This is a genomic window from Methylopila sp. 73B, from assembly GCF_000526315.1.
GTDB lineage: Bacteria > Pseudomonadota > Alphaproteobacteria > Rhizobiales > Methylopilaceae > Methylopila.
This window is the reverse complement of record NZ_JAFV01000001.1, coordinates 1,346,695-1,404,365: the sequence shown is the minus strand read 5'-3', so window position 1 is coordinate 1,404,365 and position 57,671 is coordinate 1,346,695. Positions and strand designations below refer to the sequence as shown.

The 57,671-nt window shown below is 68.8% G+C and carries 43 protein-coding genes, 2 tRNA genes and 2 pseudogenes (2 of these 47 only partly in view); 23 read left to right on the top strand and 24 right to left on the bottom strand.

The features are described 5' to 3' along the window. The 3 genes from K244_RS0106710 to K244_RS0106700 form a co-directional block, all read right to left on the bottom strand. Window positions 1–938, bottom strand: the 5' portion of a protein-coding gene (locus K244_RS0106710) for an ABC transporter permease (protein WP_020185484.1). It extends 181 nt beyond the left edge of the window; the window shows 938 of its 1,119 coding nt (coding positions 1–938); its start codon is at window positions 936–938; its stop codon lies off the left edge, out of view. Beyond that, on the bottom strand, window positions 931–1,851 hold the full coding sequence (locus tag K244_RS0106705) for an ABC transporter permease subunit (protein WP_024816357.1): 921 nt from the start codon (window positions 1,849–1,851) through the stop codon (window positions 931–933). Before K244_RS0106705 ends, K244_RS0106710 begins: the two co-directional genes overlap by 8 nt. Window positions 1,852–2,179: 328 nt before the next feature. After that, window positions 2,180–3,760: a peptide ABC transporter substrate-binding protein gene (locus tag K244_RS0106700; protein ID WP_020185482.1), complete on the bottom strand. Its 1,581-nt coding sequence runs from the start codon at window positions 3,758–3,760 to the stop codon at window positions 2,180–2,182. Between the two features lie 188 nt (window positions 3,761–3,948). On the opposite strand from K244_RS0106700, the gene murI reads away from it, so the two are divergent. Continuing rightward, a complete protein-coding gene (gene murI, locus K244_RS0106695) occupies window positions 3,949–4,812 on the top strand; it encodes a glutamate racemase (RefSeq protein ID WP_020185481.1) in 864 nt (287 codons plus the stop codon). Between the two features lie 116 nt (window positions 4,813–4,928). Then, window positions 4,929–5,465, top strand: a complete 537-nt coding sequence (locus K244_RS0106690; RefSeq protein ID WP_020185480.1) for a GNAT family N-acetyltransferase — start codon at window positions 4,929–4,931, stop codon at window positions 5,463–5,465. A 240-nt stretch (window positions 5,466–5,705) separates the two neighbouring features. Here K244_RS0106690 and metH read toward each other — a convergent pair. The 5 genes and pseudogenes from metH to K244_RS0106670 all read right to left on the bottom strand — a co-directional run. Further along, window positions 5,706–8,366, bottom strand: a pseudogene (gene metH / locus K244_RS21565) (methionine synthase); the annotation flags it as partial. A gap of 202 nt (window positions 8,367–8,568) precedes the next feature. Beyond that, window positions 8,569–9,618: pseudogene (locus K244_RS21560) on the bottom strand (homocysteine S-methyltransferase family protein); the annotation flags it as partial. Window positions 9,619–9,630: 12 nt separating this feature from the next. Continuing rightward, entirely contained in the window at window positions 9,631–9,882 is a 252-nt protein-coding gene (locus K244_RS0106680) for a hypothetical protein (protein ID WP_020185479.1), read from the bottom strand. Between the two features lie 63 nt (window positions 9,883–9,945). Further along, on the bottom strand, window positions 9,946–10,857 hold the full coding sequence (gene metF, locus K244_RS0106675) for a methylenetetrahydrofolate reductase [NAD(P)H] (RefSeq protein WP_020185478.1): 912 nt from the start codon (window positions 10,855–10,857) through the stop codon (window positions 9,946–9,948). Next, on the bottom strand, window positions 10,857–11,882 hold the full coding sequence (locus K244_RS0106670) for a metalloregulator ArsR/SmtB family transcription factor (protein WP_020185477.1): 1,026 nt from the start codon (window positions 11,880–11,882) through the stop codon (window positions 10,857–10,859). The genes metF and K244_RS0106670 overlap by 1 nt, the downstream gene beginning before the upstream one ends. 228 nt (window positions 11,883–12,110) lie before the next feature. Between K244_RS0106670 and K244_RS0106665 the strand changes: the two genes are divergently transcribed. The 5 genes from K244_RS0106665 to hflX all read left to right on the top strand — a co-directional run bounded on the left by K244_RS0106665 (window position 12,111) and on the right by hflX (window position 18,709). Next, a complete protein-coding gene (locus tag K244_RS0106665; RefSeq protein ID WP_020185476.1) occupies window positions 12,111–14,354 on the top strand; it encodes a PAS domain-containing sensor histidine kinase in 2,244 nt (747 codons plus the stop codon). A 55-nt stretch (window positions 14,355–14,409) separates the two neighbouring features. Next, window positions 14,410–15,774, top strand: coding sequence for a sigma-54 dependent transcriptional regulator (locus K244_RS0106660; protein ID WP_020185475.1), 1,365 nt, complete (start codon window positions 14,410–14,412; stop codon window positions 15,772–15,774). A gap of 144 nt (window positions 15,775–15,918) precedes the next feature. Next, window positions 15,919–16,779 carry a D-amino-acid transaminase gene (locus tag K244_RS0106655; RefSeq protein ID WP_020185474.1) on the top strand — a complete coding sequence of 287 codons (861 nt, stop codon included), beginning with the start codon at window positions 15,919–15,921 and terminating at the stop codon, window positions 16,777–16,779. Window positions 16,780–17,015: 236 nt separating this feature from the next. Further along, window positions 17,016–17,282 carry an RNA chaperone Hfq gene (gene hfq, locus K244_RS0106650; RefSeq protein WP_020185473.1) on the top strand — a complete coding sequence of 89 codons (267 nt, stop codon included), beginning with the start codon at window positions 17,016–17,018 and terminating at the stop codon, window positions 17,280–17,282. A gap of 131 nt (window positions 17,283–17,413) precedes the next feature. Further along, window positions 17,414–18,709 (top strand): GTPase HflX, encoded by a 1,296-nt coding sequence (gene hflX, locus K244_RS0106645; protein WP_245259806.1) that lies wholly within the window; start codon window positions 17,414–17,416, stop codon window positions 18,707–18,709. A gap of 922 nt (window positions 18,710–19,631) precedes the next feature. On the opposite strand, the gene K244_RS0106640 is transcribed toward hflX, so the two are convergent. Then, a complete protein-coding gene (locus K244_RS0106640; protein WP_020185471.1) occupies window positions 19,632–21,605 on the bottom strand; it encodes a PhoX family phosphatase in 1,974 nt (657 codons plus the stop codon). Between the two features lie 207 nt (window positions 21,606–21,812). Here K244_RS0106640 and K244_RS22575 point away from each other — a divergent pair, with 207 nt between their 5' ends. From K244_RS22575 to K244_RS0106625, 3 genes are read left to right on the top strand one after another with little or no spacing between them, the layout of a single operon-like run. Continuing rightward, window positions 21,813–22,913 carry an acyltransferase gene (locus K244_RS22575; protein ID WP_020185470.1) on the top strand — a complete coding sequence of 367 codons (1,101 nt, stop codon included), beginning with the start codon at window positions 21,813–21,815 and terminating at the stop codon, window positions 22,911–22,913. Between the two features lie 4 nt (window positions 22,914–22,917). After that, the gene (locus K244_RS0106630; protein ID WP_020185469.1) at window positions 22,918–24,507 is read left to right on the top strand and encodes a GMC family oxidoreductase; all 1,590 of its coding nucleotides are present in this window, start codon (window positions 22,918–22,920) and stop codon (window positions 24,505–24,507) included. A 10-nt stretch (window positions 24,508–24,517) separates the two neighbouring features. Then, window positions 24,518–24,934 (top strand): hypothetical protein, encoded by a 417-nt coding sequence (locus K244_RS0106625; protein ID WP_020185468.1) that lies wholly within the window; start codon window positions 24,518–24,520, stop codon window positions 24,932–24,934. A gap of 42 nt (window positions 24,935–24,976) precedes the next feature. Here the strand turns inward: K244_RS0106625 and moxG are convergent, their stop codons facing one another. From moxG to K244_RS0106610, 3 genes are all read right to left on the bottom strand, one after another. Continuing rightward, the gene (gene moxG, locus K244_RS0106620) at window positions 24,977–25,564 is read right to left on the bottom strand and encodes a cytochrome c(L), periplasmic (RefSeq protein WP_036305554.1); all 588 of its coding nucleotides are present in this window, start codon (window positions 25,562–25,564) and stop codon (window positions 24,977–24,979) included. A 308-nt stretch (window positions 25,565–25,872) separates the two neighbouring features. Further along, window positions 25,873–27,282, bottom strand: coding sequence for a type I glutamate--ammonia ligase (gene glnA / locus K244_RS0106615; protein ID WP_020185466.1), 1,410 nt, complete (start codon window positions 27,280–27,282; stop codon window positions 25,873–25,875). Between the two features lie 72 nt (window positions 27,283–27,354). Then, window positions 27,355–27,693, bottom strand: coding sequence for a P-II family nitrogen regulator (locus K244_RS0106610; RefSeq protein ID WP_020185465.1), 339 nt, complete (start codon window positions 27,691–27,693; stop codon window positions 27,355–27,357). A 285-nt stretch (window positions 27,694–27,978) separates the two neighbouring features. Between K244_RS0106610 and K244_RS0106605 the strand changes: the two genes are divergently transcribed. From K244_RS0106605 to K244_RS21550, 6 genes are all read left to right on the top strand, one after another. Beyond that, window positions 27,979–29,457 carry a bifunctional ADP-dependent NAD(P)H-hydrate dehydratase/NAD(P)H-hydrate epimerase gene (locus K244_RS0106605; protein ID WP_024816356.1) on the top strand — a complete coding sequence of 493 codons (1,479 nt, stop codon included), beginning with the start codon at window positions 27,979–27,981 and terminating at the stop codon, window positions 29,455–29,457. A gap of 117 nt (window positions 29,458–29,574) precedes the next feature. Continuing rightward, window positions 29,575–29,659: transfer RNA gene (locus K244_RS0106600), tRNA-Leu, on the top strand. 102 nt (window positions 29,660–29,761) lie between these two features. Next, window positions 29,762–31,138: a trigger factor gene (gene tig, locus K244_RS0106595; protein ID WP_020185463.1), complete on the top strand. Its 1,377-nt coding sequence runs from the start codon at window positions 29,762–29,764 to the stop codon at window positions 31,136–31,138. 90 nt (window positions 31,139–31,228) lie between these two features. Further along, complete coding sequence (locus K244_RS0106590) at window positions 31,229–31,870, top strand: ATP-dependent Clp protease proteolytic subunit (protein WP_020185462.1); 642 nt, start codon at window positions 31,229–31,231, stop codon at window positions 31,868–31,870. 211 nt (window positions 31,871–32,081) lie between these two features. Continuing rightward, window positions 32,082–33,347: an ATP-dependent Clp protease ATP-binding subunit ClpX gene (clpX, locus tag K244_RS0106585; RefSeq protein WP_024816355.1), complete on the top strand. Its 1,266-nt coding sequence runs from the start codon at window positions 32,082–32,084 to the stop codon at window positions 33,345–33,347. A gap of 154 nt (window positions 33,348–33,501) precedes the next feature. Continuing rightward, a protein-coding gene (locus K244_RS21550; RefSeq protein ID WP_155931619.1) for an IS630 family transposase occupies window positions 33,502–34,448 on the top strand; the annotation gives its coding sequence in 2 pieces (ribosomal slippage) (window positions 33,502–33,838 and window positions 33,838–34,448; 948 coding nt in all). 31 nt (window positions 34,449–34,479) lie between these two features. Here the strand turns inward: K244_RS21550 and K244_RS0106570 are convergent. Further along, window positions 34,480–36,003 (bottom strand): FAD-dependent oxidoreductase, encoded by a 1,524-nt coding sequence (locus K244_RS0106570; protein WP_020185458.1) that lies wholly within the window; start codon window positions 36,001–36,003, stop codon window positions 34,480–34,482. A 140-nt stretch (window positions 36,004–36,143) separates the two neighbouring features. After that, complete coding sequence (locus K244_RS0106565; protein WP_081761546.1) at window positions 36,144–37,757, bottom strand: FAD-dependent oxidoreductase; 1,614 nt, start codon at window positions 37,755–37,757, stop codon at window positions 36,144–36,146. A 344-nt stretch (window positions 37,758–38,101) separates the two neighbouring features. Here K244_RS0106565 and lon point away from each other — a divergent pair, with 344 nt between their 5' ends. The 4 genes from lon to K244_RS0106545 all read left to right on the top strand — a co-directional run bounded on the left by lon (window position 38,102) and on the right by K244_RS0106545 (window position 42,676). Further along, window positions 38,102–40,528, top strand: a complete 2,427-nt coding sequence (gene lon, locus K244_RS0106560; protein WP_020185456.1) for an endopeptidase La — start codon at window positions 38,102–38,104, stop codon at window positions 40,526–40,528. A 110-nt stretch (window positions 40,529–40,638) separates the two neighbouring features. Beyond that, window positions 40,639–41,031, top strand: a complete 393-nt coding sequence (locus K244_RS0106555) for an HU family DNA-binding protein (RefSeq protein ID WP_280949663.1) — start codon at window positions 40,639–40,641, stop codon at window positions 41,029–41,031. 128 nt (window positions 41,032–41,159) lie between these two features. Next, window positions 41,160–41,235 (top strand) — tRNA-Val (locus tag K244_RS0106550). Between the two features lie 76 nt (window positions 41,236–41,311). Next, complete coding sequence (locus tag K244_RS0106545) at window positions 41,312–42,676, top strand: glutamate--tRNA ligase (protein WP_036305545.1); 1,365 nt, start codon at window positions 41,312–41,314, stop codon at window positions 42,674–42,676. Between the two features lie 24 nt (window positions 42,677–42,700). On the opposite strand, the gene K244_RS0106540 is transcribed toward K244_RS0106545, so the two are convergent. The 5 genes from K244_RS0106540 to K244_RS0106520 form a co-directional block, all read right to left on the bottom strand. Next, window positions 42,701–44,515, bottom strand: coding sequence for an aminopeptidase P family protein (locus K244_RS0106540; RefSeq protein ID WP_020185453.1), 1,815 nt, complete (start codon window positions 44,513–44,515; stop codon window positions 42,701–42,703). Between the two features lie 59 nt (window positions 44,516–44,574). Further along, window positions 44,575–44,892 (bottom strand): hypothetical protein, encoded by a 318-nt coding sequence (locus K244_RS0106535; RefSeq protein ID WP_020185452.1) that lies wholly within the window; start codon window positions 44,890–44,892, stop codon window positions 44,575–44,577. Between the two features lie 49 nt (window positions 44,893–44,941). Beyond that, on the bottom strand, window positions 44,942–45,814 hold the full coding sequence (locus tag K244_RS0106530) for a 50S ribosomal protein L11 methyltransferase (RefSeq protein WP_020185451.1): 873 nt from the start codon (window positions 45,812–45,814) through the stop codon (window positions 44,942–44,944). Window positions 45,815–45,975: 161 nt separating this feature from the next. Next, window positions 45,976–46,809 carry an SHOCT domain-containing protein gene (locus K244_RS0106525; protein WP_020185450.1) on the bottom strand — a complete coding sequence of 278 codons (834 nt, stop codon included), beginning with the start codon at window positions 46,807–46,809 and terminating at the stop codon, window positions 45,976–45,978. Between the two features lie 59 nt (window positions 46,810–46,868). After that, a complete protein-coding gene (locus tag K244_RS0106520; protein ID WP_020185449.1) occupies window positions 46,869–49,247 on the bottom strand; it encodes a UvrD-helicase domain-containing protein in 2,379 nt (792 codons plus the stop codon). A 278-nt stretch (window positions 49,248–49,525) separates the two neighbouring features. Between K244_RS0106520 and K244_RS0106515 the strand changes: the two genes are divergently transcribed. After that, entirely contained in the window at window positions 49,526–49,906 is a 381-nt protein-coding gene (locus K244_RS0106515; RefSeq protein ID WP_020185448.1) for a DUF1236 domain-containing protein, read from the top strand. Between the two features lie 88 nt (window positions 49,907–49,994). Here K244_RS0106515 and K244_RS0106510 read toward each other — a convergent pair whose 3' ends face one another. Continuing rightward, window positions 49,995–50,474 (bottom strand): thioesterase family protein, encoded by a 480-nt coding sequence (locus tag K244_RS0106510; protein WP_020185447.1) that lies wholly within the window; start codon window positions 50,472–50,474, stop codon window positions 49,995–49,997. A 14-nt stretch (window positions 50,475–50,488) separates the two neighbouring features. After that, window positions 50,489–51,046, bottom strand: coding sequence for a dihydrofolate reductase family protein (locus K244_RS0106505; RefSeq protein ID WP_020185446.1), 558 nt, complete (start codon window positions 51,044–51,046; stop codon window positions 50,489–50,491). 118 nt (window positions 51,047–51,164) lie between these two features. On the opposite strand from K244_RS0106505, the gene K244_RS0106500 reads away from it, so the two are divergent. Both K244_RS0106500 and K244_RS0106495 read left to right on the top strand, forming a co-directional pair. Beyond that, window positions 51,165–52,580, top strand: coding sequence for an FAD-linked oxidase C-terminal domain-containing protein (locus tag K244_RS0106500; protein ID WP_020185445.1), 1,416 nt, complete (start codon window positions 51,165–51,167; stop codon window positions 52,578–52,580). Between the two features lie 114 nt (window positions 52,581–52,694). Beyond that, entirely contained in the window at window positions 52,695–56,237 is a 3,543-nt protein-coding gene (locus K244_RS0106495) for an AsmA family protein (protein WP_020185444.1), read from the top strand. Between the two features lie 4 nt (window positions 56,238–56,241). Here K244_RS0106495 and K244_RS21545 read toward each other — a convergent pair whose 3' ends face one another. The 3 genes from K244_RS21545 to fumC all read right to left on the bottom strand — a co-directional run. Continuing rightward, a complete protein-coding gene (locus K244_RS21545) occupies window positions 56,242–56,484 on the bottom strand; it encodes a ribbon-helix-helix domain-containing protein (protein WP_036306317.1) in 243 nt (80 codons plus the stop codon). A 95-nt stretch (window positions 56,485–56,579) separates the two neighbouring features. Next, complete coding sequence (locus tag K244_RS0106485) at window positions 56,580–56,774, bottom strand: DUF4169 family protein (RefSeq protein WP_020185442.1); 195 nt, start codon at window positions 56,772–56,774, stop codon at window positions 56,580–56,582. A 52-nt stretch (window positions 56,775–56,826) separates the two neighbouring features. Next, window positions 56,827–57,671, bottom strand: the 3' portion of a protein-coding gene (fumC, locus tag K244_RS0106480) for a class II fumarate hydratase (RefSeq protein WP_020185441.1). Its footprint extends 547 nt past the window's final position; 845 of the gene's 1,392 nt are visible here — the last part of the coding sequence; its start codon lies beyond the right edge, outside the window; its stop codon occupies window positions 56,827–56,829.

Genomic DNA, 57,671 nt, shown 5'->3' with positions numbered 1-57,671 from the left:
AGGAACGACAGGAAGCTCTCGAGCAGGATCACCTTCGGCGCCGTCAGCGTGGCGAAGACCACGACCGTCCCGACCATGTTCGGCAGGATGTGGCGGGTGAGGATCCGGCCCTCCGCGACGCCCAGCGCGCGGGCGGCCTGCACGAACTCCCGTTGCTTCAGCCGCAGCGTCTCGCCGCGGACGATGCGGGCCATGTCGAGCCACTCGATCGCGCCGATCGCGAGGAACAGCAGCGCGACGTTCCGACCGAAGGCGACGACCAGCAGGATGACGAGGAACACGAAGGGCAGGGCGTAGAGCACGTCCACGGTCCGCATCATAAGGTCGTCGGTGCGGCCGCCGACGAAGCCCGAGACCGCGCCCCAGACGACGCCGATGACGAGGCTCGTCAGCGTGGCGAGCACGCCGACCGCGAGCGACACCTGGCCGCCGACGAGGATGCGCGCCAGCAGGTCGCGCCCGTTGGCGTCCGTCCCCATCAGGAAGCGCACGCGGTTCACGTCACCCTCGAGGATCGCGCTTCGGCCGCTGTCGCGCGTCTCTGCGAGCCGCGCGTTGCGGAACTCGTCGGCGCGCTCGACGTAGCGCAGCACCCGCGGATCTATCGGCTGTTCCGACGCGACATCCGCCCGGAAGCGGTCGCCTTCGACGGAAAGACTCTTCAGCTCCACCCGGCCGCGGGCGAGCGCCGAGCGCAGCGCGTCCTCGAGCGTCGCCTCCTGCGGATAGGGCTGGAGGCTGGGCGGGACCAGCACGTAGGAGCGGTAGACGCGGTCGTAAGAGTGCGGCGAGAGCCACGGTCCGACGAAGCAGACAGCGGCGATCGCGAGCAGAAGCCCGAGCGCCGCAAGGCCCACGGGGTCCCGCCGGAGGCGCCCGAGAGCGCGCCGGCCGAGGCCGCCGCGGAGAGGGGAAGTCGTGAGCGCCGCGTCAGTCATGGCGGATCCGCGGATCGAGCGCGGCGTAGGCGAGATCGACCAGCACGTTGAAGGCGACGATGAAGACCGCGACCAGCACCACCGTGCCCATGACGAGCGCATAGTCGCGGTTGAGCGCGCCAAGCACGAAGTAGCGGCCGACGCCGGGAATACCGAAGATGGTCTCGACCACCACCGAGCCGGTCAGCAAGCCAGCCGCCGCGGGACCGAGATAGGACACGACCGGCCCGCCGGCCGCGCGCAGGGCCTGGGCCGTGACGCGCCATTCGGGCAGGCCGTAGGCGCGGGCGGTGCGGATGTGGTCGGCCTTCAGCGCCTCAATGGTCGCGGCGCGCGTCAGCCGGGCGAAGGCCGCGATCTGCGGCAGGGCGAGGGCGACCACCGGCAGGACCTTGTAGGCGAGCGCCCCCTGCCCCCAGCCCGCCGCCGGCAGCCAGCCGAGCCAGACCGCGAACATCAGCGACAGCAGCGGCGCGATGACGAAGCTCGGCACGGTGACGCCGAGGCCCGCGAGCGTTGTCACGACCGCGTCCAGCGCCGAGCCCTGCTGCCGCGCCGCGAGCGCGCCGAGCGAGACGCCTACGACCAGCGCCAGCGCCAGCGCCGCGCCGCCGATCTGGAGCGAATAGGGCAGGGCGCGGGCGAACAGCTCGGTCACGGTGAAGTCGCGGTAGCTGTAGCTGGGCCCGAGGTCGCCCCGGAGCAGCTGCGCGAGGTAGTCGCCGTACTGCACGATCAGCGGCTGGTCGAGCCGGTACGCGCGCTTGAGGTTTTCGAGCACCGCGGGCGCCAGCGCCTGATCGGTGTTGAACGGCCCGCCGGGCGTGAAGCGCATCAGGACGAAGGAGAGCGTGACCACCGCGAACAGCGTGGGGACCGCCCAGAGCAGGCGGCGGAGGAGGAATGCGGTCATGACGTGCTCGCTTCCCATGAAGCGCGCGCGTCCCCCCTCCCCCTTGCGGGGAGGGGCCGGGGGTGGGGGGGGTTCAGGATGAAGCGCGGCGTGTCCTGTCGTCCCCACCCACGTGCCTTCTGCGGCGCTACCCCCACCCCTAATCCCTCCCGGCAAGGGGGAGGGGAATTCGCGCGCGGCTTGGCGCACGGGCGCCGTCGCTCCGGGCGAAGTCCCGGAGCCCATAACATCGACGTCGCACAATCGGAGCGCCGTCCCCTCGCGCCGTCGGGGTCATGGGTTCCGGCATTCCGCTTCGCTTCACCCGGAACGACGGCGGCGCGCGCCCTCACGGCTCCAGCCTCAGATAGCGCGTGGGATGGATGTCCATCACGTTGTCCTCCCACCCCTTCAGCCGGCGGGAGACCAGCGCCTTGGAGGCGTAGAACAGGATCGGGATCATGGGCTGCTCGTCGACGAGGATCGCCTCCGCCTTCCCAAGCGTGGCGAGGCGCTCGGCGGGGTCGGGCATGGCGTCGGACGCCTTCACCAGCGCGTCGTAAGCCGGGTTCTTCCAGCCGGGGTAGTTGAAGCCGACGTTGTCGCTGAGGCCGAGGAACAAAAAGTTCTGCGGGTCGCGGTAGTCGGCGATCCAGGCGGCGCGAGCGACGTCGAAGTCGCCCCGGTTCTGGAGGTGGGCGTAGTGGGTCTTGCCGTCGGCGTTGATCAGCCGCGCATCGACCCCGATCGCCTTCCACATGTCGGCGATCGCGGTCGCGGTGTTCTGGTGGTTCTCGCCCGAATTGTAGCGGATCTCGACCTCGAGCCGCTTTCCTGCGGGATCGAAGCCAGCCTCCTTCAGCAGCGCAAGCGCGGCGTCCTCCCGCTCGAGCTGGGACATCGACCGCCACGACGCCTCGACCGGGGCGTAGCCGTCGAAGCCCGGCGGAACCCAGCCGTAGGCCGGCAGCATCGTTCCGGCCCAGACCTTGTCGGCGATAAACTCGCGGTCGAGCGCCATGGAGAGCGCGCGGCGGACGCGCGGGTTGGAGAACGGCGCCTTCCGCACGTTCACGGCGTAGTAGTAGACGCCGACGTAAGGCGCGATCCGGAGCTGGTCGCCGAGCGTGCGGCGGATGAAGGCGATCTGTTCCGCCGGCACGTCGTCGTAGGACTGGATCTCGCCGGTCTGGAAGCGCCGGAGCGCCGCGCCGCGGTCCTCCAGCGGCATGTAGTTCACCACGTCGATCGCGACCTCCGAGGCGGCGTGGAAGAACGGGTTCTTCTCCAGCCGGATGTGGTCGTTTGGCAGGTTCTCCGCGAGCCGGTAGGCGCCGTTCGTCACCATGCGGCCGGGCTTCACCCAGTCGCGGCCGAAGCGCTCGACGCTTGCTCGGTGCACGGGGTAGGTCGTCTGGTGGGTGAGCAGCTCGAGAAAGTAGGGGGTCGGCCGCTCGAGCCGGATCTCCAGCGTGCGGGCGTCGCGCGCCACGACCCCCAGCGCCTCCTTCGGCGCCTCGCCCTTGTTGACCCTCTCGGCGTTCAGGATGGGGTAGAGCAGGTTGGCGTACTTCGCCGCGAACGCCGGATCGAGGATGCGGCGGAGCGAGAACGCGAAGTCCTCGGCCGTCACAGGGTCGCCGTTCGACCAGCGCGCATCGGGCCGCAGCGTGAAGACCCATGTCCGGCCGTCGTCCGAGACGTCCCAGCGTTCCGCCATGCCGGGCACGACGTTTGCGCGGCCGTCGTGGGCGGTCAGGCCCTCGAACAGGTCGCGCATCAGGTTCGCTTCCTGCACGGTGGAGACGAGGTGCGGATCAAGCGTCTCCGGTTCGCCGGAGTTGCCGCGGTCGTAGACGACCTCGGCCGAGGCCGCGGACGCGAACAGCAGCGCGAGGCAGGCGAGCGCGAGGCGGCGGAGAAGGGTCACGCAGGGTCCTGATCGGCGAAGCGGCGGCGTCATGCTAGGGGGCGCCGTCTCTGCGCCGCAAGCGCCGCGAGGCCACTGTCGCCGCGTTGCAACGCTCAGTGAACCTTTGCCGTTCGCCACGTTTCGGTAACCATCCCCGCGTTGAATGAGCGTCGTAGGGTGCGGTTGCGAAGGGCGTGGCGGAAGGCATGGGCGTGGATCTGTTCGCGGGGCTCACCAATGCGGCGCTTCCGCCGCTCGACCGGACGCCGCGCATTCTCGTGTTCGATTCAGGCCTCGGCGGCCTGACGGTGCTGGCCGAGCTGGTCGCGACGCTTCCCCACGCGGCCTATGTCTACGCCGCCGACGACGCCGCCTTCCCCTATGGCGCGCTCACGCCCGAACGCCTCGTCACCCGGGTGGTGACGGTGATGGAGCGGCTGATCGCCCGCGAGGCGCCCGATCTCGTCGTCATCGCCTGCAACACCGCTTCTACGCTCGCTCTGCCGGCGCTGCGCGCCCGCTTCGCGCTGCCCTTCGTGGGCACGGTGCCTGCGGTGAAGCCCGCCGTGGCCGCGACGCGCTCCGGCCTCGTCACCGTGCTGGCGACCCCCGGAGCCGCCCGAAGCGAGCACACCCACGCCATGATCGACGCTTTCGCGGGGGCAGTGAAGGTCACGCTCGTGGGCGCGTCGAACCTCGCCGCCTTCGCGGAGGCCGAGCTTCGCGGCGCGCCGATCGACGACGCGGCGCTCGCCGCCGAGATCGCGCCCTGTTTCGTGGAGGAGAACGGGCGCCGCACCGACGCGGTCGCCCTCGCCTGCACGCACTTTCCGCTGCTCACCCGGCGCTTCCGCGGGCTCAGCCCCTGGGACGTCGCGTGGATCGACCCGGCGCCGGCGGTCGCCCGCCGCGTCGCCGCGCTGCTCAGCGCCTCGCCTATGCCCGCGGGGCCGCTCGCCGAGCGCCGCGCGCTCTTCACCTCGAACCGGACGGCGCCGTCGCCGCTGGTCGTCGCTCTCGCCGCACGCGGGCTCACCGCGATCGAAGCCGGCGTTTCGCCACTCGACTGAAGACGATCTTGTGCATCCAGTCTTCAGGATGCCACGATCGTCTTATGTCATTTGACATCTGATCTGCGGATTCAACCGCAGACGGCCGCGACAGGCGGAAAACAGGACGCGCCGCAGTGCTCAGCGCTCGCTATCCAACGATCCTCGAGATCGAGGGCATTCTCGCCGACGTGCCGCACGACGGCTACGTCGACGCGGTCACCGCGGCTTTCGCCGATCCCGCGGTCATGGTCACGCTCGGCGGCGTGCGCCCGCCGGAAGCGGCGCGCGGCTTCATCACGCGCGCCCGCGCCCACTGGCGCGACGCGGGCTTCGGCCTGTGGTTCTTGCGCGACATGCGGGACGGATCGTTCGCCGGCTGGGCCGGCATCCGCCGCTGCGAGGCCGACGGCGAGAAGACGGTCGAGCTCGCCTATGCGCTGACGCCCAAACTTCGCTGCAAGGGCCACGCGACCCGCATCGGCGCAGCCGCGCTTCAACTCGGCTTCGAGAACCTGGGTCTGCCTGAGATCGTGGCCTTCACCACCGAGGCGAACACGCACTCGCTCGCGGTGATCGAACGCCTCGCCTTCGCCTACGACAAGCCGTTCCAGCATGCCGGCCTGCCGCACGTGCTCTACCGGCGGACGGCGGCGCTGCACGCGGCGGCGTGAGCCGGGCGTCATCCCGGACGGCCAAAGGCCGATCCGGGATCGTTCTCGGAATAAAGCTCGTCATGGTCCGGCTCGACCGGACCATCCCTCTCAGGCGTCAAGCTCGACGCCGAAAATCGGTCGTCGGCCGAGCCGGAGGACGACGGTGGAGGGTGGTCCAAGGTGCGAATGCGCCCCTGCGGACGACGGTCCCGGCTCTTCGCTTCGCTACGGCCGGGATGACGCGCGCTGGGGTTGGCCTCACTCCGCCGCGATCTTCGCGATGCGGTTGGGGTCGTAGTTCAACACCGGCGCGAGCCAGCGCTCCATGTCGGCGAGCGCGTAGCCCTTGCGGGCGGCGTAATCGATCACCTGGTCACGGTCGATCTTGCCGAGGCCGAAGTAGCGGCTGTCGGGGTGGCTGAAGTAGAGCCCCGACACCGCCGAGCCCGGCCACATCGCGTAGCTCTCGGTCAGGGTGAGCCCGATCGCCTCCGGGGCGTCCAGCAGGTCGAACAGCGCGCCCTTCTCGGTGTGGTCGGGCTGCGCGGGGTAGCCCGGCGCGGGGCGCACGCCGTCGTACTTCTCGGCGATAAGGTCCTCGTTCGACAGCGCCTCGTCCGGGGCGTAGCCCCAGTGCAGGCGCCGCACCTCGCGGTGCATCCATTCGGCCGCGGCCTCCGCCAGACGGTCGGCGAGCGCCTTGGCGAGGATGCCGTTGTAGTCGTCGTTGGCGCGGGCGAAGCGCTGGGCGATGGCCTCCTCGCCGATGCCCGCCGTCACCGCGAAGCCGCCGACATAGTCCGCGACGCCGCTCGCCTCGTCCGCCACGAAGTCGGACAGCGCGAGGTTCGGCTTGTCCTTCGAACGCGCCATCTGCTGGCGCAGCGTGTGAAGGACGGCGAGTTCTTCTGTGCGGGTCTCGTTCTTGAACAGCACGACGTCGTCCCCGCGCGACGCCGCGGGCCAGAAGCCGATCACCGCGCGCGCCTCCAGCCACTTCTCCTCGGCCATCTGCCGCAGCATGGCGGTGGCGTCGTCGAAGAGGTTCCTCGCTGCCTCGCCGTACTTCTCGCTCGTCAGGATGTCCGGGTAGCGGCCGTGCAGCTCCCAGGTCGAGAAGAACGGCGTCCAGTCGATATAGGGGATCAGCGTCTCGAGCGGGATGTTTTGGAACACCTTGGTGCCCAGGAACGAGGGCTTCGGCTGCACCTTGGCGAGGTCGAGCACGTGGCGGTTGGCGCGGGCGGCGGCGATCGGCGCGCGCACCTTGTCCTCCTGCGCGCGGGCGTGCTGCTCGGCGAGGCGGATGTAATCGGCCTGCACGCCGGCCACGTAGCCCGCCTTGTTCTCGGGGGACAGCAACTGCGAAACGACGCCCACCGCGCGGCTGGCGTCGAGCACGTGCACGGCCTGGCCGCGGTCGTAGGCCGGGTGGATCTTGACGGCGGTGTGGATGCGCGAGGTGGTCGCGCCGCCGATCAGAAGAGGGATGTCGAAGCCTTCGCGCTCCAGCTCGGAGGCGACCGTCACCATCTCGTCGAGCGAGGGCGTGATGAGGCCGGAGAGGCCGATGACGTCGACCTCGTGTTCGCGGGCGGCGGCGATGATCTTCTGCACCGGGACCATCACGCCGAGGTCGATGACCTCGTAGTTGTTGCACTGGAGGACCACGCCGACGATGTTCTTGCCGATGTCGTGGACGTCGCCCTTCACGGTCGCCATCAGGATCTTGCCGGCGGCCTGCCGCTGGGTCGCGCCGGAGAGCCGCTTCTCCTCCTCCATGTAGGGCATGAGGTAGGCCACCGCCTGCTTCATCACGCGGGCGGACTTCACCACCTGCGGCAGGAACATCTTGCCCGCGCCGAACAGGTCGCCGACCACGTTCATGCCTGCCATCAGCGGGCCTTCGATCACGTGCAAGGGGCGTTCGGCCTGCGCGCGCGCCTCCTCGGTGTCGGCTTCGATGAACTCGGTGACGCCGTGGACCAGAGCGTGCTCCAGCCGCTTCGCCACCGGCTGGTCGCGCCATTTGGTGTCGACGACCCGCGCCTCCTGCTTGCCGCCCTTGAACTTGTCGGCGGCGGCGAGCAGCCGATCGGTCGAATCCGCCCGGCGGTTCAGCACCACATCCTCGGCGAGTTCGCGGAGCTCCGGATCGATGTCGTCATAGACGGGCAGGGCGCCCGCGTTGACGATGCCCATGTCCATGCCGACCGCGATCGCGTGGTACAAAAACACCGAGTGCATCGCGGCGCGCACCGGCTCGTTGCCGCGGAACGCGAAGCTCAGGTTCGAAACGCCGCCCGAGACATGGGCGTGGGGCAGGTTTTCGCGGATCCACTTCGTCGCCTCGATGAAGTCGACGCCGTAATTCGAATGCTCCTCGATGCCGGTCGCGACCGCGAACACGTTCGGGTCGAACACGATGTCCTGCGGCGGAAAGCCGACCTGCTCGGTCAGGATCTTGTAGGCGCGGGCGCAGATTTCGGTCTTGCGCGCGAAGGTGTCGGCCTGGCCCTGCTCGTCGAACGCCATCACGACCACGGCCGCGCCGTAGGCGCGCACCTTGCGGGCGTAATGGATGAAGCTCTCCTCGCCTTCCTTCAGCGAGATCGAGTTCACGATCGGCTTGCCCTGGACGCACTTGAGGCCGGCCTCGATCACCGACCACTTCGACGAGTCGATCATGACGGGCACGCGGGCGATGTCAGGCTCGGCGGCGATCAGGTTGAGGAACTCGACCATCGCCTTCTCGCTGTCGAGAAGGCCCTCGTCCATGTTCACGTCGAGGATCTGCGCGCCGCTCTCCACCTGCTCGCGCGCGACGTCGAGGGCCGCGGCGTAGTCGCCGGCCGTGATCAGCTTCCGGAATTTCGCGGAGCCGGTGACGTTGGTGCGCTCGCCGACGTTGACGAAGCGGGAGGCGGCGGAGGTCATAGTCGATCCGTCGTTAAAGCGGTGAAAAGGCTCCGCGTGTCTGTCCCGGCCTTGAGCCGGGACCCAGAAACGCCAGCGTGAGCGGCATAAGTGAGGGCGGCGCCGATCTTCTCGGCGCACGCGGAGTGTCTGGGTCCCGGCTCAAGGCCGGGACAAGACGGAAGTGACGAACGCGTCACGCTGCTGTCAGCTCGAACGGCTCGAGGCCGGACAGCCGCATCTTGGGCGCGACCTCAGGAATCTTCCGCGGCGCCTTGCCTTTCACCGCTTCGGCGATCGCGCCGATGTGGGCGGGCGTGGTGCCGCAGCAGCCGCCGACGATGTTGACGAGGCCCGCGCTCGCGAACTCGCCGACCAGTTCGGCCATCGCCTCCGGGCTCTCGTCGTAGAGCCCGAACTCGTTGGGAAGGCCGGCGTTGGGGTAGGCGCAGATCAGCGTGTCCGCGGCGCGGGAAAGCTCCGCCACGTGGGCGCGCATCTCCCTTGCGCCGAGCGCGCAGTTCAGGCCGACCGACAGCGGCCGCGCGTGCGACAGCGCGTTCCAGAACGCGGTCGGCGTCTGACCTGAGAGCGTGCGGCCGGAGAGATCGGTGATCGTGCCGGAGATCATCACCGGCAGGCGGGCTCCCCGCTCCGCGAAGATCTCCTCCAGCGCGAACACCGCGGCCTTGGCGTTCAGCGTGTCGAAGATGGTCTCGATCAGCAGCGCGTCGGCGCCGCCCTCGATCAGGCCGCGCGCGGCCTCGCCGTAGGCCGTCGCCAGCTCGTCGAAGGTGACGGCGCGGAAGCCGGGATTGTTCACGTCCGGCGAGATCGAGGCGGTGCGGTTGGTCGGGCCGATGGCGCCGGCGACGAAGCGCGGACGACCGTCCTCCTTCGCCGCGATGTCGCCGGCCTGGCGCGCGAGCCGGGCGCCTTCGACGTTCAGCTCGTAGGCGAGGGCCTCCATGCCGTAATCGGCCTGGGCGATCGTGGTCGAGGAGAAGGTGTTGGTCTCGACGATGTCGGCGCCGGCGCGGAAGTACTCGAGATGGATCTCGCGGATGGCGTCCGGCTGCGTCAGGATCAGCAGGTCGTTGTTGCCCTTGAGGTCCCGGCCCCAGTCCTTGAAGCGCTCGGCCCGGAAGTCGGCCTCCGAGAACCTGCGCTGCTGGATCATGGTGCCCATCGCGCCGTCGAGCACGAGGATGCGCTCGGAGGCGAGCTTCCGTAGCGTGGTTTCGACGTCGCTCATGGTCTCAACTCCCTACTTTACCGCTTCCAGCGCCTCGAGACGTTTTTCGATCGCCTCCAGTCGATCGTCGACGCCGTTCACAACGTAACGGCCGAGGATCGTCTCGCTCTTCAGCGCTTCCCGAATGGCTTCGAGCTTTTTGTCCTGTGCCGCGAACTGCCCGTCGACCTCGTCGAAACGTGCTCCGATCGCGTCAAAACGCGCGTTCATGTCGTTGCGCAGTTCCCGCAGCAAGGTCAGAACGAGGTTGTCCGGCTCGGCCATCGCGTCAGCTCCGTGGATCGCTCGCCCCTTAAGATGGGCGCGTTTCCGCCGAAATGCACCGTCTCAGGCGGCGGCGGCCTTCGACGCGGCGCCGGTCGGCCGAAGGCCCAGCAGGTGGCATACGGCGTAGACCAGGTCCGCCTTGTTCATAGTGTAGAAATGGAAGTCCTTCACGCCGTGGTCGACCAGGTCGAGCACCTGCTCGGCGGCGACGGCGGCGGCGATCAACTGCCGGGTCTGGACGTCGTTGTCGAGGCCGTCGAAGCGGGCGGCGAACCAGTCCGGCACGGTCGCGCCGGCGCGGGCGGCGAAGCTCGCGGTCTGCTTGAAGTTCGACACCGGCACGATGCCCGGCACGATCGGGATGTGGATGCCGCGCGCCCGCGCCTGGTCGACGTAGCGGAGGTAATGGTCGTTGTCGAAGAAGAACTGGGTGATCGCGCGGTTCGCGCCGGCGTCGACCTTGGCCTTCAGAACGTCGAAGTCGGCCTCGAGGCTGGGGCTTTCAGGGTGCTTCTCGGGATAGGCTGCGACCGACAGCTCGATCTCCGGCGCCCGGCGGCGGATGCCGGCCACGAGTTCGGCCGTCGAGGCGTAGCCGCCGGGGTGAGGCTCGAACGTGCCGCCGACGCCGTTTGCAGGATCGCCGCGCAGCGCCACGATGTGGCGCACGCCGGCCTCGCGGTAGGCGTCGACGACGGCGTCGACCTCGGCCTTGGTGGCGGAGACGCAGGTCAGGTGGGCGGCCGGCGGCACCACGGTGTCCGTCACCATCCGCGCCACGGTGGCGTGCGTGCGCTCGCGGGTGGAGCCGCCCGCGCCGTAGGTCACCGACATGAAGGTGGGGTCGAGCGGAGCGAGGCGCTCGACCGAGCGCCACAGCGTGGCCTCCATCTCCGGGGTCTTCGGCGGGAAGAACTCGAACGACACCCGGATCGGGCGGCGCGCGGCGCGGGAGAGACGGTGGTTGGGCATCAGGCGACCTCGAGGTTCGAGGAAGAGGGAAGCGCGTCCGACACGATCCGCGGATCGCGGGCGAGCCAGAGCGAAACGGTGAGCTTGTCGCCGTCGGCGTCGGGCGGCGGCAGATTGGAGTGAGCGACAAGGTCGAGGCCGCAGGCCGCCAGCCAGCCCGCCATCGCCTCGCCTGAGAAGCCAAGCCTGCGGTGGGCGTGGCGCTCCCGCAGCTCCTCGATGCCGTGGGGCGCGAAGTCGACGATCAGAAGCCGCCCGCCCGGCCGCAGCGCGCGCGCGGCCTCCCGCACGGCGCGGGCCGGATCGTCGAGGAAGTGCAGCACCTGGTGCACCACGACGAGGTCGAACGCGCCCGTCTCGACCGGCGGAGCGAAAATGTCGCCTTGGCGGATCTGCGCGTTGGTCACGCCGGCGCGGGCCAGATTGGCGCGGGCGAGCGCCAGCATGTCGCGATTGGCGTCCACGCCGATCGCGCGGCCGACGCGCGGGCTGAGAAGCTCCAGCATGCGGCCGGTGCCGGTGCCGAGGTCCAGCGCGGTCTCGATCCGCCCGTCGCCCACGGCGGCCAGAATTGCGCGCTCCACGGCGGCTTCGGAGACGTGAAGCCCGCGCACGCCGTCCCAGCGCTCGGCGTTGGCGCTGAAGTAGCGCGCCGCCGCCTGCTGGTGCGTGGCGCGGACCTCCGCCAGACGTTCGCGGTCGCGGCGCAGCGCGGGGTCCGCGGGGTCGAGCCGGGACAGCGCGGCGCGGAGCGCGGAGTCGTGGCCTGCGCCGTCGGACAGCCGGAAAAACGCCCACGCGCCTTCGCGATGCCGTTCGACCAGCCCCGCCTCGACCAGCAGCTTGAGGTGGCGGGAAATCCGCGGCTGGCTCTGGCCAAGGATGTCGGTCATGTCCGACACGGTCAGTTCGCCTTCCGCCAGAAGCGCGAGCAACCGCAGACGCGTCGGCTCCGCCGCGGCTTTCAAAGCCGACAGCGCGACGTCGAGACCGAGCCGAAGCGCAGGATGGGGCGAGGTAGACATAAAGATGTCTTTATATCTTTATCACGCCGCGCGCAAACGAAGTTTCGAGGCATGTCGTCTCCGAGAGATGAAGCGATCGTTGATATCCGCTTGGCCGCGCCCAGAAGTTGTCGCATTTGAACAACACTGTGCCCATGATGCATCATCGATCGGCGGCGACTCGGGTTCGGGGGGAGCGACGTCGGATGCGGCGCGCCTGCGTCGAGATTGCCCCCAGTTCGAGGTTTCATGTCGAGCGACGCGCCTACCGCGCATGAGCTGCCCGCCGTCGCGCCGGAAAGGCGCGGCCCGGGCCTGCTCGGGCCGGTCTGCGTCGCCGCGGCGCTGATCTCGGCGCTCGTCACCTTCGTCGTGCTGACGGGCCGGTTCGACATCGAGCCGACTGAACGGGCCTCGCAGATCGCCGTCTACGTCAACGCGGCCTTCGCGGGACTGCTGATCCTGATCATCCTATGGGAGGGCAGGGCGTTTCTGATCGCGCGCCGGCGCGGCCAGGCCGGCTCCCAGATCCACGGGCGCCTCGTCGGGCTGTTCTCGCTGCTCGCCGTTACGCCGGCAGCCCTGCTCGCGATCTTCGCGGTGGTGACGATCGACCGGGGTTTCGACAGCTGGTTCTCCACCCGTGTCCGCGAGATCGTCGACAACTCCCTCGTGGTGGCGCGCGCCTACCTCAACGAGCACGCCCGCTCGATCCGCGGCGAGATTCTCGCCATGGCGAGCGACGTGAACCGCGCGCGTCCGCTGTTCGACAACGATCGCCAGCGCTTCGCCGAATTCTTCACCGCACAGGCGCAGATCCGCGGCCTGCCCGTGGCGCAGCTCCTGAAGCCGGACATGACGGTGGTGGAGCGCGCTAACATTCAGATCGGCCGCGAGTTTCCGCGTCCGCCGCTGGTCGACGTCCAGAGCGCCCCGACCGACGAGCCGACGCTGCTCGCGCCGGGCAAGCAGAATGCGATCGGCGCGGTGCTCAAGCTCGCGAACTACGACGACCTCGTGCTGTTCGTGGCCCGCCCGGTGGATCCGCGCGCGAACAGCTACATGCGGCTGGTGGAGCAGGGGTCGGAGGAGTACTCCTCGCTCACCCTCCGCCGACCGCGCATCCAGGCTACCTTCGCGCTGCTCTATCTTGTGGTGGCGCTGTCCCTGCTGCTGGCCGCGATCTGGCTCGGCCTCGCCTTCGCGAACCGGCTGGTGTCGCCGATCCGCCGCCTGATCACCGCCGCCGATCAGGTCAGCCAGGGCAACCTCTACGTCCAGGTGCCGATCACCCGGAAGGAGGGCGATCTCGGCGGCCTCGCCGAGACCTTCAACAAGATGACCTCCGAGCTTCGCAGCCAGCGTAACGAGTTGCTGGAGGCCTCGGACCAGATCGATAGCCGTCGCCGCTTCACCGAGGCGATGCTCGCGGGCGTCAGCGCGGGCGTCATCGGCATCGACCCTGCGGGCCGCGTGACACTGATCAACCGGACGGCGGAGAAGCTGCTCGGCGCCCAGGAGACCGAGCTGCTCGGCCTGTCGCTGAAGGAGGCCGCGCCCGAGCTCAGCCCGCTGGTCGAGGCGGCGCTCGGCCGGGCGCAGCGGCTGGTGCAGGGACAGGTCACGCTGCTGCGCGCGGGCCGTGAGCGCACCGTCAACGTCCGGTTTACGACCGAGACCTCGACGGCGCAGGAGCACGGCTACGTCGTGACCCTCGACGACATCACGGAGCTGGTGGCCGCGCAGCGCACCTCGGCCTGGGCCGACGTCGCGCGCCGCATCGCGCACGAGATCAAGAACCCGCTGACGCCGATCCAGCTTTCCGCGGAGCGCATCCGTCGCAAGTACGGCAAGGTCATCGTCGAGGAGCGCGAAATCTTCGACCAGTGCACCGACACGATCATCCGTCAGGTCGACGACATCAAGCGGATGGTCGACGAGTTCTCCTCCTTCGCGCGCATGCCCAAGCCGAAGATGGAAGAGGACGACCTCGCCAAGGTGGTGAAGCAGGGCGTGTTCATGATGCGCGTCGGCTACCCCGACATCCGCATCGAGCTCGACGGCGCCGACATCGCGGCTCCCGCCATGTTCGACCGGCGCCTGATTTCGCAGGCCGTCACCAACATCGTGAAGAACGCGACCGAGGCGGTGCAGGCCGTTCCGGAGAACGCCGGCGGCGCCGGCCGGATCAACGTGTCCGTGCGGCGGGACGGCGAGCTGGCGGTCATCGACGTGATCGACAACGGCGCCGGATTGCCGACCGAAAACAGACAGCGGCTGCTCGAGCCCTATATGACGACGCGAGAGAAGGGCACCGGCCTTGGTCTCGCGATCGTGGGCAAGATCATGGAGGAGCATGGCGGAGGCGTGGAGCTTCTCGACGCCCCCGACGTCGCCTCCGGCGGACGCGGCGCCCTCGTGCGGCTCTGGTTCCAGGCTCGCGCGCCGGCCTCGTCCTCGACCGTCCCATCCCGCGCGGCTCCGGCGGCCTGATACGGCCGATCGCTTCCGCCGCCTGAAATCCCACTCGGAGTGTGCAAGTCTTCTCATGGCGACCGACATCCTCATCGTCGACGACGAAGCTGACATCCGCGAGCTTGTCGCCGGCATTCTTCAGGACGAAGGCCACGGCGCGCGGACGGCTCGGAACTCCGACGAGGCCTTCGCGGAGATCGAGAAGCGCCGGCCGCAGCTCGTCTTCCTCGACATCTGGCTGCAGGGCTCGAAGCTCGACGGGCTCGAGATCCTCGACCTGATCCACAGTCAGCATCCTGACCTGCCGATCGTGATGATCTCCGGCCACGGCAACATCGAGACCGCCGTCGCGGCGATCAAAAGCGGGGCCTACGACTTCATCGAGAAGCCGTTCAAGGCCGACCGTCTCGTGCTGATCGCCCAGCGGGCGCTCGAGTCCTACCGGCTGAAGCGGGAGCTGCGCGATCTCAAGCGCGGCTCGGGCCATCCCACCCGTTTCGTGGGGCGCTCAAGTGTGATGAACCAGCTCCGCAACGCGCTGGACAGGGTTGCGCCCACCAACAGCCGCATCCTGATCACCGGCCCCTCGGGCGCGGGCAAGGAGCTCGCGGCGCGCTCGATCCACAACGCCTCGGGGCGCGCCGGCGGCCCCTTCGTGATGATCAACGCCGCCACCATCACGCCGGAGCGGATGGAGGAGGAGCTGTTCGGCGTCGAGGGCGTGAACGGCAGCCGCAAGATCGGCGCGCTCGAGGAGGCGCACGGCGGCACGCTGTTCATCGACGAGATCGCGGACATGCCGCGGGAGACGCAGAACCGCATCCTGCGCGTGCTCGTGGAGCAGACCTTCACCCGCGTCAGCGGCGCAACCCGCGTCTCGGTCGATGTCCGCATCATCTCGTCCTCCGCCCGCAACCTCGAGGACGAGATCGCCGAAGGCCGGTTCCGCGAGGACCTGTTCCACCGCCTCGCGGTGGTGCCGGTGCGGGTGCCGGGCCTCGCCGAGCGGCGCGAGGATATCCCGGAGCTGATCGACTTCTTCCTCGAGCAGATCTCTTCGGCGACCGGCCTGCCCAAGCGCACCATCGGCGAGGACGCCATGGCGGTGCTGCAGAGCCACGATTGGCCGGGCAACGTCCGCCAGCTCCGCAACAACGTCGAACGCCTGATGATCCTCGCCGGCGGCGATCCGGAGGCCGTGGTGACGGCTAGCATGCTGCCGTCCGAGATCGGCACCATGGTGCCGCCGACGCCCCACGGCACGGGCGGCGAGCAGCTGATGGGCCTCGCGCTGCGCGAGGCCCGCGAGATCTTCGAGCGGCAGTACCTGCTCGCGCAGATCAGCCGCTTCGGCGGCAACATCTCCCGCACCGCCGAATTCATCGGCATGGAGCGCTCCGCGCTCCACCGCAAGCTGAAGGCGCTGGGGATCGGGTGACGAAGGCCGTCATCCCGGACACGCCGCGCAGCGGCGCAGATCCGGGATCGCCTTCAGGATGAAGCGCCAAAAGCGGCGCACGATCCCGGCTCTGCGTTGCGCTTTGGCCGGGATGACGCGTTTCACGATTAGGAAGCTCGCTAAATGTCGCGCATCGCCTACGTCAACGGCCAGTACGTCCGCCACGCCGACGCCGGCGTCCACATCGAGGACCGCGGTTACCAGTTCGGCGACGGCGTCTATGAGGTCTGCGAGGTGCGGGACGGTCGGCTGATCGACGAGCCGCGCCATCTCGCCCGCCTGTGGCGCTCGCTCGCGGAGCTGAGGATCGCTCCGCCGCTCTGCGAGGCGGCGCTGAAGATCGTGCTGCGCGAGACCGTGCGCCGGAACCGGGTGCGCGACGGCATCGTCTACCTGCAGGTCACCCGCGGGGTCGCGCGCCGGGACCATTACTTCCCCGCCGACGCCGCGCCCGCGCTGGTGGTGACGTCGCGCTCGGCCGATCGGGCCAAGGCCGACGCCATGGCGGAAGCCGGCGTCAAGGTGATCACCGTTCCCGAGAACCGCTGGCCGCGGGTGGACATCAAGTCGATCGGCCTCCTCCCAAACGTCCTCGCCAAGCAGCAGGCGAAGGAGGCGGGCGCGCGGGAGGCCTGGTTCGTGGACGCGCAAGGCCGCGTCACCGAGGGCGGCTCCACCAACGCCTGGATCGTCACCGCCGAAGGCGTGATCGTGACGCGGCCGGCCGACGACGGCATTCTCCGCGGCGTCACCCGCGCGGCGGTGTTCGACATGGCGGAGCAGCTTCAGATGCGGATCGAGGAACGTCCGTTCACGGTCGAGGAGGCGCGGCGGGCGAAGGAAGCCTTCAACACCGCGGCGACCGCGATCGTGACGCCGGTGATCGCCATCGACGGCGCGCCGGTCGGCGACGGCAAGCCCGGACCGGTCGCGCTCGGCCTGCGCCGCCGCTTCCACGAGTTCGCCCATTGGTCGGAGACCTGACGCGACGCGGGCGGCGAAAGCCGTGGACGCACGACGCCGGAGCCGGCTCTTGGGCTCATCTCGCTCTTGCGAAATCCGGACGTGGTGGCGTTAATAAGGGCGGCGCCGCCACATGCGGCGCCGTCGCGAAAAACGCGGGGCGGCCAAAAAAACCCTGTAGCGCCGAAGCGTCGGTTCCCAGCCGCCGCTCGCGGGCGCGTCCAACTGGCCTGAGCCTCTAACGGAAGAAGAAGAACATGGCGGCCGAACGCTCCCAGAATCTCCAGGACACCTTTCTCAACAACGTTCGCAAGAACAAGGTGCCGCTCACCATCTTCCTCGTGAACGGCGTCAAGCTGCAGGGCGTCGTCACCTGGTTCGACAATTTCTGCGTGCTGCTGCGCCGCGACGGGCACTCGCAACTCGTCTACAAGCACGCCATATCGACGGTGATGCCAGGCCATCCGATCCAGCTCTTCGAGCCGGAGGAGGCCGACGAGGCGCCGGCGCGGGCCGCCCGCTGACGGCGCGCGCATCGGCGCCGTGACGGAGACGCATGCGACAGGACGACATCGAGATCCATGACGACGACGGCGTCCGCGACGCCGGCGCCGGACATCTGACCTCCCGCGCCGACCGGACGCGCGCCTTCGTCATGACGCCCGTGGTGGGCCGCCGGCCGGGCGACCCCGCCGAGCGGAGCCCAAGCGCGCGACTCGAGGAGGCGGTCGGCCTCGCGCAGGCGATCGACCTCGACGTGCTCGAGCGCAAGCTTGTGCCGCTCCAGCAGATCCGGCCCTCGACCTTTATCGGCAAGGGCAAGGTCGAGGAGTTCGCGGACATCATCAAGGCGTCCGAGATCGAACTCGTCGTGGCGGACACCGCCCTGACGCCGGTGCAGCAGCGCAACCTGGAAAAGGCGCTCGGGGCCAAGGTGCTCGACCGCACCGGCCTGATCCTCGAGATCTTCGGCCGGCGCGCGCGCACCAAGGAAGGCGTGCTGCAGGTCGAGCACGCCCATCTGACCTGGCAGAAGAGCCGGCTCGTCCGCTCCTGGACCCATCTGGAGCGTCAGCGCGGCGGCTTCGGCTTCCTCGGCGGCCCGGGCGAGACCCAGATCGAGGCCGACCGGCGGATGATCACCGAGCGGATCCTGAAGATCGAGCGTGAGCTCGAGCAGGTGAAGCGCACCCGCGGCCTGCACCGCGCGGGCCGCAAGCGCGTGCCCTATCCGGTGGTCGCGCTCGTCGGCTACACCAACGCCGGCAAGTCCACGCTGTTCAACCGGCTCACCCGCGCCGAGGTGGTGGCCGCCGACATGCTGTTCGCGACGCTCGACCCGACGCTGCGGTCGATCACGATGCCGCACGGCGCGCACGCGATCCTCTCGGACACGGTGGGCTTCATCTCCGAGCTGCCGACGCAGTTGATCGCCGCCTTCCGGGCGACGCTGGAGGAGGTGATCGAGGCCGACGTCATCCTGCACGTGCGCGACGTCGCGCATGAGGACACCGAGGCGCAGGCGGCTGACGTCGCCGGCGTGCTGAAGGACCTCGGGATCGACCTCGGCGACGCGAAGCGCGTCTTGGAGGTCTGGAACAAGGTCGACAAGCTCGACGAGGGCGCGCGCGAGAACCTCGCCGCCACCATCTCCCGTCGCGAGGCGGCGGAGCGGCCGGTGCTGGTCTCTGCGCTCACGGGGGAGGGCGAAGACGTCCTGCTCGGGGCGATCGAGGAGCGGCTCTCGGCCGGCCGCGAGACGCTGCTGGTCACCGTGGCGCCCGACGACGGCGGCGGGGTGAACTGGCTGTTCGGCCATGCCGATGTGCTGGCGCGTCATCCCCTGGACGACGGCGCCATCGAGGTCACGATCCGTGTCGAACCGGGGCGCGTCGAGGGCATCCGCCGGCGCTTCGCCAAGGTCGAAGGCGGCGCGCCGCGCGAGGACTGACCGGCGCCGCAAGCGTGTCCCGGCCTTGAGCCGGGACCCAGACACGCCGCGTTCGTCGAACAGGGCGCGGCGACGGAGGCGAGCTTAGTCTTCGACGGGCGGGCCTCCGGGTCCCGGCTCGAGGCCGGGACACGAGGTCGAGTGCGTGGGGCGGGCTTTCCAGCCCGCGACATCGGCGCCGAACGAGGCGCGTGATGCTGACTGCGTCGATCGGGACCTCGGTCACCCCAACCCGACGCTCGTGTCCCGGCCTTGAACCGACTCAACCCCTCGTCCCGGCCTTGCGCGGGGACCCAGAGCCCCGGCGGCTCGCGCGTGACGGGGGCTTTGCCGACCTTAGGCGCATCACGGGGCCCCGCCCTCGGCGCGGCTTCACCCTCGCCTCCAGCGTCTGACCGCGCCTCGCGCCGGCGCCATTCTCGTTCCGCCTGCCGCTGCACACAGAAACGCCCCGCAGGCTGGGCCGGCGAGGCGCTTCATGTCGTCGATGACGCAGGTCCGTTCGGGTGTGGGCCGGCCTCCTCGGAGGCGCTCGGCTGGTGATGGACCGGCGAGCTCTCGATCTGCTCTTTTACGGCGACTGCAGTCCGTAAACGTCAGGGTACCTGTCGTTCCGATCTCCGACAGGTCGTATCAAGACGTCGCAAACTACAGCGGCCGTTCAAAATTCTAATGATGTGTTCGCCACGTAATCTTCGCGCTCAGAATGCGCGTCAACGCGGTGTCTTTACACGCTTCGGTGGAGTCATTGTCTTAGACCTCCCGTATCTGTGTTGACCATCGAAGCATGCGCCCGGTTCTCGCGGTCGTCAAGCGGCCTCGTCGGCGATGTTCGAAAGCGCGCAAAGCCGTTGGCCCAGGGGCGGCGCTGCCGAGGCTTGAGGCGATGGGCCGTGCGGCTCGCCCGGACGCAGGACGTGCGTCAGGCGATCGCGCCGCCGCCCCTCTTCGTCACCACCACCACGGCTGGCCGCGGGGGCATGCCGGGCGCGAAGTCCGGCCAGCGCGTGGCGGGGGCCGCGAAGGTGCCCGGGGCCTTGTCGTCGTCGCTCTCGCCGGGGTGCTGGACGGCAAGGAAAAGCGTCGTGTCGTCCGTGGTGAAGTAGGGGCCGCACATCTCGGCGCCGGCCGGCACGCGGAAGAAGTGCTTCGACGCGCCCCGGGCGGCGCCTTCGGTCTCGAGCGCCCACAGCCCGTCAGCGCGGCCGGTGCTCTTTCCCCCGTTGCCGTCGGTGGCGATCCAGAGCCGGCCCTGCGCGTCCACCGCGCAGTTGTCGGGCATCCCGAACCAGCCGTTCGCGCTGGTCGCGCTGGAGAAGGTCGCGCCCACCGCCGCGATCGACGGGTCGCCGCACTTCACGAGGATCTCCCAGGCAAACCCCTCCGCGGCATGGTCGCCGCCGTCCGGAGTGATTTCGACGATGTGGCCGAAGGCGTTCTCCGGCCGCGGGTTCGCGGCGTCGACCTGATCGGCCTTCCGTTTCGAATTGTTGGTCAGCATCACATAGACCTTGCCCGTCTTCGGGTTGGCCTCGACGTCTTCCGGGCGGTCCATCTTGGTGGCGCCGAGCAGGTCCGCGGCGCGGCGCGCCTCGATCACCACGTCGGCCTGGCTCGCGAAGCCGTTCGCCGGGGTGAGCGGCCCCTCGCCCTGGACGAGGCGCATCCAGCGGCCGCGGCCGTCGGCGTCGAAGCGCGCGACGTGCAGCACGCCGTCGTCGAGGATGTCGGCGTTGTTGGCGCGGTCCGCCATGTCGACCTTCGCGGCCGTCACGAAGCGGTAGACGTAGTCAAAGCGCTCGTCGTCGCCCTGGTAGACGACGAACCGGCCGTCGGCCGACAGCGCGTTCGCGGCGCCCTCGTGCTTGAAGCGCCCCATGGCGGTCCGCTTCTTCGGGGTCGAGGCCGGGTCCATCGGGTCGATCTCGACCACCCAGCCGAAACGGTTCGCTTCGTTCGGCTCCTTGGTCACGTCGAAGCGGTCGTGGAACCGGCCCCAGGCCTGCCAGGGGCTGCCGTTGATCCCGATGCGCTTGTAGTTCTTAGCCTCCCGGTGGTCGTCGGCGACCTTGCCCCAAAAGTAGTTGTTAGTGTTCTCCTCGCAGGTGAGCCACGTGCCCCAAGGGGTTACGCCGCCGGCGCAATTGTTGATCATGCCTCGCACCCGCCGCCCCTCCGGATCGTAGGACGTGCGGAGCCGCTCGTGGCCCGCGGCGGGGCCGTGGATCGCCATCTCGGTCTCGGCGGTGATGCGGCGCGTGTAGCGGGAGTTAGGGACGACCGCCCACTTGCCGCCGGACCGGGCGATCTCGACGACAGAGCCGCCGTGGGCCGCCATCTCGATGTCCACCAGCTCCCGGGTCATGCCGGCGAAAGCGGCGGACTTGGAGTCCTGAACCCCGAGGCCCGGAAACATCAGCTCCTCGTTGGTGTACTCGTGGTTCACGACCAGCAGGCCGCGGTCGGCCGGGCCGTCGAGCGGCACGAAGCCGACGAAGTCGTTGTTGTAGCCGAACTGCAGGCGCTGCTTTTCGGCCGTTTGGGCCAGGGGATCAAAAGCGGGCGCCCCCGGGAACAGCGGATCGCCCCAGCGCAGCAGGACGTCGGCGTCGTAGCCTTCCGCGACGTGGTGGGTCTCGTCGATCCCGGCCTCGATCTCCGTGAAGTCGAACCGGGACGCCGGCTCGGCGGCCGAGGCGGCGCCTGCGGCGTCGAGCGCCCGGGGCGAGATCGTGGCCGCGATCGCCGTCGCCGCCAGCGCGCCGCGCATCAGCTCCCGCCTGGAGAAACGCGCGGCGATGATCTCGCCGAGGGTCGGGTTCGCGCTGCCGTTGCGGCCGACGTTCTCGGCGTCCTCGCAGGCGACGGCGCGGGTGGTGCGAAGGTTGTCGGTCATGGCGGGTCCGTCCGGCGGCTTGGGAAGGCGTCGTCGCGCCCTGCGGAGCGTCGACAAGAAGGTTTCTAAAAACCTTCCATGTCGTGTCGGTGACATCACGACCGCGGCAGCGGTCCGTAAAGGACTTTCAAGTAAGTCTTGTCCGATCGACGTCCGGGGGGACAGCGAGTGACGATGCATGAACCGCCGCGAAGCTTCAGGTCTGGCATGCTGTTGCCCGAGCTCGTCTCGACCCGGGGGATCGCGGCCGTCTGGGTCGTGCTCGCCCACACGCTCGCGACCGTCCTCAAGGGTCAGGGCGAACTGCCCTCCCCAGTGGAGTACACGCGCCTCGTCGTGGATTTCTTCTTCGTGCTGAGCGGCTTCGTCCTGGCCCACATGTACGATCCGCCGTGGAGCGAGGGGCGGTTTCGGCACGGCGCCTTCCTGATCCGTCGGCTGGCGCGGCTCTGGCCGCTGCACATGTTCACGCTGTGCGCGATGGGGGCGATCGTGACGGCTGGGCGCCTGATGGGCGCGGAGCCGGACAACCCGCACACCGCCTACACCTTCCTCGTCAACGCCGCGATGCTGCACTCGACCTGGCTTGCGCCGGACCTCGCTTGGAACTGGCCGTCGTGGTCGATCAGCGCGGAATGGTGCGCCTATCTCGCGATCCCGCTGTTCCTGATGGCGGCGGACCGCGTCCGCGGCACGCGGCTGCGCGTCGTCGCGATGCTCGGCGTGTTCCTGGCCTGCTCGCTGTTTTCGCACTGGGCCTTCGGCCTCGACCTGACCTCGCTCACCGCGGACGGCGGGGCGCTGCGCATCGCGCCGTCGTTCTTCGCCGGCATCCTGCTGCGCCGCATCTTCGACGACGAGCCGGCGCTGGTCGCGATGACGCCGCGTCTCTACGCCGGCTCCATCGCCGGCGTGTTCGGCGTCTGCGCGGTTCTGGTGGCGCTCAACGCGCCCTACGACGCCCTCTGGCCGCCGATGATCGTGCTGGTCGCGGCGCTGGCCTCCCGCGCCACTTGGGTGGAGCCAGGGCTGCTGCGGGGCCGCGTCCTGAACTGGCTCGGCGACATCTCCTATTCGATCTACCTCACGCATGCGATCGTTCTCACGGTGCTGTTCAACAGCGCGGAGATCCTCGGCCTCGCCGACACGCTGGCCGAGCGCGCGGCGCTTGGCTTCAGCGTTCCCTTCGCGACCCTTGTTGCGTCGCAGATCACCTACGCATGGGTCGAGAAACCTGGCCGCAAGCTGGTCATGCGCATCGCCGAGCGCGGCGAACGCAAGGCCTTGCGGCCCGCTGGAGCGGAATGAGCGGATGATCTTCGATCTGCAGGCCGGCGAGACGCCGAAGGAGATCACGGGCGACGTCTGCGTCGTCGGCACCGGCCCCGCGGGCGTCACGCTCGCGCTCGAGCTCGCCCGCAAGGGGCGGAGCGTCGTCCTGCTCGAAGGGGGCGGGGAGACCTACGAGGAGTCGAGCCAGGCGCTCTACGAGGGCGCCGTGATCGGGCACGGCCACATCGACGTGGCGGCGTCGCGCCTGCGTCAGTTCGGCGGCACGTCGGGCCACTGGACCGGGCTCTGCGCGCCGCTTGACGCGCTCGACTTCGAGACCCGCGCCGATATTCCCCACCACGGCTGGCCGATCACCCGCGCCGACCTCGACCCCTTCTACGCCCGCGCGCACCCCTATCTCGATCTTGGACCCTACCGCTACGACTGGGACGAGTGGAAGGCGATCGTGCCCTTTCCCGCGCTGCCGCTCGACCCGACGAAGATCCTGACCGACGTCTACCAGCAGAGCCCGCCGACCCGCTTCGCCGAGAAGTTCATGGAGACGGTGCGGGCCGAGCCGAAGATCGCCTGCTGGACGCATGCGAACCTCGTCGACGTGACGCTGGCCGACGGCGGCGACGTCGTCGCTTCGGTCGCCGTCCGCACGCTCGACGGCCGCGCTACGACCGTGAAGGCCAAGACCTACGTCATCGCCTGCGGCGGCATCGAGAACGCCCGCATCCTGCTCAACGCCCGCAAGCAGCGCCCGGCGGGCCTGGGCAACGAGCACGATCTCGTCGGCCGGTTCTACACCGACCACATGACGATCGAGACCTCGATGCTGCTGTTCCGGGACGACGTCGACACCCGGCTCTACCCGACCTCGCTGAAGTACGACGGCGCCGAGATCCTGATGGGGCTCAAGGTTCACCCCGACGTGGTGAAGGCGAGAAACCTCAACAACAACTCGGCCTTCCTGGTCGCGGACTACGGCGACGCGGTCTACAGCGACGACTTCCGGAACTACGGCTGGGTGGCGTTCTCCACCATGCTGAAGACCTTCAGCCGCGGGCATGTGCCGGACCGGTTCGCCGAACGCACCTGCGACGTTGTCGACGACCTCGGCTCGGTCGCGACCGGCGTCTACCGCCACGCCCTGCGTCGCGTGCTGCCCGAGAAGCCGGCCCAGGCGTTCCGCCTGCGGCAGGACGCCGAGCAGGCGCCGAACCCCGACAGCCGCGTGACGCTGATCGCGGACACCGACCCGTTCGGACTGCAGCGCATCGCGCTCGACTGGCGGGTGACGAACGAGGACCTGCTGCGCCTGCGCCGCACGCACCAGTTCATCGGCGAGCAGGTCGGCGCGGCCGGCCTCGGCCGGCTGCAGCTCGGCGTGGGCGATCCGCCGGACCCCGACATCGCCTATTCCGGCTACCACCATATGGGCACCACCCGCATGCACGCCGATCCGCGGCAGGGCGTGGTGGACGCCGACTGCCGCGTGCATTCGACGAAGAACCTCTACATGGCCGGCAGCTCGGTGTTCACCACCGGCGGCTGCGCCAACCCGACCCTCACCATCACCGCGCTCGCGATCCGTCTCGCCGAGCACCTCGCGGTCAGCGCCTGAGGAGGGCGACATGGGCAAGCTCACCCGCCGGGCGCTGCTTGGGACGGCGGCCGTCGGCGCCTTCGGCCTCGTGGCCTACGGCGGCGGCCGCGTGGCCTGCAGCTTCGTGCCGCGCAACCACCCCGACTTTTTCTCGCTGCTTGACATCCCGCCGGACGGCGCCGCCGCGCGCCGGATCGGGGAGGGGGCGCTGGCCGAGGCGAGCCTCCCTTCGGATTTCGACGGCCTCGCAACGGCGATGAAGCTCCGCCCGCTGATCGCCGAGGCGGTCGCGACCGACTGCCCGACGACCCGCCGACAACTGGTGCAGGACCAGTGCGCCGCGGACTTCGCCGAGGGCCGCTGCGTCGTGATCGACGGCTGGGTGCTGTCGGAGACCGAAGCGAGCCTCTGCGCCGCCAAGCTGCTGCGGCCGTCGCTGATCTGACGGCGTCGGGAGCGCCCGGCGGGGCCGGACGCTCCGCGTCGCTCAGCCGTCGGTCTTGCAGCTCTCGGGAGCGTCGGCGGCGGGCTTCGGGGCCGGCGTCTTGCCGTCGAACGGCTTGTAGGACGCTTTGAGCTCCGTGGTCATCCACTCGCCGGCGTCCTCGGGCTTGTCCTTGTAGAGGTGGCGCACCCAGGCCATCGTCAGCAGCATCTCGTCGACGTTCATCGAGCCGTACATCGGCCCCATCTGGCCGCTGGCGCCGCCGAAGATCAGCTCGAACAGGCCCTTATCGGTCGCGCCCTGCGGGTAGGTCCAGTAGCTGTCGTTAAGGCCGGGTCCGAGCTTGCCCTCACCCTTCTGGCCATGACAGCCCGAGCACATGGCGAGGAACAGCTGCTCGCCCTTGGCGAGGCAGCTCGGGTTGCCGAGATAGGCGTTCTTGCCCGTCTCCACGAAGGTCTTGAACGCCTCCGTGTCCTTGCCCTCCGGCGGGGCGTCGTCGAGGTTCAGCACCTCGCCGGTCACCGCGTTGTTGAAGGTGAGCGCAGCCTTGGCGCCCATGACGCCCGCCGCGCCGACGGCCGTCGCCAGCGCCGCAGCAACTGCGCCCTTCACCCAAGCTATTGCCATGTTATTCCTCCCGCTCGTTCTCACAAAGCGAAGAGACGTCAATTATAAAACTCATATTATAAGTATGAGCCGGTATAATGTTCCGTCTATCGCGACGGCGACACATAAATGACATGGGTGATATTGCGACCGAGGCGATCCTCACATTGCCGTCAGGGCGCCGTGATCACGCTGATCATCTTGGCGGGGCAGGATCTGGCCTGCGACCAAAGTCAATACGGCCGGTTCGCCGGCGCGCAACGAAAAAGGGCGCCCGAAGGCGCCCTTAAGTGCTCGGCGGCGGGGCCGCCGCGGCGATCGATCGGCCGTTAGGCCGAATAGTACATGTCGAACTCGACCGGGTGCGGCGTGTGCTCGAACCGGATGACCTCCTTCATCTTCAGCTCGATGAAGCTGTCGATCTGGTCGTCCGTGAACACGTTGCCCTTCTTGAGGAACTCGCGGTCCTTGTCGAGATTCTGCAGCGCCTCGCGCAGGCTGGCGGAGACGGTCGGGATCTTCTTCAGCTCGCGCGGCGGCAGGTCGTAGAGATCCTTGTCCATGGCCGGGCCCGGATCGATCTTGTTGGTGATGCCGTCGAGGCCGGCCATCAGCAGCGCGGCGAAGGCGAGGTAGGGGTTCGCGGTCGGGTCGGGGAACCGGACCTCGACGCGCTTCGCCTTCGGCGAGTTCGTCCACGGGATGCGGCAGGAGGCCGAGCGGTTGCGCGCGGAGTAGGCCAGCAGCACGGGGGCCTCGAAGCCCGGGACGAGGCGCTTGTAGCTGTTCGTCGACGGGTTGGTGAAGGCGTTCAGCGCCTTGGCGTGCTTGATGATGCCGCCGATGTACCAGAGGCACTCCTGGCTGAGGCCGGCGTACTTGTCGCCCGCGAACATCGGCTTGCCGTCCTTCCAGATCGACTGGTGGACGTGCATGCCCGAGCCGTTGTCGCCGTAGACCGGCTTCGGCATGAAGGTCGCCGTCTTGCCGTAGGAGTGCGCCACCTGGTGGATGCAGTACTTGTAGACCTGCAGGTGGTCGGCGATGCGGACGATCTTCTCGAACTTCAGGCCCAGCTCGTGCTGGGCCGAGGCCACCTCGTGGTGGTGCTTCTCGACGACCGCGCCCATCGCGGCCATCGCGGCCAGCATCTCGCCGCGCATGTCCTGCTCGCTGTCCACCGGCGGCACGGGAAAGTAGCCGCCCTTGGTGCGGACGCGATGGCCCATGTTGCCAGTTTCGTAGTCGGTGTCGGAGTTCGTCGGCAGTTCGATCGAGTCGAGCTTGAAGCCGGTGTTGTAGGGGGTCGCCGCGAACTTGACGTCGTCGAACACGAAGAACTCGGCTTCGGGGCCGAAATAGACGGTGTCGCCGATCCCCAGCGACTGCATATAGACCTCGGCCTTCTTCACCGTGCCGCGCGGGTCGCGCTCATAGGGCTCGCCGGTCGTGGGCTCGAGCACGTCGCAGACCACCGACAGCGTGGTGGCGGCGAAGAACGGGTCGAGGCAGGCGGTGGCGACGTCGGGCATCAGCAGCATGTCGGACTCGTTGATCGCCTTCCAGCCGGCGATCGACGAGCCGTCGAACATCTGGCCTTCGGCGAAGAACTCGTCGTCCACCATCGTGATGTCGAAGGTGACGTGCTGCCACTTGCCCTGCGGGTCGGTGAAGCGGAGATCGACGTACTTGACGTCGTTCTCTTTGATGAATGCGAGAATGTCCTTGGCCGTGGTCATTGCCATTTTGATTATCCTTATCCTTGTTCAGGAGTGGGGCTTCGGCCGCTCAGAGGCGGCCGTATCCAAGGCTCAGATCGCGTCGACGCCGACTTCCCCCGTACGGATGCGGATGGCCTCTTCGACGGCCGACACGAAGATCTTGCCGTCGCCGATGCGGCCTGTCGCGGCAGCCTTTCGGATGGCCTCGACGGCGCGGTCGAGCAGGTCGTCGCCGATGACGACCTCGATCTTCACCTTCGGGAGGAAATCCACCACGTACTCCGCGCCACGGTACAGCTCGGTGTGGCCCTTTTGCCGGCCGAAGCCCTTGGCTTCCGTGACCGTGATGCCCTGGACGCCGACCTCTTGAAGCGCTTCCTTCACCTCGTCAAGCTTGAACGGCTTAATGATCGCTTCGATTTTCTTCACGTTTCCAGGCCTCCTTGGCGTCGGTCGCCGCGCGCCGATGGGTCGTGAAACCGCGTGGCGGGACCTCGCGCACTTAAGCAGCTAGCGTGCCAATCTTCCACGCCCCGCGAAACCGCTGCGTCTGCGGCTCGTTTGGAAGATAGGTCGCTCGAGATAAATGGCAGCAGTCGCCTGTATGATCAAAAATCAGGCGGAATGCCGAAAAAAAAGGCGATTAAATCGGAGGCTGGCTCGATCGTCAGCGCGAGAATTGGGCAAAAATGCATTTCCGCGGGAGCGGCGACCTTGACCCTTGAGCTTTTGTCGACCTGCCAGATGGCCGAAGCGGACCGTCGCGCGCCCGCAGCGGGCGCGAGCGGCGCGGAGCTGATGGAGGCCGCGGGCCGCGCCGTGGCGGACGCTGCGCTCGATCTCCAGCCGCTCGCCCGCCGCGTCGTCGTCATGGCGGGACCGGGGAACAACGGCGGCGACGGCTACGTCGCGGCGCGCCTTCTGGTCGCGCGGGGCCTCGAGGTCGCGGTCGCGGCGCTCGTCCAGCGCGAGCGGCTGAAGGGCGACGCGGCGGCGGCCGCCGGCCGCTGGGAGGGGCCTGTCGTCCCGCTCGCCGAGGCCGAGTTCTCGGGCGCCGACATCGTGATCGACGCGCTGTTCGGCGCGGGCCTGTCCCGCGGGCTCGACGGCGCAGCCGCGGAGGCGGTCGAGCGGCTCAGCGCGGCGGCGGCCCCGACGCTCGCCGTCGACGTGCCGAGCGGCCTTGACGGGGACACGGGGAAGCCCGCGGGGGAGGGTCCCGTCGTCCGGGCGGACGCCACCGTCACCTTCGTCCGCCTCAAGCCGGGCCACGTGCTCTATCCCGGCCGCGCGCTGTGCGGCCGCCTCGTCCTCGCCGACATCGGCATGCCGGAGCGCGTGGTCGAAAGCGTGGGCGCGGCCGCCTTCCTCAACCGACCCGCGCTGTGGCGGCGCGCTTTGCCGCGTCCCGAGCCCGAAGGCCACAAGTACGGCCGCGGCCACTGCGTGGTGTGGACCGGCCCCGAGTTCGCGACCGGCGCCGCCCGGCTGTCGGCCGTCGCCGCGCTGAGGGCGGGGGCGGGCGCCGTGACGCTGGTCGGCCCGCCGGCCGCGCTGCGAATCCACGCCGCGCACGTCACCGCCGTCATGCTGCGGGCGGCGGACGACGCCGCGGGCTTCGCCGCCGCGGTCGCCCTGCGCCGGACCGACGCGGCGGTCGTGGGCCCTGGGGCGGGCGCCGGCGTCGAGGAGATCGTCCGCCGGGCGCTCGACCTTGCAGGCTCCGTCGTGCTGGACGCCGACGCCCTCACTGCCTTCACCGGGCGGCCCGAAGACCTTGCGGCCGCGATCGCGGCGCGGGCCGACCGCCCGGTGGCGCTCACCCCGCACGAGGGCGAGTTCGGTCGCCTGTTCGGCGACGCGGCTCCTTCCGGATCGAAGCTCGAGCGGGCGCGCGAAGCGGCGGCCCGACTGGGCGCCGTGGTGGTGCTGAAGGGGCCTGACACGGTGGTCGCTTCGCCCGACGGGCGGGCCACGATCGCCGACAACGCGCCGCCGTACCTCGCCACGGCCGGGGCGGGCGACGTGCTGGCGGGAATCGCGGCCGGCCTGCTCGCGCAGCGCACGCCCGCCTTCGAGGCGGCGGCGGCGGCGGTCTGGATCCACGGGGAGGCGGCGAACGCCGTCGGCCGCGGGCTCATCGCCGACGATCTGCCGGGAGCGCTGCCGGCCGTCCTTGCGGCGCTGGACTGATCAGGCTGCGGGGAAGGGCGACGCGCGCATGTCAGTTTTTTGCTGCGCGCGGCCTCGGCCATGATATAGAGCGTCCGCTTTCGCGCCGGTCCCGGCGCGAGGAGCAATGCGCCCGGCGCGGGCGTGGTGGAACTGGTAGACACGCGGGATTTAGGTTCCCGTGGCGCAAGCCGTGGGGGTTCGAGCCCCTCCGCCCGCACCAAGCCTGTGACCGCAAGCCCGCCGCCATCCGAGACACAAGGACCGCGGTCGCGCGCAGCTCGAAAAGCGCGCCGCCCGCGGAGGATTCGAAGAGACCACTCTCATGCAGGTGACGCAAACCCTCGACGAGGGCCTGAAGCGCGAGTTCAAGATCGTCGTGCCGGCCCAGGATCTCGACGCCCGCCTGATCGAGCGGCTCACGAGCCTCAAGGACCGTGTCAACATCAACGGCTTCCGCAAGGGCAAGGTGCCGCTCGCGCACCTCAAGAAGCTCTACGGCAAGTCGGTGATGGCGGAGGTCGTCGAGCAGGCGGTCGCAGACGCCAACCGCAAGATCGTCGACGACAACGGCCTGAAGCTCGCGATGCAGCCGAAGGTCAACTTCCCCGAGGACAAGGACGAGGTCGAGGGCGTGCTCTCGGGCAAGTCCGATCTGTCGCTCGGCGTCGAGCTTGAGGTTCTGCCGACCTTCGAGGTCAAGGACGTCTCGGAGCTCAAGCTCGAGAAGCTCGTGGCCGACGTGGAGGACGCCGAGGTCGACGAGGCCGTCGAGCGCATCGCCAAGCAGAATCAGTCCTTCACGCCCAAGGACGACGGCGAGGCCGCCGCGGACGGCGACCGCGTCACCATCGACTTCGTCGGCACGATCGACGGCGAGGCCTTCGAGGGCGGCTCGGCGACCGACCAGCCGCTGACGCTCGGCTCCAACACCTTCATCCCGGGCTTCGAAGAGCAGCTCGCCGGCGTGAAGACTGGGGACGAGACGGTCGTGAAGGTGAGCTTCCCCGAGGCCTACGGCGCGGCCAACCTCGCCGGCAAGGCGGCGGAATTCGCCGTCACGGTTAAGGGAATCGAAGCGCCGGGCGCGCTGTCGATCGACGACGAGCTCGCCAAGGGCATGGGCTTCGAGGACGTCGCCGGCCTCAAGGACGCCGTCCGCAATCAGATCTCGACCGAGTACGCCCGCGTTTCGCGCCAGCGCGTGAAGCGCGAGCTGCTCGACGCCCTCGACGGCCAGTACGACTTCGCGCTGCCGCCCACGCTGGTCGAGCAGGAGTTCGAGAACGTGTGGCGCCAGGTGGAGCAGGATCTCGCCCGCTCCGGCCGCACCTTCGCGGACGAGGAGACCACCGAGGACGAAGCCAAGGCCGAGTACCGCAAGATCGCCGAGCGCCGCGTGCGCCTCGGTCTGGTGCTTGCGGAAATCGGCGAGACGCACGAAGTCAAGGTCACCGACGACGAGGTCACCCGCGCGCTTGTTGAGCGGGCCCGGCAGTTCCCGGGCCAGGAGCAGCAGGTGTGGGACTTCTACCGTCAGCGTCCCGAGGCTCTGGCCGAGCTGCGCGCCCCGATCTTCGAGGACAAGGTCGTCGACCTGGTGCTCGAAAAGGCGTCGGTCGCCGAGCGCAAGGTCGGCAAGGACGAGCTTCTCGCCGAGCCGGACGCGGACGAGACGAAGACCGACCAGCCGTCGGCTTGACGCAGGCGCCGCAAGCGGCGTCGATAGGACGTCCGGCCGCGCTGATTTGCGTGGCCGGCGACCGGCTCCAGTGAGGAAGAGACTTCAGAGATGCGCGATTTTCAGGATCTGACGACGAACTTCCTCATCCCCATGGTGATCGAGCAGACCAACCGCGGCGAGCGGTCGTTCGACATCTACTCCCGCCTGCTCAAAGAGCGCATCATCTTCCTCTCCGGCCCCTTCAACGACGACATGGCGGCGGTGATCTGCGCCCAGCTGCTGTTCCTCGAGGCCGAGAACCCGAAGAAGGAGATCGCGCTCTACATCAATTCGCCGGGAGGCGTCGTCACCTCCGGCCTCGCGATCTACGACACCATGCAGTACATCCGGCCCGCGGTCGCGACGCTTTGCATGGGCCAGGCGGCCTCGATGGGCTCGTTCATCCTGATGGCCGGCGAGCAGGGCATGCGCGCCGCGCTGCCGAACGCCCGCATCCTCGTGCACCAGCCGTCGGGCGGCTTCCAGGGCCAGGCCTCGGACATCGAGCGCCACGCCGAGGACATCGTGAAGATCAAGCGCCGGCTGAACGAGATCTACGTGAAGCACACCGGCCGCTCCTACGAGGAGATCGAGCGCACGCTCGACCGCGACACCATGCTGTCGGCGGAGCAGGCGCGCGACTTCGGGCTGATCGACCAGGTGTTCGAGAAGCGTCAGGTCGAGGGCGAGCCGGATTCGAAGCCGGCGTGACCCTAAAGGCGCGGACAGGCCGCAACCGAGACGCCGGGCGCGTGCGCGGTTGCGGCGCCGCTGCATGAAGCTATCATAACGATCGGCGTTGCGTCGCGGCGAGACCGTGCCTACGTGACGGCGCCGATTGATTAAGCCCGATCGACGTATGACATTCCGATGAAGCAGCGCGGCGACGGGACGCTGCTTGGGACCCGAAAGGGGTAAGATGATGAGCAAGGTCGGCGGCGGCGACGCCAAGAACACCCTCTACTGCTCCTTCTGCGGCAAAAGCCAGCACGAGGTGCGCAAGCTCATCGCAGGCCCGACCGTGTTCATCTGCGACGAGTGCGTCGAGCTGTGCATGGACATCATCCGCGAGGAGAACAAGTCCTCGCTGGTGAAGTCGCGCGACGGCATTCCGACGCCGAAGGAGATTCGCAAGGTCCTCGACGACTACGTCATCGGGCAGGACCATGCGAAGAAGGTGCTCTCGGTCGCGGTTCACAACCACTACAAGCGCCTGAACCACGCGACGAAGCACAACGACGTCGAGCTGGCGAAGTCGAACATCCTGCTGATCGGCCCCACCGGCTGCGGCAAGACGCTGCTCGCCCAGACGCTCGCGCGCATCCTCGACGTGCCATTCACGATGGCGGACGCGACGACCCTGACCGAAGCCGGCTACGTCGGCGAGGACGTCGAGAACATCATCCTCAAGCTGCTGCAGTCGGCCGACTACAACGTCGAGCGCGCCCAGCGCGGCATCGTCTACATCGACGAGATCGACAAGATCAGCCGCAAGTCGGACAACCCGTCGATCACCCGCGACGTGTCGGGCGAGGGCGTCCAGCAGGCGCTGCTGAAGATCATGGAAGGCACGGTGGCGAGCGTCCCGCCCCAGGGCGGCCGCAAGCACCCGCAGCAGGAGTTCCTGCAGGTCGACACGACGAACATCCTGTTCATCTGCGGCGGCGCTTTCGCGGGCCTCGACAAGATCATCTCGGCCAAGGGGCAGGGCACCTCGATCGGCTTCGGCGCGAAGGTGAAGTCGGTCGACGACCGCAAGACCGGCGAGATCTTCCGCCACGTCGAGCCTGAGGACCTGCTGAAGTTCGGCCTGATTCCGGAGTTCGTCGGCCGTCTGCCGGTGCTGGCGACGCTCGAGGACCTCGACGAGGCCGCGCTGAAGACGATCCTGACCGAGCCCAAGAACGCGCTGGTCAAGCAGTACCAGCGGCTGTTCGAGATGGAGAACGTGGAGCTCGCCTTCAACGAGGAGGCTCTGACGGCGATCGCCAAGAAGGCCATCGAGCGCAAGACCGGCGCGCGCGGTCTGCGCTCGATCATGGAGCAGATCCTGCTCGACACGATGTTCGACCTCCCCGGCCTCGAAGGTGTCGAGCAGGTGGTGATCTCGGGCGACGTCGCCGACGGCAAGGGCCGCCCGCTCTACATCTACGCCGACCGCGCCAGCGAGGCCGGCGTTAGCGCCTGACGCCGGCATAAGGCATGAAACGAGAACGCCCGCGACCCTAGTCGCGGGCGTTCTGCGTTAGAGCGGGTCCGTCGTTTTCCGATTCTGGTGCGGGATTCCGCTGACGCCTGAGCTGTGCGAGTCCTTTGTCGTTGATGCGGCGGAGGAATGAAGGATGGCTCGGGCGTACGGCCAAGACCTTCGGGACCGGGTGATCGATGCGGCGTTGAAGAACGGGACGCCGGCGCGGCATGCGGCGGCCCGGTTCGGGGTCGGGATCGCGACGGCGATCCGCTGGGTGCGTCAGGCGCGCCAGAGCGGCGACCGCACGCCCGGCCGGCAGGGCCAGCCGCGGCGCTCGAAGCTCGATCCGCACCGCGACTACGTGCTGGAACTCGCCCGCACGACCGACATGACGCTGACTGAGCTTGCTGCGCAGATCAGGGCGGATCGCGGGGTCGCGGTCGGACGGACGGCGGTGTGGGTGTTTCTCGGCCGCGCCGGGCTGACGGTCAAAAAAAGACCGCGCACGCCGAGGAGCAGGAACGGCCGGACGTCCTGAAGCGCAGGCAGGACTGGTTCGAGGCTCAGCCCGAGCTCGATCCGGAACGGCTCGTCTTCGTCGACGAGACGTGGGCGTCCACCAACATGGCGAGACGCCGCGGCCGAGCGCCGAAGGGCGAGCGGCTGCGCGCCGCGATCCCGCACGGTCATTGGAAGACGACGACCTTCGTGGCGGGCCTGCGGCTCACTGGCATGGTCGCAGCCATGGCGCTCGACGGACCGATCAATGGCCGAAGCTTCCAGGCCTATGTCGATCAGGTCCTCGTCCCAGAGCTGAAGCCCGGCGACGTCGTGGTCATGGACAACCTCGGCAGCCACAAGGGAGCGGGCGTCCGGGCCGCGATCGAAGCAGCTGGCGCGACGCTGCTCTACCTCCCGCCCTACAGCCCCGACTTCAACCCGATCGAAAACGCCTTCTCAAAGCTCAAGGCGCTGCTCCGAAAGGCCGCCAAGCGGTCCGTCGACGGCCTCTGGGACGCAATCGCCCGCATCGCGGCTCTCGTCGAGCCCGGCGAATGCGCCAACTTCTTCAAAGCCGCAGGATACGAGCCGGATTAAAGCGAATCTGCTCTAGAGGCGATTGTTCAGATCAAATGGACAGGACCGCTCCGTAAGCGCGGAGTTTTCCCTGCAGTTCGCTACCTGGAACCGACTGGACCCTTATCTTGTTCTTTGCGGCCAGGGCGGCCCCCAGCCCCGCAGCCTCGCCCATCATCATGTACTGCGGCTCCATGCGGAGGGTGGCGATGCCGACATGGCTTGCGGAGACGCACACGGAGACAAGCAGGTTCGCGGCCTGGACGGCATGAGGGGTGAGGATCCGGTATGGGATCTGGTAGGGGCTTACCTCGGCCGTGGGATGGGAGATGCAGCCCTCGAAATTCAGTTTGCCATCAGCAGTCTCCTGATACTGCGTCACATGCGTGTCGAGCGGATAGCTGCCGATCCCGACCGAGTCGGGTTTGGTCACTGCGGTCTGACAGTCCTTTTGCGAAAAAATGTAGGAGCCTCGGAGACGACGACCGGCTCGGATGTAGAGCTGCGTCGGCCAGTTGCCGGCGTTGGTAAACTCATCCAACGCCAAACCGTAGGCGTTCGCCTGCTCGCGAAACTGCGACGGTACCCGACGGTCTGTCGCGTAAAAATACATAAGTCCAGCCTGATAGTTGTAGTGCTCTCGCCAAATCTTGTTCCGGGTCGTCCTGTCGCCATCGGGATATGCCCAGGATCCGCCTGGGAAGTTGCCGTTGCGATCGAATTTGTCGGCGGCGAGATGGCCTGCGACGAAGGTGCTGTTCGCCCCGAGACGGTTAGCTTCGACGACGTAGCGATCCGGATCATAGCCGGGCGGGGCGCGCCAAGCGGCCCGGTTCTTAGGATCGTTCGATAGACACAGGCGAAACGTATACGCCTGAACTCGTTTGTCGCCGGATCCCACAGTTTGTCCAGTGTAGGGATTGATGCCGGGTAGTAGCCGCCCCGCCGTGTCGCGGGTTTTGTAGCTTCGGATGGTCGGCAGCCGGTCGTACCCCGCGCCGCTCTCGTTGAAGGCTATGCCGGCTTCCCGGCCGACGACGTAGCTGACTTTCGCCATCGCCATGAGGTCGCCTTCGTAAGACGCGTCCACGAAGGCGTCCGCGCTCAACGATAGTCCGGTGTTCAGCTTAATCCCAAGGAGCTTCCCGCCTTCGACGGCGACCTCCATCGCAAGCGAGTTAGTGTACATGTCGACACCGCTCTCGCGCACCATCTGCTTGAAGACGGCATAGGCCACGTGCGGCTCAAACTCCGTTACGGGGTGGGGCTTGCCATAAGCTCTTCCAACGCGCCGGAAGAACTCCATAGTCAGGCCGCCGATCCATTTCTGATTGGGCGCGTCGGACCATCCGAGGCCATTCGCGGGCATGCCGCCCAGCGGATTGGGTCCGAGGACGAGCGCCGTTCGCACGCCCTCCCGGGCTGCGGCGAAAGCCGCCATCACGCCTGACGCTGTGCCGCCATACACAAGAACGCCGTAGCGCGGAGCCTCGGCGCCGAGGCTCCGGAAGGCGAACGGGAGCGTTAGCCCGGAGGCAAGGCCGGCAACGGCGGCGCGCCGCGTGATGTCTCGCATGGTTTTCCCCGTTGTAGTCAGCTGACCCCCGCCAGCGCGATCCAGATAGCCGGCGGGCCCAGAGGGATCCCTCCGGGACTGACCGAACGACGTCATTGCGCGCCGAGAGTTCCGTGACGGCGGCGGGCCGTATTTTGCGGTCAGAGATCGTCCGGGGCGGCCATTGGCGCGGGGCCGGTCTGTCGAGAACTAGCGCTGGCCGAGAGGCTGGATTCCGACGTCGACAGAACGGCGCCGTGTGCGCGCAGCGTCTTCTGAAGATCCGCGACGCTCACCTTCTGGACAGGCGTGTTGCCCTTCACGAGCATCGCCGCCGCAACCCCGGCCGCTTCGCCCATCATCATGTACTGCGGCTCCATGCGCAGGCTGGCAATGCCAACGTGGGTAGCGGAGACGCAGACGGAGACGAGTAGATTCGTCGCCTCACGTTCGTGCGGATAAAGGCTGGCGAACGGGATCTGGTAGGGGGTCGTCTTGCTGTGAGGCGAGGGAATCGTGCCTTCGAACATCATCTTCCCCGCGGCCGTCTCTTGATACTGTGCCGTGTGGCAATCCAACGAGTAGGAGCCGACGCCGATCGAGTCGGCTTTGGTGACCTCGGTCTGCGTGTCCTTCTGGCGGAAGATGTATCGCCCCCGAAGACGCCTGCCGCTGCGGATGTACAGCTGCCGCGGCCAATTCCCGGTCGCGGTGAACTCGTCGAGAGCAAGACCATAGGCGTTAACCTGCTCCCGGTAGTTTGCGGGAACGCGCTTATCGGTCGCGTAAAAGTACATCAAACCGGCTTGGTAATTGTAGTGGTCCTTCCAAATTGCGTCGCGGGCCGCCCGAGTGCCGTTCGGATATCCCCAGGACGCTCCGGGTTGATTGCCGTTGCGGTCAAACTTTCGGTTGTGGTTTAGGGGTCCGGCTATGAATTCGGAATCGTTGCCGATGCGCTGCAGATCAAAGAGGTAGCGGTCTGGATTGTAGCCAGCAGGCGCTTTCCATAGGGCTTTGTTCTTGGGATCGTCTGAAAGGCAGAGACGGAACGTGTAGGCTTGGACGCCCTTATCGGAGCTTCCAACCGCCTGATTTCTGTATGGATTTATTCCGAGCAGCAGCCGCCCTGCCGAATCGCGCGTCTTGTAGCTGCGAACGAGCGGATACTGATTGTAGCCAGCTGCGTCCTCGTTGAAGGCCGTCTGGGGCTCGCGTCCGTAGATATAGGTGACTCCCGCAAGCGCCATCAGGTCGCCTTCATACGACGCATCGACGAAGGCGCTGGCGGTGAGCGTCGCTCCGGTCGTCAGAGTCATCGATTTCAGTTGCACGCCTTCTTTCCCCACGCTGACCGCGAGGGCGTTCGTGTACATCTCGATCCCAGCTTCGCTGATGAAGCTTTTGAACGCCCTGAGCGCGACGCTGGGCTCGAAAAGCGTTTCGCGGCTCGCCATTCCGTAGAGTTTTCCAACTCTTCGGAAGAATTCCATCGCGAGGCCGCCGATCCATTTCTGGTTGGGCGCGTCCGACCAACCCAGACCATTGGCGCACATTCCCCCCAACGAGTTGGGACCTAGAACGAGCGCCACGCGTTGGCCTTCGCGCGCAGCCGCGTAGGCGGCCATAACCCCCGACGGAGTGCCGCCATACACCAACACCCCGTAATGAGGAGCCGCCGCGGCAAGCGGACGCGGAATAAGAGGCAAAAGCAGGCCGCCGCCCAGACCCAAAAGGGCCGTGCGGCGCGTTAACGCAAACGCGTTATTTGACATCATTCGATCCGACAAGTGGGAGTTGGCAAAATATCTTCGGACATGTCGCCTGCACCCGCCGATGGTGTCAATATTGGGGCAAGTGTGTATGAGTAAGGCCCGTTGTTATCGCGGGGGTCCTGGGCAGGAGTTTCCCCGCACATGTTCCATTCTTGACACCCCCCAAGGCGAGGGCCACCTAATCCTTCAACTAGGCGTGCACAGACCTCTCTCCGCTGCGCGCTTCCCCTTGGGCGGTCGCCCCGCGAGGCCTTAGGCTCGCAGCCGACGACCGCGCCGAATCGTGGCTCCGCCGTGACGCGCTCCCAAGGCGTCCGGCGCGGGCCGGTGACAAGGACCAGACGATGACCACTGCCAAATCGCGCGCGCCTGCCGACACCGGCGGCGCCGACGTCCATCCGGTGCTGCCGCTTCGCGACATCGTGGTCTTCCCCCACATGATCGTGCCCCTGTTCGTGGGTCGCGAAAAGTCGATCCGCGCCCTCGAAGAGGTCATGAAGGCGGATCGCCCGATCCTGCTCGCGACCCAGAAGAACGCGACGGACGACGATCCGGCGGCCGACGGCATCTACGAGGTGGGCACGCTCGCCTCCGTGCTGCAGCTGCTCAAGCTCCCGGACGGCACCGTCAAGGTGCTGGTCGAGGGCCAGTCGCGCGCCCGCGTCGTCGGCTACACCGACCGCACGGACTATTTCGAGGCGCGCATCCAGCCAATCGAGGACGAGATCGGCGATCCGGTCGAGGTCGAGGCGCTGGCGCGCTCCGTCACCGCGGACTTCGACAACTACGTGAAGCTCAACAAGAAGGTCTCTCCGGAGGTCGTCGGGGCCGTCACGCAGATCGAGGAGGCGTCCAAGCTCGCCGACACCGTCGCCTCGCATCTCGCGGTCAAGATCCCCGAGAAGCAGGCGGTGCTCGAGCTGGTCGACGTCTTCCAGCGGCTCGAGAAGGTTCTGTCGCTCATGGAGAGCGAAGTCTCGGTGCTGCAGGTCGAGAAGCGCATCCGCACGCGCGTCAAGCGCCAGATGGAGAAGACCCAGCGCGAGTACTACCTGAACGAGCAGATGAAGGCGATCCAGAAGGAGCTCGGCGACGACGACGGCCGGGACGATCTGGGCGAGCTCGAAGAGCGCATCGCCAAGACCAAGCTCTCGAAGGAGGCGCGCGAGAAGGCCGACGCCGAGTTCAAGAAGCTGCGGCAGATGAGCCCGATGTCGGCGGAAGCGACCGTCGTGCGCAACTATCTCGACTGGCTGCTGTCGATCCCGTGGGGCGTCAAGAGCCGCGTCAAGAAGGACCTGCCGGCGGCCGAGAAGCTGCTGGAATCGGAGCACTTCGGGCTTGAGAAGGTCAAGGAGCGCATCGTCGAGTACCTCGCCGTGCAGAGCCGCGCCAACAAGCTGACCGGCCCGATCCTGTGCCTGGTCGGCCCTCCCGGCGTCGGCAAGACCTCGCTCGCCAAGTCGATCGCCAAGGCGACGGGGCGGGAGTACGTCCGCATGTCGCTCGGCGGCGTGCGGGACGAGGCGGAGATCCGCGGTCATCGCCGGACCTACATCGGCTCGATGCCCGGCAAGGTCATCCAGTCGATGAAGAAGGCGAAGAAGGCGAACCCGCTCTTCCTGCTCGACGAGATCGACAAGATGGGCATGGACTTCCGGGGCGACCCTGCGTCCGCGCTGCTGGAGGTGCTGGACCCCGAGCAGAACTCGTCGTTCAACGACCATTACCTTGAGGTCGACTACGACCTGTCGAGCGTGATGTTCGTGACGACGGCGAACACGCTGAACATCCCGCCGGCCCTGATGGACCGGATGGAGGTGATCCGCATCGCCGGCTACACCGAGGAGGAGAAGGTCGAGATCGCCCGGCGGCATCTGCTGCCCGAGATCTTCACCAAGCACGGCCTCGGCGAGAAGGAGTTCTCGGTCGACGACGCGGCGCTGCTCGCGGTCATCCGTCATTACACGCGGGAAGCCGGCGTCCGCAACCTGGAGCGCGAACTGTCCAACCTCGCCCGCAAGGCGGTGAAGGAGCTGGTGCTCGCGAAGAAGCAGAAGTCGGTCAAGGTCACGGACGCGAACCTCGCGGACTACCTCGGCGTGCAGCGCTATCGCTACGGCGAGGCGGAGACCGAGGACCAGGTCGGCGTGGTCACGGGTCTCGCCTGGACGGAGGTCGGCGGCGAGTTGCTGACGATCGAAGGCGTCATGATGCCCGGCAAGGGCCGCATGACGGTGACCGGCAACCTGAAGGACGTGATGAAGGAGTCGATCTCGGCCGCGGCGTCCTACGTCCGCAGCCGCGCCGTCGACTTCGGCGTGGAGCCTCCGATGTTCGACAAGCGGGACATCCACGTGCACGTGCCGGAGGGCGCGACCCCGAAGGACGGTCCTTCGGCCGGCGTCGCGATGGCGACCGCCATCGTGTCGATCATGACGGGCATCCCTGTCCGCAAGGACATCGCGATGACCGGCGAGATCACGCTGCGCGGACGCGTGCTGCCGATCGGCGGCCTGAAGGAGAAGCTGCTCGCGGCGCTGCGCGGCGGCATCAAGACGGTGCTGATCCCCGAGGAGAACGCCAAGGATCTGGCGGACATCCCCGACAGCGTGAAGAGCCGGCTGGAGATCGTCCCCGTTCGCTTCGTCGACGAGGCGCTGAGCCGCGCTCTGCTGCGCAAGCCTGAGCCGATCGAGTGGGACGAGCCGGTGACCCCTCCGCCGGCCCACCCTGTCGAGGACGATTCGGCGGGCATGCGGGCCCACTGAAGCCATCCGCGCCGGCCGTCCCAACCCAGGACGGCCGGTGTGGAGTTTTCGCGTAGGTCCAGACTGAGATACCCCTTTGGGGCCGTGGTATCGGTCAAAACGCGTAGAAAATGACGGAAAACGGCGCGTCCGTCCTTGCAGCCTCTGCCTTTTTCGGAAAGTGTGCGCGGGCTCGTTCAACGGAACGCGCCAGAGGCGCGATTCCCGACGTGTTCATGGAGGGAACGATGAACAAATCCGATCTGATCGCCGAAGTTGCGGAGACGTCCGGCCTGACCAAGCTCGACGCCGCCAAGGCCGTCGACGCGACGTTCGACGCTGTGATCGCTGCTCTCAAGAAGGGCGAAGAGGTCCGTCTCGTGGGCTTCGGCACCTTCGCGGTGGTGAAGCGCGCCGCCGGCGTGGGCCGCAATCTCCGCACCGGCGAAACCATCAAGATCCCGGAGTCCAAGACGCCGAAGTTCAAGGCCGGCCAGGCCCTGAAGGACGCCGTCAACGCCTGACGCGGACCGTCGGCGCGGACGATCTTTCCGGCTCCGTCCGGAAAGAGGCGTCCCGCCGACGCCCCTCGAACTGCCCGGCCGAACCAGCCGCTTCCCGCACGGGAGCGGCGTTTCCATATCCGGCCGGAGGGCGGTTAGCTCAGTTGGTAGAGCATCTCGTTTACACCGAGAGGGTCGGCGGTTCGAGCCCGTCACCGCCCACCAGTTTCCGGCTTTCGAGCGATCCCCGCGCGGCCGAGCGCGACGCCGATAGACCGTTGAAGCCCGGAGAACATCCCCTGTGACTGCGACACGCGCTCCGGACGTGCTGCGCTTCGCGCCTTCGCCGACGGGGCGCCTTCACCTCGGAAACGCCCGCACGCTGCTGCTCAACGCTCTGACCGCGCGCAAGCGCGGCGGACGTTTTGTGCTCCGGCTGGACGACACCGACCGCGTCAGGGTGCGCGAGGAGTACGCCGAGGCGATCCGCGAGGATCTCGGCTGGCTGGGCCTCGCGCCGGACGTCGAGGTGCGCCAGTCCGACCGGGAGGCGCTCTACCAGAACGCTTTCGCGCGCCTGCAGGCCGCCGGCCGCGTCTATCCCGCCTATGAGACCGAGGAAGAGCTGGACCGTGCGCGCCGGCTCGCCCGCGCCTCCGGCCGACCTCCGGTCTACGACCGCGCCGCGCTTCGCTTGACGGACGCGCGGCGCGAGGCCTACCGCGCCGAAGGCCGGACGCCGCATTGGCGGTTCCGGCTGTCCGACGGCCGCATCGGCTGGGACGACGGCGTCCGCGGGCGGCAGGAGATCGACCTTGAGAGCCTGTCCGACCCGGTCGTCAGGCGGGACGACGGCTCCTTCCTCTATGTCTTCACCAGCGTGGTCGACGACGTCGACCTCGAGGTGACCGAGGTGGTGCGCGGCGAGGACCACGTCGCCAACACCGCGGTGCAGATCGACATGTTCGCCGCGCTCGGCGCCGCGCCCCCGGCCTTCGCGCACCACAATCTGCTGACCACCGCCGACGGCGCCGGTCTGTCGAAGCGCGAAGGGAGCCTCTCGCTCGGCGCGCTGCGCGAGCGCGGCGTCGAGGCGCTGGCGTTGGCGGCCTATGTCGCGCTCATCGGCTCCGCCGAAGCCGTGCGGCCGGTCGCCGACCTCGACGAACTGGCGGCGCTGGTCGATCTGAAGCGTCTGTCGCGCGCGCCGGCGCGGATCGACGAGGACGACCTCCAGGCGCTCTCGGCCAGGACCCTGCACGGCCTCGACCACGCCGCGGTCGCGCCCCGTCTTCTGGCGCTTGGCGTAGGCGGCGGCGCGGCGTTCTGGGAGGCGGTCCGCGGCAATCTCGCCCGGCTTGACGAGGCGCTCGACTGGTGGCGGATCGCGACCGAGCCGCTGCCAGAGACCGCGGAGCGCCCCACCGACGAGGACGCCGACTTTCTGGCGCAGGCGCTCGCGGAGCTTCCCCCGGAGCCGTGGGACGAGACGACCTGGAAAAGCTGGACCGCGGCGCTCGGCGCCTCAACCGGCCGGAAGAGCCGGGCGCTGTTCGCGCCGCTCCGGCTTGCGCTGACGGGCTGGCCGCATGGGCCCGAGCTCGCGAAGCTGCTGCCCTTCATCGGACGGGAGCGCGCCGCCGAACGCCTGGCGCCGCGGCGCTGACGACCGTCTGGTATCGAAGCCGCCTTACAGCGGCGCGCAGGCGGCCTCGAGCCACGCCGCCGTCGCCGGATCGACGAGGCGGCCGATCTCCGCCAGCACCCGGGCGTGGTAGGCGTCAAGCCAGGCGCGCTCCTCCGCCGTGAGCAGGCTTGGGACGATGGCGCGGCGGTCGATCGGGGCCAGCGTGAGGGTTTCGAAGCCGTACATCTCGCGCTCGGCGCCGGGGATCTCCCGGCGCTCGACCAACACCAGCGTCTCGGTGCGGACGCCGTAATGGCCTTCCTTGTAGTAGCCGGGCTCGTTGGAGAGGATCATGCCGGGCTCCAGCGGCGTGGTCCCGAGCTTGGAGATGCGCTGCGGGCCCTCGTGGACCGACAGGTACGACCCGACCCCGTGGCCGACGCCATGGTCGAAGTCGAGGCCGGCCTCCCACAGCGGGCGCCGCGCGTAGGCGTCGATCTGCGCGCCGGAGACGCCCTTGGGGAAGACGGCGGTCGAGATCGCGATGTGGCCCTTCAGGACGCGCGTGAACCGGTCCTTCATCTCGTCGCTGGCCTGGCCGATCACCACGGTGCGCGTGACGTCGGTGGTGCCGTCCTCGTACTGGGCGCCGCTGTCGATCAAAAAGAAACCCGGAGTTAACCGCGCGTTGCTTCCGCGCGTCACTCGGTAATGCGGCAGGGCGGCGTTTTCGCCGGCGGCCGAGATCGACGGGAACGACACGTCGCGCAGCAAGCCGGTCTCGCGCCGGAAGCTCTCCAGCGCCTCAGCCGCGCCGATTTCGTCCAGCGTCCCCTTGGGGGCCTCGGCGTCGAGCCAGGCGAGGAAGCGGCAGAGCGCCGCTCCGTCCCGGAGCTGCGCCGCCCGCGCGCCCTCGATCTCGACCTGGTTCTTCACCGCCTTGAGCTTGGCGATCGGGTCCGCGCCCCGCTGCGCCCGGGCGCCCGCGGCTTCGAGCCTCCGCACAAAGGCGGCGGCGGCGCCGGACGCGTCGACCCGCACGGTCTTGCCCGCGAGGCGACCGAGAGCGTGATCGAGGGCGGCCGGCTCCGCGACCTCGGCTTTCGCTTCAAGATCCGCCCGCACCACGTTGGAAAGCTTGCGTCCGTCGAGGAACACCGTCGCCCGCCCTTGGGCCGGAATGATGGCGAAGCCAAGCGGCAGCGGCGTGTGCGCGACGTCGGAGCCGCGGATGTTGAACGCCCAGGCGAGGGCGTGGGCGTCCGTCACCAGCAGCGCGTCGGCGCGCGCCGCGGCGAGTTCGTCGGCGATCCGACCGAGCTTGCTGTCGACCGTTTCGCCTGCGAAGGCCGGATCATGGAGCGCCACCGGCGCCAAGGGCGGGGCGGGGCGGTCGGTCCAGATCGCGTCGACCGGGTTCTCCTCGACCGCGACCAGCGCCGCGCCGGCGTGGTCGGCGGCTTTCTCCAGCCGCTCGATCCCCTCGATCGTGTGGAGCATCGGGTCGTAGCCGATGCGGGCGCCGGACGTGAGGTTGCGCTTCAGCCACTCGGTCGGCGGCGTGTCGCCGACGTTCACCGCGGCGAAGACCGACGCGTCGACCTGCGTCCGCGCCTGCACGGTGTAGCGTCCGTCCACGAACAGCGCGGCGCGGTCGGCGAGCACGACGACGAAACCGTAGGAGCCGGTGAATCCCGTGAGCCACGCCACGCGCTCGGCGGAGGGCGGCAGGTATTCGTTCTGATGCTCATCGGCCCGGGGCAGCAGGAAGCCGTCGAGCTTCTGCGTCGCGAGCCTCGCCCGAAGCGCCGCAAGCCGCGGCGCGCCCTGGGACGGGTCGGAGGTCTCGTCGAAGGTCTGGAACTTCGCCTCGAACATCGAATCTGTCCCGTAAACATTTCACGCGCGTGACCGCCGAGGGGCAGGGTCGCCGACGGTCAAGTCGACCTTATACGCCGGTACTCGTCCAGGGCGTCCGGATCGATCTCGACTTCGAGGTCGAGATTGTCAGGGTGGGTGTTGGAGCCTCGCTTCTTGACGTCCGAGACCCAATACACGTCGCCCGTAATAACATCGAAGCAGTTGCCGCGGGGCACGACGCCCTTCTGCAGCATCAGCCCGCGGTAGTAGATCGTCTGGCCTGTCTTCGAAAACTCGACCCAGCCGATCCGGGCCGCCACGCCCTCGATGGTTCCGCTCTTGCTCTCGACGTACATGACGCGGCGTTCGGGACCGCGCTTCGGCTTGGCGCTCATCTCAGGCCTCGCGTCCGAGGCGAAAGCGCATCGCCGGCGAGAAGGCGGCTCATGCCTTGAGCATCAGCGTCGACCAGCCTTCGAGCTGGCGCGAGGCGATCAGCTCGAGACCCTCCGCCGCATAGGCCGCGAGAACGCGGTCCTCCTCGTGGTTCATCAAGCCCGACAGCACCACGCGGCCGTCGGCGGCCAGGTGACGCTTCACGTCGGGGGCGAGCTCCACCAACGGGCCCGCGAGAATGTTGGCGACGATCAGGTCGAACGGGCCGCGCTCGGCGAAGACCGAATGATCGAAACTGGTGGCGTGGATGGATTCCACGAAGGCGCCGGCCCTGTTCGCCTCGGCGTTCTCGCCGGCGATGCGCGCGGAGGTCTCGTCGATGTCGGTCGCGAGCACCGGCGCCTGTTGGGCCAGACCGATGGCGATCGCCAGCACGCCGGTGCCGGAGCCGAGGTCGAGCACGCGCTCGAACCGGCGCTCCGTCAGCAACTCGTCGATCGCGAGCAGGCAGCCGCGGGTGGTGCCGTGGTGGCCGGTGCCGAAAGCCAGCGCAGCCTCGATCTCGATGCCGATCACGTCCGCCGGGATCTTGTCGCGGTCGTGGGACCCGTGGACCACGAAGCGGCCGGCCGGCACGGGCGCGAGCCCCGCGAGGCTTTTCGCCACCCAGTCGGCCTCCTCGACGGCGTCGGCTTCGATGCGCAGGCCGGCGCTCTCCGGCCCGAGCGCCTCACGCAGGGCGGCGGCCAGCTCCTCGGCGGTGGCTTCCGGGCCGCCGTAGACCTCGACCGTCCAGTCGTCCTTGGTCACCTCGAACGCGGCGATGGAGGCCTCGCCAAACGGGAAGGCTTCTTCCAGCACGTCCGCGACGCGCTTGGCGGTCGCTTCGTCGAGACGGAGGCGGACGAGGGGCGTGGACATGGGAAAGGAAACCTTCAGCGGCGTTGCGCGGAACCTCGACGGCGGGTCCCGGCCTTGTGCGGGGAGCCATAGCGGGTCCGCCCGTGGAGGGGAACCTGTCTGATCCCCGCCGATGCGCCGGACGTCGGCGTTCGTGGCTGTGCGGAGCGTTTCCCGCCTCCTCAGATGCGGGCGAGCAGCTCGATCTTCTTCGCCTGGAACTCGTCCTCGGTGAGCGCGCCCGCGTCCTTGAGCGCCGCGAGCTTGCGGATGAGCTCGATCGGGTCGCCGCTCTCGACGTTCTGACGCGGATTGGGAGCGCGCGCCTCTTCTGGTTGCGCGGGCGCCACCGGAGCGGAGTTCGGCTCCTCCATGAACGTCTGCAAGGCCCCTGGCTGTTGCTGCTGCTGCCAGCCGCCCGACGACTTGGGCGTGGGTTCCGGCGCGGCGGTCGTCTGGGCGTCGACCTCCTGGAGGTCGTGCACGCCGATCGAGCCGCGGTCGGTTGAGAAGCTCAGGCTGTCGCCGCCGCCCTGCTGCTGGCCGGCGCCGCCGATGTTGTTGTCCCTGGTGTCGTAGATCCGAACCCGGCCGTCGCGCTCGATCGCGAGCCGGCGCATGGCCGGGAACACCGCGTAGCGCCGTCCGTTCTGCGCGCCGGTGGCGGAAGGCGCGCCGAGCTCCTCGGGCCACCAGTTCGCAAAACCCGCGGAGGACTGGCCGGGGGCGGGCCGTCGGGCCGGGATCGCGCCGCCGGCCATCGCGGCGGCGAGGTCGTCGGCGAGGGCGCCGACCCGGGCCTTCAGGCCGTTGTTGAACATGTCGCCGATCATCAGCATGCCGCCGCGCGACCACTGGCCCATGCCGCCGAGCTCGTGATGGCTGAACTGCGCCATCGCGCCGGCGCCGGCCTCCAGCGCCGCGACCATGGCCTGGCCCGCTTCAAGGCCGAAGCCGTGGCGCTGCGCGATCTCCGCGATCACGCGTGTTCCTTCGTCGGTCGGCGACGTCTGCATGATCCGCTTCCTTTGGTGCGATCGGGACCCCGCGGGCGAACGGCGATCGTCGAGGTGAATTAGGCAGCCTTCACGAAGCTGTCCACCACGCGCTTGTGGCCGGCCTTGTCGAAGGCCACGGTGAGCTTGTTGCCGTCGACCTCAACCACCGTGCCGTTGCCGAACTTCTGGTGGAACACGCGCGCGCCCTTGCCGAAGCCGGCGGACTTCGCGGTGGAGGAGGCGACGAGTTCGCCCTCGATCGTCATCGGCCCGCTGCGGCGGGCGCCGGGGCCGGGGGAGGCGGGGCCGCGGTTTTCCTGCGCGCGGCGCCAGCCGGGCGTGTCGTAGGTCGACTTGAACGGCTCGGCACGGTCGAAGCGGCTCGCGCCGTAGGATCCGCCCATCCCGCCGCTTCCGCCGCCGAATGTGGCGGGCGCTTCGATTACGTCGACGTCGGCCTCGGGCAGCTCGTCCAGGAAGCGGGAGGGGAGCGAGGACTGCCACATGCCGTGGATGCGGCGGTTGGAGGCGAACCACACCTTCGCCCGCCGGCGCGCCCGGGTGACGCCCACATAGGCGAGGCGGCGCTCCTCCTCGAGGCCCGCGCGGCCGCTCTCGTCGAGCGAGCGCTGATGGGGGAACAGACCCTCCTCCCAGCCGGGCAGGAAGACCGTGTCGTATTCCAGCCCCTTGGCGGCGTGGAGCGTCATGATGGTGACGGCGTCCTCGCCCGGGCCGCGGTCGGCGTCCATGACAAGCGAGACGTGCTCCAGGAAGCCGCGCAGGTTCTCGAACGGCTCCATGGAGCGCACCAGCTCCTTCAGGTTCTCCAGCCGCCCCTGCGCCTCCGCCGAGCGGTCCTTCGTCCACATGTCGGTGTAGCCGCTCTCCTCCAGCACCTGTTCGGCGAGCGCGGTGTGGGGGATCTTGTCGATGAGCCCGGACCAGCGGTCGAAGCACTGCACCAGCTCCTTCAGCGTGGAGCGCGGCTTTGGCTTCAGGTCCGGCCCGTCGAGCAGGCGGCGCGCGGCCTCCAGCAGCGGCACCTCCTCGGCGCGCGACAGGTCGACGATCTGCTTCAGCGCCGCGTCGCCAAGGCCGCGCTTCGGCGTGTTGTAGATGCGCTCGAAGGCGAGGCCGTCCGCCGGACTCGCGACCACGCGCAGATAGGCGAGGGCGTCGCGGATCTCGGCGCGCTCGTAGAAGCGCGGGCCGCCGACGACGCGGTAGGGCAGGCCGAGCGTGATGAAGCGCTCCTCGAACTCGCGCATCTGGAACGACGCGCGCACGAGGATCGCGATCTCGTCGAGCTTGTGGCCCTTGGTCTGCAGCGCCTCGATCTCGTCGCCGATCTGGCGCGCCTCCTCGCCGGAGTCCCAGGCGCCGGCGACGGTGACCTTCTCGCCGAGTTCAGTCTGCGGCCGCAGCGTCTTGCCGAGGCGGCCCTGGTTGTGGGCGATGAGATGCGAGGCGGCGTTGAGGATATGGCCGGTCGAGCGGTAGTTGCGCTCGAGCCGCACGACCTTCGCGCCCGGAAAATCCTTCTCGAACCGCAGGATGTTCTCCACCTCGGCACCGCGCCAGCCGTAGATCGACTGGTCGTCGTCGCCGACGCAGGCGAGGTTGGAGGAGCCCTTCGCCAGCAGCCGGAGCCAGAGGTACTGGGCGACGTTGGTGTCCTGGTACTCGTCCACCAGCATGTATTTGAAGCGGCGGTGGTACTGCTCCAGCACGTCCGGATGCTCCCGGAACAGCCGGATCGGCTCCAGCAGCAGGTCGCCGAAATCGACCGCGTTCAGCTGGCGCAGGCGCGCCTGGTAGATGGCGTAGAGTTCGGCCCCGCGGCCGGCGGCGAAGCTCTGGGCCTCGCCCGCCGGCACGTCCTTCGGCGCCAGCGCCCGGTTCTTCCAGCCGTCGATGGCGAAGGCGAGCTGGCGCGCGGGCCAGCGCTTGTCGTCGATGTTCTCGGCGGAGAGCACCTGTTTCAGCAGGCGGATCTGATCGTCGGTGTCGAGGATCGTGAAGCTCGACGACAGGCCGGCGAGCTCGGCGTGGCGGCGCAGGATGCGGGTGCCGATGGAGTGGAAGGTGCCGAGCCACTGCATGCCTTCCGCGGCTTCGCCCAGCAGCTTGCCCACACGCTCGCGCATCTCGCGCGCGGCCTTGTTGGTGAAGGTGACAGAGAGAATCTCGAACGGCCGCGCCTTGCCCAGCGCCAGGATGTGCGCGATGCGCGTGGTCAGCACGCGGGTCTTGCCGGTGCCGGCGCCGGCGAGCACCAGCAGCGGGCCGTCGAGCGTCTCGACCGCTTCGCGCTGCTCGGGGTTGAGCCCCTGGAAGTAATCCGGCGCTGCGACCGGACGCAGCCCGGCGGCAGCGCGCGCGGCGATGCCCCCGGCGCGCGGCGCAGGCAGCGTCAGGTCGTCGTCCGGATGGCGGGCGTTCTGGTCAGGCAAAGGATCTGCAGGCTCCTGGAGGGCGAGGCCGGCCGCGGCGCGCGAGCCGCGGCGACTCAATCGCCATAGGAGAACAAAATGGCGCCGTCGGGTCCGGATTGCGAGGGCGCAGCGCCGTCCCGGCCGTCGGCGGGTCGCGCGCGTGGGGCGGACCGTCGGCTCAAAAGAGGTACGAAGAAACCGCCCGGTAGTGTTGTCGGTCGATAAGTTAAACGACGACGGAACCTCAAGTGCGGATCGGCGTTATTGAGCGGGCGGACAAGAGGAGGAAAGACATTATGCGGATCAGCACTTTGGCTCTGGCTGTCGCGCTTGCTACGGCTCCTGCTGCGGCGTTCGCGGCTGAAGGCACGGCGGCGGGCATCGCAGGCGGCGCAGCGACGGGCGCGGTCCTCGGCGGTCCGGTCGGCGCGGTGGCCGGCGGCGTGGCCGGCGGCGTAATCGGCACCCTGGCGTCCCCGCCGGAGCGCGTGAAGACCTATGTCGTGCAGGAGCAGCGTCCCTCGGTCGTCTACGAGGGCGACGTGGTGGTGGGCAAGCCGGTGCCGCAGACCGTCGAGGTCTATCGCGTGCCGGACAGCGACTACAGCTACACCGTGATCAACCAGAAGCGGTACATCGTCGACAGCGACCGTAAGGTCGTCGAAGTCGTCGACTGAACCGATCAGTCCCTCCGCGGGATCGGAAAAAAGGCTCCGCAGCCACGCTGCGGAGCCTTTTTTGTTAGCGCCTCCGGCGACCTCAGCCTTAGCGCTGCATGCCGACACGGCGGCCGAGCCAGTCCAGCTTCGCGGCCTCCGACCGATGGCTCTCGATCATGGCGGCGATCGCCGGCCGCACCGCGTGGGCGAAGGGCGCCACGCGACGGGTTGCGAGCGACACCGACAGCGTCACGCCTTCGACGGTCGTGGTCACGGCTTCGTCGGACTCGCGGCGCAACTCCACCGCCCATCGAACCCGCTTCGCGTCGGCCTCGATAAACACCACCCGCCCGCGCATGACGTCGCCGAAGTTGATCTCGTTGAGGTAGCGGACGTGCATCTCGCCGGCGAAGGTCGAAAGGCCGAGGTCCTGGACGTAGGCCGCATCAACCCCGAACGCCGCGAAGGCGAGGTCGAGCGCCTGATCGACCAGCACCAGATGGTAGGCCATGTTCACGTGGCCGTTGTGGTCGAGGTAGGAGCGCTCGATCGGCAGGGGGTCGGTGATGAAGGCGGCGTCGGTCATCGTCCGATCTCCGTTCAGCGCAGCCGGACATAGCGCAGCGCTACGCTGTTCGCGCCCTGGGTGGCGCCCTTGAGCCCGAAGTCGCGCAGCGGAATGCCGCTTCCTTCCGCGAGCGCGGGGCCTTCGCCGAGGATCGTCGGGACGAGCGTCAGGACGATCTCGTCCACCAGGTCGTCGTCGAAGAACGCGCCCGCCAGCCGGCCGCCGCCGGCAAGCCAGACCCGGCCGCTTCCCGCGGCGTCCAGCGCTTCCGCAAGCTCGCGCGGGCTGCCGGCGAAGGCTTCGACCTCAGCGCCGTTCATCGGAGCGATCCGGTCCTTACGCGTCATCACGATGGTGCGCCGGTCGCCGTAGGGCCAGCCGTCGGCGTCGCCCGCCAGGATCGCGGCCTGCAGCACGGCGAAGGTCTTCGCGCCCATGACGATCGCGTCCACCGTGTCGAAGAACGGCTCGAACGCGTCGGCGCCGTAGCTCTCCGGCTCAGCGAGCGCTTCGAGAAACGCCAGCGCGTCGCCTGGGCCTGCGAGTCGGCCGTCGAGGCTGGCGGCGGCGTAGTAGATGATGTGGGGCACGCAAGGACGCTCCGGGGGCGCCACGGGGACGGTGGCGGGGGAAGTCTGCTAGACTTTCGGCAAACATGGATCCGGCGACTCTGAGCCGGACCAGCGACCGGGAAGGACATCGCCGAACATGCCCGCTACTGCAACCTCCGGCGCCCTGCGGCCCGAGAGTTTCGCGCTTCAGACCGTGCTCGAGACCCTCTCTGACAGGTTCGGCGATCGCTTCTCGACCTCGCGCGCCGTGCGAGAACAGCATGCCAATACCCTGACATGGATCGAGAACCAGCCGCCGGACGGAGTCGTGTTTCCCGAGACCACCGAGGAGGTCGCCGGAATCGTGCGGCTCTGCGCCGCGCATGGCGTTCCGGTGGTGCCGTTCGGGATCGGCTCGTCGTTCGAGGGCCACGTGAACGCCCCGCTTGGCGGAATCTCGATCTCGACTGCGCGCATGAACGCGGTGGTCGCCGTGCATCCCGAAGACCTCGATGTTGTCGTGCAGCCCGGCGTCACCCGCAAGCAGTTGAACGAGGCGCTGCGCGACCAAGGCCTGTTCTTTCCGATCGATCCCGGCGCGGACGCGAGCCTCGGCGGCATGGCCTCGACCCGCGCCTCCGGCACCAACGCGGTGCGTTACGGCACCATGAAGGACAATGTTCTGGCGCTGACCGCGGTGCTGCCCTCCGGCGAGGTCATCCGCACCGGCGGGCGGGCCAAGAAATCCTCCTCCGGCTACGACCTCACGCGCCTGCTCGTGGGCGCCGAAGGCACGCTCGGCGTCATCACCGAGCTGACGCTCCGCCTGCAGGGCATCCCCGAGGCGATCTCGGCCGGCGTCTGTCCGTTCCCGAGCGTGGAGGCGGCCTGCGACGCGACCATCATGACGATCCAGTCCGGCCTGCCGGTGGCCCGCATCGAACTGTTGGACGAGGTCCAAGTGCGCGCGGCGAACGCCTATTCGAAGCTCTCCCTCGTCGAGACGCCGACGCTGTTCCTCGAGTTTCACGGCACCGACGCCAGCGTGAAGGAACAGGCGGAGCGCTTCGGGGAGATCGCCGAAGAGTTCGGCGGCGGGCCGTTCGACTGGGCGACCAAGGCGGAGGACCGGAACAAGCTGTGGCAGGCGCGGCACGACTCGTTCTGGGCCGCGCTGGCGCTTCGGCCGGGGGCGAAAAGCGTGCCGACGGACGTCTGCGTGCCGATCTCGCGGCTGGCCGAATGCGTGGCCGAGACCAAGCGCGATCTGGCGGCGAGCGGCATCGTCTCGCCGATCGTCGGCCACGTCGGCGACGGCAATTTCCATTGCCAGCCGCTGGTCGACATGGACGATCCCGCGGACGTCGCGACCTGCAAGGCGTTCCTCGCCCGGCTGGTGGAGCGCGCGATCGCCATGGGAGGCACCTGCTCCGGCGAGCATGGCGTGGGCCAGGCCAAGATGAAGTATCTCGAGGCCGAGCACGGGGCCGTGGCCCTTGCGGCGATGCGGGCCATCAAGCACGCGCTCGACCCGCAAAACATCATGAATCCTGGAAAGATCGTGACTGTGTAAGCCCTTCGCGGGCCTATAGAGTGCGATGCGGCGCGCCGGCCTCCCGCCCGGTTGGCGTGTCCGCGGCCGGATCAGGCCGCGTCGGGGGATGGGGCGAAGAAACGGCGGTCTCTGGTGAACAATGCGCTGACGGGTCTCGGCCTTGCGCTCGTGCTTGCGCTCGTCGCGGCGCTGATTGGCCCGTGGTTCATCGACTGGAACGCCTATCGCGACGACTTCGCGGCGCAGGCGAGCGCGCTGGTGGGCGCGCCGGTGACCGTCTCCGGCGACGTCGACGCGCGGCTGCTGCCGAGCCCCTACGTCCGGTTTCGCGGTGTTGCGGCGGGGGTGGGCGACGCCCGGCTCGAAGCCTCCGAGATCGAGATCACGCTCGCCATCGGCCCGTTGCTGAGGGGCGAGGCGAAGGCCGAGCGCCTCAAGCTCGTGCGCCCCGTGCTGAACCTGGCTTCCAACGCCGACGGCGTTCTGACGACGCCCTTCGGCGCCGGCGCGCGGGGCGCTCGCGATGCGGACCGCATCTCCTTCGACCGGGCGGAGATCGTCGACGGCGCCCTTCGCCTCGCGACGCCTTCGGGGCGGCTGACGCTGACAAACATCGACGGCGTGGCGGAGGCGGGCTCGCTGCGCGGGCCGTTCCGCTTCGAGGGCGCAGCGACGACCACGTCGGGCCAAGCCGCGGTTCGGCTCTCGACCGCGAAGGCGGACGATTTCGGCGTGATTCGGCTGAAGCTTGCGGCGTCCCTGGACGGACGTCCCGAGACCTTCGACCTCGACGGCGCGCTGACGATCGCCGCCAAGCCGCATTTCGAAGGCCAAGTGGCCGCCGCGCGACCGGAGACGAAGTCGGAACCGAAGGACGGCAAGACGACGATCGATGCGGGGTCGTGGCGGCTCACGGCGAAGGTCGCAGGCGACGCGGCGCGCCTTGCCTTCGACTCGATCGACGCGGCCTACGGCCCGGAGGAACGCGGCCTGCGTCTCGCCGGGAAGGGCGCCCTGATCCTCGGCGCGACGCCGCGCGTGGACCTCGCGGTCGGGGCGCGCCAGCTCGACCTCGATCGCTTCGCCGGCGCCGATCGACCCAAGACGCCGCTTGGCGTGATCGAGTGGATCGCAGGGCAGTTCGCCGGCGCAGCGCGGCAGCCGCTGCCCGGACGCATCGCGATCGACGTCGGTGGGGTCGTCCTCGCCGGCGACGTCGCCCGCAATCTCTCCGCCGAGCTGGTGGCGAACGAAGACGTCTGGCGGGTCGCTCGCGCGTCCGTGTGGCTCCCCGGCGACGCGAGTCTCGCGGCGTCAGGCGCGCTGGTGTTCGTGGACCGAGAGCCGGGCTTCGCCGGCAAGGTCGATTTCACGGCCGGCGACGTCGCGAGCCTTCGCCGCTGGCTGCAAGGCGGCGCCGGGGAGGGCGCGCGGACCGCCGTTCGCCGCCTGTCCGTCAAGGGCGACGTTAGCGCGCGGATGGGCGGACTGGCGGTCGACAACGCGCGGATCGAAGGCGACGGCGCGGTCACCTCGGGGCGTCTCGCTTGGCGCGCGGCGGAGGAGGGTGAGCGCGCCGCCCTGGAAGCGCGGCTGACGGCCGACAAGCTCGACTTGGACGCGCTCGGCGCGGATCGGCTCGTCGCCGGACTGATCCGCGGAGCCGACACCGACGTCGCCGTGACGCTTGACGCGAAGGCGCTGACGCTGCTCGGCGTCTCGCTGCGAGACGTCGCGCTGGACGCGGCGCTGGACGCGGACGGCTTCGAGGTGCGGCGGCTCGCCGTGGCCGATGCAGGCGGCGCGAAACTCTCCGGGCAAGGACGCATCGGCGCGGGCGCCGAGGGGCCGGAGGGCCGGCTCGCCTTCGACGTCGACGCGCAGCGGCTTGACGGGCTCATCGCCTTCGCGCGCGCGGTCGACGGCGCCGGCGGGGCGGCCGACGTGCTGGCCCGCCGCGCGGCGGCGCTGCAGCCGGCGAAAGCCACCGTCGAGCTCACCACCGGCGCGGCCGGGCACCGCGTCACGGCGCGCGGAAACGCCGCCGGCGGGGCCTTCGAGGCGCGGCTCTCGACGCCACGCTTCGCGCTCGACGCGGACATGGACATGGCGCTTGACCTCGGTTCGCCCGACGGACGACGCCTCGCGGCTCTTGTCGGTCTGACGACGAGTCCTGTCGCGGCCGCGGAGGGTGGGCGGCTGACGCTGGCGCTCAAGGGGGCGCCTGCTCGCGGCATGACGGGCGACGCGCGCTTCGCAGCGCTCGGCCTCGACCTCGCCGCCAAGGGCGACGTGACGCTCGCGCCTGTCGTGGGACTGTCCGCGGCGGCTGACGTGACGCTCAAATCGCCGGATATCGCCGCCTTCGCCGAAGCTCTGGGGCGCCTGACGCCCGGCGTGGCGCCGTCGATGCCGGTCGACCTTGCAGCCCGCGTCGCGGTGACCGCGGATCAGGCGGCGATCGAAAACCTCGCCGGCTCGATCGCCGGTCGCGCCGTGTCCGGCCGACTCCTCGCGCCGTTCGATCCGAAGGCCGCCTTCGAGGGCGAGGCCGCCGTGGACGAAGCGCCCGCCGCGGCGCTCCTGGCGCTGGGCCTCTCGCCGGAAGGCCTGACCGCGGGACCGACAGGCGTTCGTTCGGTCTGGCCGTCCGCCGCCTTCGGCCCCTCGCCGCTGCGCGGGCTGAACGGGCGGATCGCGGTGTCGGCGCGGCGCATGCCGCTGGGCTTGGCGGAGCCTGCGACCGATGTGCGCTTCATCCTGGCGCTGCGTCCGAACGCGACGTCCGTGGAGCGGTTCTCCGCCAATCTCGCCGGCGGGGGCGTCACCGGTTCGCTCGATCTCTCCCGCCCGGGCCTCGAGGCGACGCTTGCGGTTAAGGCCGCGGCGAAGGATGTGCGTCTGGAGAGGCTCACGGGCCAAGGCGTCGCGTCCAAGCTCATCGGCGCGATCGAAGGAACGGTGGAGGCGCAGGGTTCCGGCCGCAGCCTCTCGGCGATCATGGCGAGCTTCGCCGGCGCGGGATCCGCGACGCTGCGCTCGGCGGCCATCCGTAGCCTCGACGCCGCCGCGCTCGACGCGGTCGAGCCGATGATCGAGCAGGGGCTTCCGCTCGAAGCGCCGAAGATCGCAGGCGCGCTGGAGCCGCTGATCGGCCGGGCCGATTTCACGGCGCCGCGCCTCGGCGCGCCCTTCACCATCTCGGGCGGCGTGCTGCGCTCCGGCGCCATCGTCGACGAGGGCGTGGCCGCGCGGCTCGGCGGCGGCGTCTCGATCGATCTGTCGCGGCTCACTCTGGACGCCGCGCTGACGCTGGGCCCCCGGCGGGCGGACGCTCCGCAGCTCGGCGTCGCGTTCCAGGGCTCGCTCGCCGCGCCGCGCCGAAAGCTGGACGCGACCGCGCTGACGAGCTGGCTTTCGGTTCGGGCCGTCGAGCGTGAGACGCAGCGGATCGAGGCGATGGAAGCCGAGATCCAGCAGAGAGCCCGGCTCGCGCGCGAACGCGCCGCAGCGGAGGATCGCCGTCGAGCCGAGGAGAAACGGGTCGCGGACGAGAAGCGGAAAGCGGACGAAGAGCGCCTGAAGGCGCAGCAGCTTGCGCCGTCTCAGCCGACGCTGCCGCCGACGTTCGACCTGGCCCCGCCGACCGAGGGCGAAACGCAGGGCGGTCGCTGACGAGCTAGCTCTTGATCGCGCCGAGCGCGCCGGAGCGGCGGCGGTAGTGGTCGAGCACGTGCAGCCGAACGGCGGACGACAGGTTGCCGCCCGTTCGGCTGGCGTCGATCTCAGCGACGAGGCCGCGAAGCGACTGCCCGCGCTCGCGCGCGATATCCTTCAGCGCGTGCCAGAAGGCGTCTTCGAGGCTCACGCTCGTCTTATGCCCGGCGACCACGATCGATCGCTTGACGATGTCAGGGTTGATGACGTTCGCGATCGCTTCGGGCATCTCGCGGACGATCTCGTTCACGACGATGCCGTCCGAGGTCGGGATGCCGATGGTCAAGTTCTCAATGCGGCTCATTGCTCCGCGTCGCCCCCGTTGTCGCGACGATGGCCGTCGAGAAGCCGTTCCGCCTGAGCGCGGCGAGCCTCCTCGGCGACCTGTTCGTCCTTCCGCCGGCCGAAGCGGACGCGGTTCTCGGCGGCTTGCGCCGACCTGTCCTCACGTTCCCGCCGCTTGCGCGCCTGGCGCAGATTTACGATCTCAGCCATTCCGGGAGAGGTGTTTACACGGCTGCGAACAGGAAATCGAGACCCGAGGGCCTCAGCTCGGTCGGATCATCGTTTCCGGACGCACCACGGCGTCGAACTCCTCCGCCGTGACGAAGCCCAGCTTGACCGCCTCTTCGCGGAGCGTGGTGCCGTTCTTGTGCGCCGTCTTCGCGACCTTAGTGGCGTTGTCGTAGCCGATCGTCGGCGCGAGGGCGGTGACAAGCATGAGCGACCGGCCCATCAGGTCGGCGATGCGCGTCTCGTCCGCCTCGATCCCGACGACGCAGTTGTCGGCGAAGCTGACGCTGGCGTCCGCGATCAGGCGGATCGACTGGAGCATGTTGTAGGCCATCACCGGCTTGAACACGTTCAGCTCGAAATGCCCCTGGCTGCCGGCGAAGGTCACCGCCGCGTTGTTGCCGAACACCTGGGCGCAGACCATCGTCAGGGCCTCGCACTGGGTCGGGTTCACCTTCCCCGGCATGATCGACGAGCCGGGCTCATTCTCGGGAAGAATCAGTTCGCCGAGGCCGGACCGCGGTCCCGATCCCAGGAACCGGATGTCGTTCGCGATCTTGAACAGGCCGGCGGCGATCGAGTTCAGGGCGCCGTGGGCGTAGACGTAGGCGTCGTGGGCGGCGAGCGCCTCGAACTTGTTCGGCGCGGTCACGAACGGCAGGCCGGTGATCTCGGCCGCCTTCTCCGCGAACGTCTCGGCGAAGCCGATCTTGGCGTTGATGCCGGTGCCGACGGCGGTGCCGCCCTGGGCCAGCGGCAGCAGGTGCTTGAGGCCTTCCTTCGCCCGGACGACGCCGAGCCGCACCTGCGCGACGTAACCGGAGAACTCCTGCCCCAGCGTCAGCGGCGTCGCGTCCTGGGTGTGGGTGCGGCCGATCT

Coding starts and splice junctions, on each gene's coding strand:
- K244_RS0106705 (WP_024816357.1), bottom strand. CDS start 1,851: ATGACCGCATTCCTCCTCCGCCGCCTGCTCTGGGCGGTCCCCACGCTG.
- murI (WP_020185481.1), top strand. CDS start 3,949: ATGGGCGTGGATCTGTTCGCGGGGCTCACCAATGCGGCGCTTCCGCCG.
- K244_RS0106680 (WP_020185479.1), bottom strand. CDS start 9,882: ATGGCCGAGCCGGACAACCTCGTTCTGACCTTGCTGCGGGAACTGCGC.
- metF (WP_020185478.1), bottom strand. CDS start 10,857: ATGCCCAACCACCGTCTCTCCCGCGCCGCGCGCCGCCCGATCCGGGTG.
- K244_RS0106670 (WP_020185477.1), bottom strand. CDS start 11,882: ATGTCTACCTCGCCCCATCCTGCGCTTCGGCTCGGTCTCGACGTCGCG.
- K244_RS0106665 (WP_020185476.1), top strand. CDS start 12,111: ATGTCGAGCGACGCGCCTACCGCGCATGAGCTGCCCGCCGTCGCGCCG.
- K244_RS0106660 (WP_020185475.1), top strand. CDS start 14,410: ATGGCGACCGACATCCTCATCGTCGACGACGAAGCTGACATCCGCGAG.
- K244_RS0106655 (WP_020185474.1), top strand. CDS start 15,919: ATGTCGCGCATCGCCTACGTCAACGGCCAGTACGTCCGCCACGCCGAC.
- hfq (WP_020185473.1), top strand. CDS start 17,016: ATGGCGGCCGAACGCTCCCAGAATCTCCAGGACACCTTTCTCAACAAC.
- hflX (WP_245259806.1), top strand. CDS start 17,414: ATGACGCCCGTGGTGGGCCGCCGGCCGGGCGACCCCGCCGAGCGGAGC.
- K244_RS0106640 (WP_020185471.1), bottom strand. CDS start 21,605: ATGACCGACAACCTTCGCACCACCCGCGCCGTCGCCTGCGAGGACGCC.
- K244_RS22575 (WP_020185470.1), top strand. CDS start 21,813: ATGCTGTTGCCCGAGCTCGTCTCGACCCGGGGGATCGCGGCCGTCTGG.
- K244_RS0106630 (WP_020185469.1), top strand. CDS start 22,918: ATGATCTTCGATCTGCAGGCCGGCGAGACGCCGAAGGAGATCACGGGC.
- K244_RS0106625 (WP_020185468.1), top strand. CDS start 24,518: ATGGGCAAGCTCACCCGCCGGGCGCTGCTTGGGACGGCGGCCGTCGGC.
- moxG (WP_036305554.1), bottom strand. CDS start 25,564: ATGGCAATAGCTTGGGTGAAGGGCGCAGTTGCTGCGGCGCTGGCGACG.
- glnA (WP_020185466.1), bottom strand. CDS start 27,282: ATGACCACGGCCAAGGACATTCTCGCATTCATCAAAGAGAACGACGTC.
- tig (WP_020185463.1), top strand. CDS start 29,762: ATGCAGGTGACGCAAACCCTCGACGAGGGCCTGAAGCGCGAGTTCAAG.
- K244_RS0106590 (WP_020185462.1), top strand. CDS start 31,229: ATGCGCGATTTTCAGGATCTGACGACGAACTTCCTCATCCCCATGGTG.
- clpX (WP_024816355.1), top strand. CDS start 32,082: ATGAGCAAGGTCGGCGGCGGCGACGCCAAGAACACCCTCTACTGCTCC.
- K244_RS0106570 (WP_020185458.1), bottom strand. CDS start 36,003: ATGCGAGACATCACGCGGCGCGCCGCCGTTGCCGGCCTTGCCTCCGGG.
- K244_RS0106565 (WP_081761546.1), bottom strand. CDS start 37,757: ATGTCAAATAACGCGTTTGCGTTAACGCGCCGCACGGCCCTTTTGGGT.
- lon (WP_020185456.1), top strand. CDS start 38,102: ATGACCACTGCCAAATCGCGCGCGCCTGCCGACACCGGCGGCGCCGAC.
- K244_RS0106555 (WP_280949663.1), top strand. CDS start 40,639: ATGACGGAAAACGGCGCGTCCGTCCTTGCAGCCTCTGCCTTTTTCGGA.
- K244_RS0106540 (WP_020185453.1), bottom strand. CDS start 44,515: ATGTTCGAGGCGAAGTTCCAGACCTTCGACGAGACCTCCGACCCGTCC.
- K244_RS0106535 (WP_020185452.1), bottom strand. CDS start 44,892: ATGAGCGCCAAGCCGAAGCGCGGTCCCGAACGCCGCGTCATGTACGTC.
- K244_RS0106530 (WP_020185451.1), bottom strand. CDS start 45,814: ATGTCCACGCCCCTCGTCCGCCTCCGTCTCGACGAAGCGACCGCCAAG.
- K244_RS0106525 (WP_020185450.1), bottom strand. CDS start 46,809: ATGCAGACGTCGCCGACCGACGAAGGAACACGCGTGATCGCGGAGATC.
- K244_RS0106515 (WP_020185448.1), top strand. CDS start 49,526: ATGCGGATCAGCACTTTGGCTCTGGCTGTCGCGCTTGCTACGGCTCCT.
- K244_RS0106510 (WP_020185447.1), bottom strand. CDS start 50,474: ATGACCGACGCCGCCTTCATCACCGACCCCCTGCCGATCGAGCGCTCC.
- K244_RS0106500 (WP_020185445.1), top strand. CDS start 51,165: ATGCCCGCTACTGCAACCTCCGGCGCCCTGCGGCCCGAGAGTTTCGCG.
- K244_RS0106485 (WP_020185442.1), bottom strand. CDS start 56,774: ATGGCTGAGATCGTAAATCTGCGCCAGGCGCGCAAGCGGCGGGAACGT.